Genomic DNA, 57671 nt, shown 5'->3' on the forward strand with positions numbered 1-57671 from the left:
GGCCACGCGCTTGATGAGTTCAGACACGCCCTGAAGGGCCACGAACAGGAAGCCCAGCGGCAGCACGGCCTTGATCGGCCAGCGGATCAGCCCACCGGCGTTGGAGGAGTGCTCGCCGATGACGAAGGACTGCATGAAGAACGGCCAGGAGAGCCAGGCCAGGATGGCGCAGGTGGGCAGCAGGAAAATCAGTGTCCCCAGGATGTCGATCCAGAGCTGCCCGCGACGACCCAGGGTCATATAGAGCAGGTCGACTCGCACGTGCTCGTTGCGCTTCAGCGTGTACGCTGCCCCGAACATCACGATGACGGCGAACATGTACCACTGGACCTCGAGCCATGCGTTCGAGCTCTGGTCGTAGGCGTAGCGCACCATGGCATTACCGCCGCTGACCAGGCAGGCCAGCAGCACCAGCCAGTTGCAGACGATCCCGATCTTTTCGTTGATGACGTCGACGATCGCGCTGAACTTGAGCAGAAAGCGCATCCCTCTCCCCGAATGCATTCTTCGTTCTTTTGAGCCTCGTTTCGCCCCCCGAGGCAGGGCTCTCATAACGTGGTCCTTGCGGCCACGCTAGGGTCTCGCGCACTCGTGAGAGGGGCAGAGGTGCGTCAAGTCGATCCACCCTGCGATATTTGGCTAGGCGCCGGGCAGCTCCATCCAGCCTTCGGGCCCGAAGAACTCGAGTGGCCGGAAGAAGCGCTTGTAGGCCATCTTGCTGGAATCTGCGATCCAGTAGCCGAGATAGACGTAGGGAAGGCCCCGGCGGGCTGCTGCATCGGTCAGCCACAGGATCATGTAGGTCCCGAGCCCCCGCCGCGGATTTTGGGGATCGAAGTAGCTGTAGACGGCGGACACTCCGCTCGACAGCCAGTCGACCAGGCATGCCCCTACCAGCCGGCCCTCCGCCGAATCGTCGCGGAATTCAACGATCGCGGTATCGACCGGGCTTTCCTCGACCATCGCCCGATAGTCGTCGAAATCCATGTCGGCCATGTCCCCGTCGTGATGGCGAGCCATGACGTAGCGGGAAAACAGGGCATACTGCTCGCCGGTCGCCAGCGCCTGGGTCTCGGTGGCGTGAACGTGCTCGTTGCGGCGCAGGATTCGGCGCTGGGCCCGGTTCGGCTCAAAGTCACGGACGCGGATGCGCACCGGCACGCAGGAACGGCAGCCGTCACACAGCGGCTTGTAGACGAAATGGTGCGAGCGGCGGAAACCGGCGTCGGTCAGCGTATCATGCTGGGGGATGGCGTCCGGACCGCTGAGCTCGGTGACGAGCTTGGTCTCCAGCCGATGCGGCAGATAGGGGCAACGCATCGCCGGCGTGGTGCGGAAGAACCGCAGGGTCTGGATATTCTGACGGATGAACATGGTCGCCCGGGGAGTGTAGCGCGATCGGCTGCGAAGGAAAGCAGTTAGACTGTCATTTCATCCCCGCGATCGGCCTCCGAGGAGCCACCGCATGGGCAGCAGTGCCAGCCGGAGCAGTTTGGGCAGAAGCCAGACAAGCCCCACGACGAAGGCCGCCAGGAGGCACAGAAATGCAACAGGATGGAGGATGGCGAGCGCCAGTCCCCCGAATACCAGACCGTCTGTGCCGAGTGACGCGGCGATGTTGCTGAACGGCTCGGGCGACGTGTTGACCAGCGCGCGCGAGCCGGTCTTGGCGACATGGGTACCGGCCGCCAGCGTTCCTCCCAGCAGGGCGGCGACGACGGCGGCCTCCGGGCCGAGCTGGTCGGCCGCGCCGTAGGCGAGGAGGACGCCCACCGGCACGCGCACGAAGGTGTGCAGCACGTCGTTCAAGCTGTCGACGACCGGGATCTTGTCGGCGAGAAAGTTCAGGGCGAAGAGCAGCGCCGCGACGCTCAGTACCCAAGGCGAGCCAAGCGCCTGCAGGTCGGGCGGCAGGGTGACCAGACCAAGCCTCTGTGCACTGCCCAGGACGAGGACCGCGGCGTAAGGATTGAGGCCGCTCGCCCAGCCCGCGCCGAGCGCGACTGCCAGAGCAAGGAGCGTGTCGCCACTCATGCCATCTGGGCTAAAGCGCCCGCCGAGCCTTCAGCGCGGTCGCAAGCGTGCCATCGTCGAGCCAGTCGAGCTCGCCGCCCACCGGGACGCCATGCGCGAGGCGCGTAAGTGGTACGTTCGTACTGGCCAGCCGCTCGGCGAGATAGTGGGCCGTGGTCTGGCCGTCGACGGTCGCGTTGGTGGCAACGATGATCTCGCGGATCCCGCCTCCCCGCACTCGTCGCAGGAGGCCGCCGATATTGAGTTCGTCCGGACCGATGCCGTCGAGTGCCGAAAGCGTACCGCCCAGCACGTGATAGAGGCCGGTGAAGATCCTGCCGCGCTCCATCGCCCAGAGATCGCCGACATCCTCGACGACGCAGATCAAGCCCGCATCGCGACGCGGGTCGGCACAGATCGAGCAGGGATCGACGGTATCGAGGTTACGGCAAACCGAGCAAGGCTTGATCGCCCGCGCCGCATCCGCCAGCGCCGCGCTCAGAGGCTGCATCAGCACCTCGCGCTTCTTCAGAAGATGCAGAGCCACCCGCCGCGCCGAACGGGGCCCCAGCCCCGGCAGCCGTCCCAGGAGCTGGATCAACCGCTCGATCTCCGGCCCGTTCATGTCGGCGGAGCGCGCCACTCCAGGGACGCATCATGAGCGCCGTTGAAGTGGCCCGCTCCCATGAAAAGCATTGGCGAGAACATGCAAGTTACAGCTTGAATCCCGGAGGCAGGGGGAGGCCCCCGGTGATGGAGCGCATCTGCTCCTGGACGGTCTGCTCGACCTTGCCGTGTGCGTCGTTGGCGGCGGCGACGATCAGGTCCTCGACCACGCCCTTTTCCTCTGGCTTGAACAGGGAAGGATCGATCTCGACCCGGCGCGTCTCGTTCTTGCCGTTGACGGTAACCTTCACCAGGCCGGCGCCGGAGGAACCCACGATCTCCATACGCTCGAGCTGCGCCTGCAGCTCCTGAACCTTCTGCTGCATCTGCTGGGCCTGCTGCATCAGGCCGCCAAGGTCCTTGAGCTTGTCGAACATCAGTACTCGCTTTCCGGAATGCCGTCGTCGGCCGGATATTCCTCCGCCGGTGGCGGCTCGTCATCCGCGACAGGTGCGTGCAGGCCGGCGACGAGCGAGGATTCCTCGCCCTTGCGCCGCACCGTTTCGAGCTTGGCGCCCGGGAAGGTCCGGAGAATCGCCTGCACGATCGCGTTGTTCTCGGCTTGGCTCCGGAGCGCATCGCCGCGGGCTGCTTTCTGGGCCGCAAGCGTCGGTTTGCCCTCGTCGCGCGACACCGACGCGATCCAGCGCCGGCCGGTGCTATTGCCCAGGAACTCGCTGAGCCTGGCCGCGAGATCCTTGGGGGCGTTGGGCTCGGGCCGGAACTCGATCAAGCCCGGCTCGCAGCGCACCTCGTGCACGTGATGCATCATGTGGTGCACGAGCCGTGCCTCGCGTTTGCTCTCGAGGAGCGCCACCACCTCGGTGAAAGTCCCGGGAGCGGGCATTGCCGGCGCGGACTGAGCCGCGACCGCCGGCACCGGCGCGGCAGCGCGTGCCGCCGTGGCGCCACCGCCGCTGCCGGGGCGCGGCGCGGCCACGCCGGCGCCGTTTGTGATGCTGGCCAGCACGCTGCCGCCATTCTGCAGCGCCTTGAGGGCATCGGACGGCGAAGGCAGGTCCGCGGCGTAGCACAGCCGGATCAACGCCATTTCGGCCGCGCGCGCGGGCGAAGGTGCGGCAAGTGTCTCCTGCAGCCCTTTCATCAGCAGCGTCCAGGCGCGGGTGAGCGAGGCCATCGACAGCTTCTGCGCCATTGCGAGTCCCTGGGCGTGCTCGCTATCGGCGGAATTGGCGCCTGCCTCGGGCGCCGCCTTGAGCCGGGTCACCCAATGGGTGATATCCAGCAGATCCTGCAGAATCACCACCGGATCGGCGCCCGAGTCATGCATCTCGCCCAGCGCTGCGACGACGGCCGCCGCGTCGCCGCGCATCGTCTTCTCGAACAGGTCGAGCACGCCGTTGCGGTCGGCGAGCCCCAGCATGTCGCGGATCTGGTTGGCATCGACCACGCCGCCGCCATGGGCGATCGCCTGGTCGAGCATGGAAAGTCCGTCGCGCACCGAACCGTCGGCAGCGCGCGCCAGCAGCGCCAGTGCCTCGGGCGAGATGTCGACCTTCTCCGCCTCGGCGATCCTCGCGAAATGCGCGGTCAACACGTCCTGTGGAACGCGCTTCAGGTCGAAGCGCTGGCAGCGCGACAGCACCGTCACCGGCACCTTGCGGATCTCGGTGGTGGCGAACAGGAACTTGACATGCGGCGGCGGCTCTTCGAGCGTCTTCAGGAGCGCGTTGAATGCCGCCGTCGACAGCATGTGCACTTCGTCGATGATGTAGACCTTGTACCGCGCCGAGACCGGGCGATAGCGGACGCCCTCGATCAACTCGCGGGCATCACCCACGCCGGTGCGTGAGGCCGCGTCCATCTCGATGACATCGACATCACGATCTTCAGTGATGGCGATGCAACGTTCGCACGCTCCGCAGGGATCTATGGTCGGCCCGCCCTTGCCGTCGGCGCCGACGCAGTTCAAGGCCCGGGCAATGATGCGGGCGGTCGTGGTCTTGCCCACGCCCCGCACCCCTGTGAGCATGAAGGCGTGCGCGATGCGGCCGGACGCGATGGCGTTGCGCAGGGTGCGCACCATGGCTTCCTGACCGACCAAGGTAGTGAAATCGACGGGACGGTATTTGCGGGCGAGGACGCGGTAGGGGAGCTGTTCCCCGGCGGCTGTGGTGGCTTTCGCCATGGCGCTCACCCTGGATGCGCCGCGGCCCTTCAGCGCCCGGCGGTCTTCGCGCCTGGCCGCCCCGGCCCTGCGACGGCGCGCGCTGGGTGACGGGTGAGGGACCGGCATGACCCGAAGCGAATTCGTTACGGCTGCTTCCTTCCGGATCTGACCGGGTTGGCGACTGCTCCGCCCACACCGACCCCTCGGGGGCTTATATCAGCCGTCCCGGCGGCGAGTGCAAGAGCCAGATGGCGGCCGATCCGGATCCGTTTCGCGGCGTTCTTCTGCTTGTATTCTCCCGCCTTTTCCCGCGTGACCGGAAAATCGAAGTTGACCCGGGCGGATCGGCGGCGAAGATTTCGAAGATTATTCGATTTTCGGAGGCTGCAATGGATTTCATGCTGCCACCTGAGCTCGTACGCTTCCAGGAACGGGTCCGGCGCTTCGTGCGCGACGAGCTTCAGCCGCTCGATGCGGCGGTCGAGGCAACCGGTCAGGTGCCGGAGCGCGCGATGGAAGGGCTGCGACGCATGGGTCTGTTCGGCACCCATACAGCCAAGACCTATGGCGGCCTCGGCCTTTCGATGCTGGGGAGCTGCCTCGCCATCGAGGAATTGGCCAAGGCGCATGTAGCCTTCTACTTTTTGAGTGGCGTCAATGTGCATATCGGGTCCAAGCCGATCGAGCTCGCGGGCAGCGAGGCGCTGAAGCGGCGCTGGCTGCCGGAGCTGGCGTCGGGCCGCACCATCGCGGCCTTCGCGCTGACCGAGACCGGGGCCGGCTCCGATGCCGCCGCGATCACGACCACTGCGCGGCGCGATGGCACGGGACATTATGTGCTCGAGGGCGCCAAAACCTACATCACCAACGCACCGGTCGCCGGCGTTTTCACGATTTTCGCTACGCTCGATCCGGCGCGGGGTGCCAAGGGCATTTCGGCGTTCCTCGTCGAGGCTGGCACGCCGGGCCTCAGGATCGGCCGCATCGTCGAAATGGCGGCGGGTCGCGGCGCGGCGCACGCCGAGCTGATTCTCGACCGCTGTTGCGTGCCGGCCGAGAACCAACTTGGCAGGGAAGGGACAGGCTTTGCGCTCGCCATGCATTGCCTCGATGCGGGCCGCACCCACTGGGGCGCCTATTGCGTCGGCGCTGCCCAACGGCTGCTCGACCTCGCCGTCGAGCGCGCCTCGGCGCGCGAAACTTTCGGCCGGCGTCTGCGCGAGCACCAGGGCATCGAATGGATGCTGGCCGACATGGCGGCCGCGGTGCATGCCGCGCGGCTCGTGGCCTACGAGGCCGCCTGGCGCTACGACCATGGCGGCCCGGGCGAGCGCACGCGTGCCGCCGCAACCTCCAAGCTGATCGGCGCCGACATGGTCCACCGCGTGGCCGATGCAACGCTGCAGATCTTCGGAGGCGCGGGCTACTCCAAGGACCTGCCGATCGAGCGCATCTGGCGTGAGACGCGCGTGGTGAAGATCCTCGACGGCAGCTCCGAGATGATGCGCCGGATCGTGGCGCGCGATCTCGTCCGCGAGGCCGACCGCCGCAATGCGGCGCTCTGATCATGAAACCGCCCAGGTTGAAGCTGAAGCAACAGCGCAGCCGCGAGCGGCGCGAGCGGATCGTCGCGGCGGCTACACGGCTCTTCGGCCGGCGCGGCATCGCCCGGACCTCGCTTACCGATGTGGCGAGACTGGCGCGTGTGCCTCTGTCCAGCCTCTACGACTATTTCGAAGACAAGCAGGACCTGGTGGCCGCCGTGCCCGAGGACAACTACCAGGCGCTCTACGAGCGGCTCACGGCTGGTTCCGCCGAAGACAGATGCAGCCCGCACCAACGGCTTCGCGCGAGCTTTCTCGCCAACCTGGACTACGTCCGCGCCAATCCCGATTGGGGGCGCGTCTTCTTTCTCGAGATCTGGCCCAGCGCCGCCGTCAGCCGGGCGCGTATCCGCAAGGCCGTCGATCGCTACGGCCTGCACTACGTCGGGTTGGTCCGCGGCGCTGTCGCCTCGGGCGAATACCGCAAGGATCTCGACCCGTACCTTGCCATGTCGCTGCTGATGGGCGGCCTCTGCCAGCTCACCGCGGTGTGGCTGCTGTACGACCGACCCTATGATCTGGTCGAACGAGGCGCGGCGATGTTCGATCTCGCAGAGATATCGTTTCTCCGCACGAAGGCCTAGGCGCCAAGATCGACTTGCTTTCCGGTCGCCAGCGCGCGCTGTGTCGCGAGCGAAAGGACGAGTGCCGCAATGGCATGCTCGGCGTCGAGCAGGGCCGGATCGGCCTCGCCGCGAACGCAATCGATGAAGTGCCGCAATTCGACTTCGTAGGGATTGAGAGGCGGCAGCGGGACGGGACGAGATGCGCTCCCGCCGGAGGCGATCGTAAAGGTATTTCGCGGCGGTCCTTCCTCGAACACGGTTTCGAGCTCGAGTACTGCCTGCTCGAACAGGGCGCGGAAGCCCACTCGAAACGGCGCGCCCGCCGGCATCAGGCCGCTTGCGACCACGGTGGCGCTGCATCCGTCGGCATAGCTCAGGAGCGCGCTGATCTCGCCGTTGCCGCTGGCCGCAAGTCTGGCCGGCCGGCCCATCAGCCAATTGGCGACATCGAAGTCGAACGTCATCAGCTCTGTCGTCGGATCGCCGTAGTGAGCCTTGTGGTCAGGAGCGCCTGGCCGCAGGTAGGAACCCAGTCGCCAGGTCGAGAGGCTGAGCAGTCGTCCATGAGTGCCCGCTGCCACCGCGGCTTTCAGATGCCGGTAGGCGCCGATCGAACGCATGAGCAACCCGACCTGCAGCAGGCGACCTGCCTTGCGTGCGGCATCTCTCATCGCGGTTGCTTCGTCCAGCGTGAGCGCCATCGGCGTCTCGCAGAAGACGTGCTTGCCGCGTTCGAGCGCGGCGATCACGAACTGCGGATGGATCGCTGAGGGCAGGCAGATGTCGATCGCGTCGAGCCCGGCGTCCGCGATCAGCGCGCAGGCGTCGGCAGCAGGCGTGGCGTTGCAGGCGCCAGCGACGGCTGCGGCTTTCCCGACGTCACGCGCAGAGACCCCGACGACCTCGACATCTGCCATTGCGGCATAGGCCACGGCATGCGTCGCGGCCATCGTGCCAGCCCCGAGAATGCCCAGCCGCGTCTTCCGAGGTTCCATCGCCTTCCTCGCCTATACCTTCCCGAGCGCATCGAAAGCTCGGCCGGGAAGGGTATTGTGGCCGCTGGTCTGCCACTTGGCGATGCCGCCACTTGTGGAGACATGGTTCCGCGTTGTTCGATATTGCTCAACTTTCGTTGCCGGGAAGAAGATCCTCTCCCGGGTCGTCTGAATTGGAAGCATCGGAGGGACAGGTGGCCGAGCACACGGACGTTGCCATCGTCGGGGCAGGGCCTGCCGGCCTCGCGGTCGGCGCCTGCCTGCGCAATGCCGGCTTCGATTTCATCATCCTCGAGAGGAACCGAGAGGTCGGGTCATCGTGGCGGCGGCACTACGATCGCCTGCATTTGCACACGGTCAAGCAGCTATCGTCGCTGCCTTATGTTTCGTTTCCGGCTGCCTATCCGCGCTATGTCCCGCGAAATCTGGTGATCGAGTACCTGGAGACCTATGCCGCGACTTTTGCCCTAAAGCCTCGGTTCGGCGACGCGGTTCGGTCGATCCGGCGCGAAGGAGACGACTGGGCGATCGAAGGCGCGTCTTCTTCGATCAGTGCGACCCATGTGGTGATTGCTTCGGGCTTCAACGCCGAGCCGGTGATGCCCGCTATCCCCGGGATGGAGGCATTCGGCGGGAAGATCCTGCACAGCGCCGACTATGTGAACGCCCGGCCGTTTGCCGGCCAGTCCGTGCTGGTCGTCGGCATGGGCAACACGGGCGCCGAGCTTGCGCTCGACCTCTGCGAGAATGGCGCGCGCACGACCATTTCCTTGCGCAACGGCGTCCACATCGCTCCCCGCGATCTTTTCGGCATCCCGATCCAGGTCGCTGCAACGCTCGCGAGCAAGGTGTTTCCCGTGAGCGTCAACGACGCAATCTTCCCCTTCATTCTCGATTTCGCGCTTGGCTATCCTTCGAAACACGGCCTCAGGCGTCCAAAGGAAGGCATCCTGCTCCAGATTGCCCGCTCCGCCAAAATTCCAGTACTCGATGTCGGCACGGTGCAAAAGATCGCAGAAGGGGCGATCAAGATTACCCCGGGTATCTCGACTATCCTTGCTGACGGCGTCTTGTTCGAGGGAGGGCAGCAAGGTCGGTTCGATACCATCATCTTCGCGACCGGCTACCGGCCGAACTATCGAAACTTCCTCGAAGCTGACAGCCGGCCAGGCGGACAAAGCGCCGATCCCACGATGCACTTCGTGGGGTTCAAAAATCCCGTGACCGGTCTGCTTCGGGAGATCTCACGCGAAGCGTTGCAGGTCGCCGATGCGATCCGCCGCGGACGAATGACGCCGCGCGCCCGCTAGTCGAAGCTCAGGCCTTCGTCGCGATACGCCCAGCACATTTCGGGTGGCAGGGTGAGGGCGATTTCGGCATTGGCGTCGTGACGCGCGGCCGTGCCGAGTTCCAGCGCCTCCAACCGGTGGCCGCCGACATCCAGATCGTACACGGTCTGCGTGCCCTGGTAGCGTCGCTCGAGCACCCGTCCCGAGAAGACATTGCGGCCGGCGCGTTCGCCCAGGCGGACGTTCTCGGCCCGGAGCGCGACTCGCGCCCGGTCTCCCGCCGCAAGCGGTTGCGGCGTCCAGGCCTCGATGCGGCCCGCCGCTCCGAGATCGACAGTCGCCGTGTCGCCGCTGCGCTCCAGCACCTTGCCCAGCAGCACGTTCGAGGCGCCCGTGAAGTTGGCGACGAAGGCGTCGGCCGGCCTGTTGTAGATCTCGCCGGGCGGCGCCATCTGAAGCAGGTCACCGTCGCGCATCACGCCGATGCGGTCACCCAGCACGACGGCCTCGGCTTGGTCGTGCGTCACATAGAGGCCCGTCATGCCGGTCTGTTTCAGGATGCGGCGCAGCTCGTCGCGCAGGCGGATGCGCAGCTTGGCGTCCAGGTTGGAGAGCGGCTCGTCGAGCAGCAGCAGTTGCGGGCGGTAGACAAGGCTGCGCGCGAGCGCGACGCGCTGCATCTGGCCACCCGACAACGACACGACCGGTCGGTCGGCATAGTCGCCGAGGCCGACGAGGTCGAGCGTCTCCTTCACTTTGACGTTTATGTCCCCGCCGCCCCCGTTGCGGCGATGCTTCAGCGGATAGGCCACGTTCTGGCGCACCGTCATGTGGGGCCACACGGCATAGGACTGGAACACCATGCCGATATCGCGCTCGCGCGGACCGACGAGCACCCCGCGTTCGGGCTCGGAGACCACGCGACTGCCGATCGAGATGCGGCCGCCCGTCGGATGCTCGAGCCCGGCGACGCAGCGCAAGGTCGTGGTCTTGCCGCAGCCTGAGGGACCGAGCAGCACGACGATCTCGCCGGCAGGCACGTCGAAGCTCACGCCGTTCACGGCCGGACGGCCGACCCCGAAACGCTTGCTGAGGTGCTCGATGCTGAGCGCGGCGCTCACTGGCGATATCCGTAGGTCTTGTTCCACTCCTCCAGCCACGACGCGCGGAGTTTCTCGAATTCGTCGAACTTGGGCACCCAGACTTTGACGACCTTTGGATCCCATCCTTTCGGAAAGGCCGGCGGCTCCTTCATCGAGGTGATGTTGCCGAGCTTCTCGATCTGGAAGGCTTGACCTTCCTTCGACAGCCGCCAGTTCATGAACAGCCTGGCGGCATTCGGGCTCTTCGACGTCTTGGGGATGCCGTCGGCGTAGGGGATGATCGGCACGCCTTCGGGTGCGAAGATCGCCTCCGCCGGCGCGCCTTCGATGATCTTGGTGTAGATGATATTGTAGAGCAGCGGCGCGATAGCGATCTCGCCGCGCACCAGCGAGTCGGAGGTCGGAGCGCCCGACGGGAAGAGGGCGATGCCGAGCACGGCCTGCTTCTTCCAGTAGTCTTCGCCCAGCACCTGGCGCTCGAACATGATGCGCGTCCAGGTCGTGCCGCCCGAGGGACCGACGACCTGGCCGATCTGCTTGTCCTTGTATTCGGGCTTCAAAAGATCAGCCCAGCTCTTGGGTGCATTCTTCACGAGCTGTGTGTTGTAGGCGATCGCCCAGCCGAGCGTGACGCCCGGCCATAGCTTCGGCGAAACCAGCGCATCCGGACGATAGTCCGCCGCATTCGGCGGTGCGTAATCCTGGAAGAGATCCGCGAGCTCCAGCATCAGGCCGCGGTCGGAATGATTGATGACGTCGGCCGCGAGCTTGCCGGCCGCCGCCTCGGTCTTGATCCGGGTGATGAGCTGGCCGCCGGGCGCGCGCACCATCGATACCTTGATCTTGGGAAAGCGCTTGTTGAAGGCCTTGATGACCTCTTGCTCCGTCTCGGCGAAATTGGCGGTGTAGTAGGTAAGGCCACCTTCCTTCTCTGCCGCATCGATCAGTTCCTTGGGGCCGAACGTATCCTCCGCCTTCGCCGGCAGGCCAACGAGGCTCGCTGCGGCAAGGCCCGCCGCTCCGGTCATCATCGCTCTACGCTTCATGACGCTTGGTCCTCCTGTAGTCGTCGTTTGCTCAACCGACGCGCGCGCTGCCCTGGGCGGAGCCGCGCGACAGCCAGTTGGTAAAGCCCAGCAGCACCGCGAGAATGACGGTCTGCACCAGGCTGAAAGCCGCAGTCTTGCCGGTATTTCCACCCTCGTAGTAGTCGAGCAACAGCACGGCCATCACCGTGGTGTCGCTGGTGTAGAGAAAGAGGGACGAGCCGAGTTCGCGAATCGCCAGCACGAAGAGCAGGGTCATCGCGGCGACCACACCCGGTCGCGCCAGAGGCAGCACGATGGTGCCGATCGTTCCGAGCAGGCCGCGGCCGCAGATCCACGCGGCCTCCTCGAGTTCTCTGTGGATCTGCAGGAACGAGGTCGAGAGCGCCTTCACCGTGTCCGGCATGAAACGGGCGACGAAGGCCAGTGCGAGGATCCAGATCGTGCCGTAAAGGCCGCCGGGCAAGCCGATCCAGGCCCACAGATAGGCGACGCCGACGACGAGTCCGGGAATGGCGACGGGCACCGTTGCCAGTAGGTCGATCAGCCGGCGGCCGGGAACCTGGGTCCTGTTCACCGTATAGCCGATAGCGAAGGCGAGAGCGCCGCCGACCAGCGCCGTGATCACCCCGACCTTCAGCGTGTTCCAGATCGACAGCATGGTGAGCGGATTGTCGAACACCGCATTGAAGTGGACGAGGCTGTAGGCCTTCATGTCGAACAGCGCCGCGAAGTCCTTGAAGAACAGGAACTTGCGAAACGCCGCGATCACCAGCGCGATCGTCGGCAGCACGACGACGACGAACAGGTAGAAGAGGGCGAGGCCGAAGGTAAACCAGCGCCATGGTCCAAGGTTGAGGCTGCGTGGACGGAACGCCTTGCCGGCGACCGTGGCGAAACTCTTGCCGGTCAGGATCTTCTGCTGTGCCCACACCATGACGGCAGTAACGAACATCAGCAAGATCGCCACGGCGGCAGCGGTGTTGTAGAGCGGCGGGCTCCAGGCGGTGAGTTTGAAGATGTAGGTCGTGAGCACGTTGATATTGGCGGGCGCGCCTAGTGCCGCCGGGACGCCGTAGATGCCGAGCATCACGACGAACGAAAGCAGCGTACCGGCAAGGATGGCGGGCGCGATCAGCGGAAAGGTGACGGTGAAGAGCGTCGTGAAGGCGGAGGCGCCCGAGACTTCCGATGCCTCTTCGAGGCTCGGATCCATGTTGCGCAGGGCTGACGCGGTGAACATGTAGACATAGGGCGCGTAGTAGATTCCGAAGACCAGGATCAGCCCCGACATCGAGTAGAAGTCGAAGCGGAAGTCGATGCCCATCCACTTCAGCGTCGTGTTCAGAAGCCCGGTCTTGGGCGAGCCGAGAATGCTCCAGGCGACGCCGGCAACGAGCGGCGGCACGAACAGCGGGACCATGCTGGCCCCCGCGATGAAGCGTCGGCCGGGCGTGTCGGTGCGCACGACGATCCATGAGAAGAACAGCCCGATCAGCACGGCGAGTGCGGTGCCGCCGCCGCAGGCGACCAGCGCGTTGAAGAAGGCAAGATGGACGTTCTCGTTGCCCAGCACCTCGAGGAAGCGGGCGATGGACGGACGGAACTTGCCAAAACCGTCGACCACGGGATTGGAATCCGTCAACGCGCCGAAGACCAGCATCGCCAGCGGGTAGACCACCAGGAAGGCCAATACGATCAGCAGCGCGCCGACCCACAGGGGCGCGGCCAGCCAGCCAGTCGGTCGCTCGGCCCTTTCGGTCGCAGGCAAGGCGGCAGCATTCGTTGCCGTCAAACGCTCACTCCCTCCCGATCACCCGCGCGTTCGCGGCCTTCATTGCCTATGCACCGTAGCCGATCGGCCGTTGTGACGCTACGCCTTGCTGCGCGATGCACCCGGCGCCGTATCGCGAAGATGCGCAAGCGCAGCCTGCACGCCGCCTGCCTTGTGGGGCACGTTCGCCAAACCCAGGGCCATCTCGACGCCGCAGAGTGTGCCCATCAGCATCAGGTCGTTGAAGTCGCCGAGGTGGCCGATGCGGAATACCTTGCCCGCGACCTTCGTGAGGCCCTGACCGAGCGACAGGTTGAAGTTCTCGAGCGCCACCCTGCGGAAGGCATCGGCATCGTGACCCTCGGGCATTACGATTGCCGTCAATGAGCCTGAATAGGCTTTGCGATCGCTGCACAGGATCTCGAGTCCCCAGGCCTTCACCGCTGTTCGTGTCGCCTCTGCATGGCGGGCATGGCGGGCGAATACTGCGTCCAGGCCTTCCTCCAGCAGCATGTCGCAGGCCTCGTTCAGGCCATAGAGCAGGTTGGTGGCGGGCGTGTAGGGGAACCAGCCGTTGGCATTGGCCGCCAGCATTTCGTCCCAGCTCCAGAACGACTTGCCCATCCGCGACGTCTTGGAAGCGGCGACCGCCTTCTCGCTCACCGCATTGAAGGAGAGCCCGGGCGGCAACATCAGGCCCTTCTGCGAGCCCGCGACCGTGACGTCGACGCCCCAGGCGTCGTGACGATAGTCGATCGAACCGAGCGACGAGATCGTGTCGACCAGGAGGAGGGCCGGATGCCTGACAGCGTCGATTGCCCGACGAATGGCACTCACGTCGCTGACCACTCCGGTGGAGGTCTCGTTGTGGACGATGCAGACCGCCTTGATGGCGTGCCCCGAATCTTCCTTCAGGCGGTTCTCGATGGTCGCCGGATCGGCCGGCTTGCGCCAGTCGCCTCCCAGGAACTCTGATTTGATGCCAAGCTTATCGGCCATCTTCTTCCACAAGGAAGCGAAGTGCCCGGTCTCCCACATCAGCACCAAATCCCCCGGGGACAGGGTGTTCACGAGCGCCGCTTCCCAAGCTCCGGTGCCGGATGCGGGGTAGACGATCACCGGCTGCTTTGTCTGGAAGACCTGCCGAACGCTGCGAAGCACCTTTTTGGCCAGCGCATTGAACTCCGGTCCGCGGTGATCGATCGTGGGGTGATCCATCGCGCGAAGAATGCGGTCCGGCACATTGGTCGGGCCGGGGATTTGCAGGAAGTGTCGCCCGCTGGGATGTGAATTGAGACGCATTGGCCTACCTCCGCGCAAAGAGCACGGTTGCATTTTGTATACAACATGCCAAACTGAGTCCAGCCATGGATGGATCGAATTTCCAGATTGCCCGATTGACGCTGCCCGAGGCGGCGGCCGAACGGTTGCGCACCCTCATCATTGAAGGCGAACTCGCACCCGGGGCACGCCTGAACGAGCGCGAGCTCAGCGAGCGCCTCGGCGTGTCCCGGACGCCGCTGCGCGAGGCGTTCCGGATGTTGGCGGCGGACGGGCTCCTGGTGCAGTTGCCCAATCGCGGCGCCCAGGTCGTGACCTTGTCGGCCGACGATGTGCGGCATGCCTTCGAGGTGATGGCCTCGCTTGAAGGATTGTCAGGCGAGCTTGCCGCGGAACGCGTGACGGAGAGAGATCTCGTCGAGCTGCGCGACCTGCAGGCCGAGATGGAGAAGGCGCATGGCCAGCACGATCTTCCGACCTACTATCGTGTCAACCGCACGATCCACGAGCGCATCAACGCCCTCGCCGGCAATCCGATCCTGACCCAGACTTTCCGCACCTTGAATACGCGTCTGCATGCGTTGCGTTTCCGCTCCAATCTCGTACGTGCCAAGTGGGATCTGGCGGTGGCGGAGCACCGCGACATGGTCGAGGCTCTGGCTGAACGCGACGGCCCGCGGTTGCGCGAGATCCTGGTGCGGCATTTGAAAGCGAAGCTGCGGGCGGTGCTGGAAACCATGGAAGCCGCGTGATGTCGCTCGAGCAAACCCTGCGCCGCACGATCAAAGGTGACGTCCTGTTCGATCGCGCCTCGCGTGGCCGCTACTCCACCGATGCCTCGATCTATCAGATCGAGCCAATCGGCGTCGTCGTGCCGCACGACGAGACCGACCTTGGCTTGGCTCTCGACGTCGCGCGCGACGCCAAGGCCGCGATCCTGGCGCGCGGCGCCGGCACCTCGCAGTGCGGTCAGACGGTAGGCGAAGCACTGGTGGTCGATTTCTCGAAGCACATGCGCGATGTCGTGGGCTTCGACAAGGATCGGGCCGAGGTCACGGTGCAGCCGGGGGTCGTGCTCGATCAGCTCAATGCGTGGCTGAAGCCGCACGGCCTCTGGTATCCCGTCGATGTCTCGACCTCGGCGCAGTGCACGCTGGGCGGCATGGCCGGCAACAATTCGTGCGGCAGCCGCTCGATCCGGTATGGCAACATGGTGCACAACGTTGCCGCCATCGACGCGATCCTGGCCGACGGGTCGCGTGCGCGCTTCGATGCCAGGCGGCCGGAGGACATGCAGCCGGCGGTGCGGGTTATCGCCGACAAGATGGCGGCCCTCGCCATCGCCGAACGTGACGAAATCGAGCGCATGTATCCCAAGGTGCTGCGCCGCGTCGGCGGCTACAACCTCGATATTTTCTTCCCGCAGTCGCAGCGGCCATACACCACCGACAACTCCGTGAACCTCGCCCACCTGCTTGTCGGCAGCGAAGGCACGCTTGCCGTGACCGAGCGCCTGACCCTGAAGCTCTCGCCCCTGCCCAGGTATAAGGCGTTGGGCGTCGTGAACTTCCCGAGCTTCTACAAGGCGATGGACAGCGCCCAGCACATCGTCAATTTGAAGCCCGCGGCTGTAGAGCTGGTCGACCGCACGATGATCGAGTTGGCGCGCGCCAACCCGGCGTTCCGACCGGTCATCGAGGCGGCGCTTATCGCAGCACCCGAGGCGATCCTGCTGGTCGAGTTCGCGGGCGAGGAGCGGGAGCCGCAGCTCCGCGACCTCAAGCGCCTCGTTGGGCTGATGGGCGATCTTGGCCTGCCGGGTAGCGTCGTCGAGATGCCCGAGCCGGGTCCGCAACAGGCGCTGTGGGAAGTCCGCAAGGCCGGCCTCAACATCATGATGTCGATGAAGGGCGACGGAAAGCCGGTCTCCTTCATCGAGGATTGCGCGGTGCCGCTCGAGCACCTGGCGGATTACACGCAGCGCCTCACGGAGGTCTTCGAGAAGCACGGCACGCGGGGCACCTGGTACGCGCATGCGAGCGTCGGCACTCTGCATGTGCGGCCGATTCTCGACATGCGCCGGGAGGGCGCCGCGAAGATGCGCGCGATTGCCGAGGAGGCCTCCGCGTTTGTACGGGAATACAAGGGCGCCTATTCGGGCGAGCATGGCGACGGGCTGGTGCGCTCGGAGTGGGTGGCGTGGCAGTTCGGCCCGCGACTCACCAGGGCCTTCGAGGCGATCAAAGAACTGTTCGATCCCGAGAACCGCCTGAACCCGGGCAAGATCGTGCGGCCGTCGCCCATGGACGATCGCACGCTGTTCCGCTTCAAGCCCGACTATCGGGCCGTCGATTACAAACCGGTTCTCGACTGGTCGGCGTGGAACGTCCAAAACGATCCGCGTACCGAGGCGCTCACGCCAGCCGGCAGCGGCGGCGATCCGGCTGGTGGTTTCGCCAAGGCCGTCGAGATGTGTAACAACAACGGCCATTGCCGGAAGTTCGATGCGGGGACCATGTGCCCCTCCTTCCGGGTGACGCGCGACGAGATCCATCTTACCCGCGGCCGGGCCAATACCCTGCGGCTCGCGCTGTCCGGGCAGCTCGGGCCCGAGGCGCTGACGTCGGATGCGGTTGCCGCTGCGCTCGATCTCTGTGTGAGTTGCAAAGGCTGCAAGCGCGACTGCCCCACCGGCGTCGACATGGCGCGCATGAAGATCGAGGTGAAGTCGGCACGGCGCATGAGCAAGGGGCTGAGCCTGCGCGACAAGCTGATCGGCGACCTGCCGGCAATGGCGCCATGGGCCCGGCGCCTGCCCGAGGTCTTCAACCTCGCGGCTTTCATCCAGCCGTGGATCGGCTTTGCAAAGCAGAGGGCTTTGCCCAGGTGGCGGCGCGATACGTTCCTCGCGACGACGGATGTCGATGCCCAGGATGCCACGGTGGTGATTTTCGCCGACACCTTCTCCAACAATTTCGAACCCGAAATCCTGCACGCGGCGCGCGCCGTATTGCAAGCGGCCGGGCATCGTGTCGCCGTCGCGTGGCCGGAGCTTGGCTCGCGCGCGCTCTGCTGCGGGCGCACCTATCTCGCCACCGGCCAGGTCGACAGGGCGCGCGACGAGGCCGCGCGACTCCTCGACGCGCTGTCGCCGTTCCTTGCTCGCGGCGTACCGGTCGTCGGCCTCGAGCCGTCCTGCCTCTTCACGCTGCGCGATGAATTCCTCGGACTGGCTCTCGGCGAGCCTGCGGCGGCCGTGGCGAGCAACGCCTTCTTGTTCGAGGAATTCTTGGCGCGCGAAGCGAAGGCCGGCCGCCTGACGCTTTCCCTCAAGGCGCTTCCGGAAAGAACCGCGCTGCTGCATGGCCACTGCCATCAGAAGGCATTCGGTGCGATGAGCGCGGTCATGGAAGTGCTCGCGCTGGTGCCGGACCTTGCCGTCAAGCCGATCGAGTCGAGTTGCTGCGGTATGGCCGGCAGCTTCGGCTACGAGGCCGAGCACTACGAGACCTCGATCGCCATGGCCGAACTCTCGCTGCTGCCGGCTGTACGCAAGGCTGGTGCGGACACGCTCATCGTCGCCGACGGCACCTCCTGCCGCCACCAGATCGCCGATGGCACGAACCGACAGGCGATGCACGTCGCGCAGGTGCTGGAAAAAGCGCTGGCCTGAGCTTCCGCCGTCCCGAGCGCGGTCTATTGCGACGCCTGTTTGGGCATCGCGATTGCAGCCCGGACCCTGCTGTGGCACGGTCCGCGCCGCATGCAGAGGCCGCGAAATCCCTATTCGAGCGCGGAGATCGACCGCGCGAGCCATGAGCGAGAGAACGAGGAGAGGATGATCGAGCTCGCCTCGTCGGGCGCCGCGCGGTTCGTGCCGATCGACACCGAACGGAACCTGATCACCAAGGCGGGCGGCAATCCGGAGGCGGTGTTCCTGCACGGCATGATGGCGCGAGCCGTGGTGAGCGCGGCGGACCACCACATCTTCCTGGGCTATGTCGAAGGCACGCCCTATTTTGCCGTCGACGTCAGCGGCAAGGAGACGCCGCTCCGCGAACTGGGCGAATTCGTCGATCTGCGGCAGGTCGGCGCGCTGCTGTTCGCGCGTGAAGGCTCCATCCTGGCCTATGCCCGTGGCATGACGTATTGGCATCGCCGCCATCGCTACTGCGGTGTCTGCGGTGCTCCCACCAGGGTGATCCGTGCCGGCCATGTGCGAGTCTGCACGAACGAGGACTGCAAGACCGAGCATTTTCCGCGCACCGACCCCGCCGTCATCATGCTGGTGCATCACGGCGACAAATGCCTGCTGGGGCGCGGCAAGCAGTTCCCGCGCGGCATGCATTCCACGCTGGCGGGGTTCGTCGAGCCGGGCGAGAGTTTCGAGGATGCCGTCACGCGGGAAGTCTACGAAGAGGTGCGGGTGCACGTGCGGAACGTGACCTACCGCTCATCGCAACCCTGGCCATTTCCCGCCTCGGTCATGATCGGCTTCCATGCCGAGGCGGCTTCGCTCGAATTCGAGGTCAACAAGGACGAGCTCGACACCGCCCGTTGGATGAGTCGCGAGGAACTGCGGCCCGAGAACCTGCCGAAGGACGGATCATTCTTCATGCCGCGGCGCGATTCGATCGCCCGCCGGCTGATCGAGGAATGGCTGGGGCACGAGGCCGGCCCTTCCATCGCGGGCTGATCGCTTCGAACAGGAGCGGAAATGACCGCCAAGCTCTTCACGCCGATGGACCTTGGCGGCATCAGCTTGCCCAACTGAATCGCCGTCTCGCCGATGTGCCAGCACTCGGCGGTCGATGGCAGCGCACAGGGCTGGCATCAGGTCCACTACGGCAAGCTGTCGATGTCGGGCGCAGGCCTTCTTTGCTTCGAAGCCTCGCATATCGAACGCGCGGGTCGCATCACTCAGGGATGCCTCGGAATCTACAGCGACGACAACGAGGCCGCGCTGCGACCGATCATCGAATGGATCAGGGGCTGGATGCCGCAAATGAAGCTCGGCGGTCCAACCTGCGGGCCGAGATGGCGCAGGCCTTCGACCGGGTCATGGAGGCGATCTTCAGGCGCGAGAAGCCGCGCGCCGAGGCGGTGCGGGATGCCGAGCTGCGGGTCGAGAACGAGCAGGCCGCCATCGACCGGCAGCGCGAGCGGATGGCCAGGAGCGACGACGCCAGGTTCGTGAAGCAAAGCCAGGACTGGATCGAGCACAGGCAGCGCATCCTCGAGGCGGCGCAGCGCCGGCTGGCCGAGTTGCGCGACGAGAGCAAGCCCTATCTCGCTGCCAAGGTCCAGTCGTCGTACTCCACCGAAGCCAACAAGCTCTCCGGCAAGGCGGGCCCGTCCGGCTACTGGTCGCGGCCGACCGAGATGTTCGCGCGGGCCTTCGAGTCCTATGTCTTCGACAGGATCAAGGCCGAAGGCAGGAAGAGCGACTACCTCGTGCAGGGCGTCGAGCCGGAGCGCTACGCCACGGGCTACAAGGGCAATCCCTATCCCGCCGCGGAACGGCCGGCGATCAACGCCGCCTTCGATCACTTGTTCGCGACGATGGCGACGCGCGAGGGCGAAGGCGGCCGGCCGGTGCTGTTCTCGCCGCGACTGTCCCCCAAAGACTTCGAGTCTGCTCGCCAGGCGATCGACAGGGTTGTTCAGGATGTGAAGCGTGGCGCCGTCAGCGGTCGCGCGGAGCCGATCGGCGGCGTGACGCCTTGGCTTGCTGTGCGCGCCCGCGAGGCTGGGCTCGATATTGTGGGCTATCGCCATGCGGTAGACGCGTCAGCCATCAGGCACATCTTCAGAAGGCATGCCGACCAGGCTATCGAGAAATCGCGCGGCCAGGTACCGGTTACGCCGGACGACCTGCGTCGCATTCCAGAGATCCTTGCTGGTCCGGATTATCTGGTGTTCGGAGGGAGGAGCGGACGCGGCCTTGATGCCATCGGCTACCTCAAGCGGCTCGATGACGGTTCGATGTTCTATCTCGAGGAACGCCGGTCGAGGCGACAGGAATTGGCGGCACTCAGCTTTCGGAGGTACCCCGCCGGGACGCGTGCTGAGGATATACTCACCAGCCTTGGCCTTTACGCCCGAAGCGACGGCGGGGATGACTTGAAAGTAGTCCGCGCCGACGGCAGGTCAAGTGCCCTTCTGCCCCTTTCCGGGGGCGCCGCCTTCTCGCCCCGCCTGACCGGCGAGAACCCGAACCGCCGGTATACCCCCGAGCAGCGCAAGGCCTTCGAGAATGTCGGCCGCGCCGTCGAGCCGGTGACGCTTGGCCAGCGCGTCGCCGCGGTGCGCCAGGATCTCGGCAAGAAGCTCTTACGCGAGACCCTCGATCCCTATATCGGCGTCAAGGCGGACGACCCCGAGGGCTACATGGCGCTCAGGCTCGCCAACTCCTCGAACGGCGCGATCGAGCAGTTCATGAAGGTCGGCACGCTCCGCTTCAACGGCCACGCCTACGACATCGACCGGGCCAACGGCGGTGTCGAGCACCTGCTGATCCCCCCGCTGCATGGCGACGCGGACGACTTCCTGTGGTGGGTGGCGGCCAACCGCGCCGATCGCCTGAAGGCCGAGGACCGCGAGAACCTGTTCTCGAACGAGGACATCGCGTCGCTGAAGCAGCTCAACCGCGGCACCGTCGACTTCGACTATCAGCTGCCGAACGGCCAGATCCCGTTGGCGGCGCGTACCCGCAAGGAAGCCGGGGTCAAGACCTGGGCGGTCGGCATCATCCCCGAGCCGGAGCAGGCCGAGCGCATCATCGCGTCGGGCGATGCGGACTGCACGGCGCATGCCCGGCCCTTCTCCTCGAGCCGTGCTGGGCGTGGAATGCCGCGCGGGACTCGGTGTCGAACCACCACCGCTGCCGTTGCCGGCCGTTCGCGCGAGCACTATTCTGCCCCTCAGGCCCCAGGCTACGCTGGTGAAGGCGGCAGACTTGGGCGCACGACCTCGGCCGCCGGGTGCTCGCACGCGGCCGCACCGGAGCGGAAGTTTGCGCGATGCCGCCCGACGTGACCGAACCTGAGCCGTCCAAAGCCGATCGGGCGTCAGCACCGGCTGTGGCACCGTTGGAGCCGCAGGCCGTCGTGTCGGATCCGAAGGCCGACCAAGGCCCGACAAGGTTGCGGCGACTCGCGATCGTTGGCGGCGCAATCCTCGGCGTGTTCGCGCTCTACCAGATCTTCGTCTGCTTCGTGGCCTACACCGACGACGCCTATGTGCGATCTGATCTTGTCTCGGTTGCTTCGGAGGTAACGGGTCGGATCGTCCAGGTGCACGTCGTCGACAACCAGGATGTCAAGAAGGGCGACAAGCTCTTCACCATCGATCCCGAGCCGTTTCAGCTTGTCGTCAACCAGCGTCAGGCGCAGATCGACGAGCAGAAGGCGCTTCTGAAGGTTTCTCAGGAGGAGCTGGCCTCCGCCGAAGCGGCACTCGCAGCATCGACTTCGGCTCACACCTATGCGCAGGAAGAGCAGCGCCGCTACGCCGACCTCGCAAGGAGTGCGTATGCGCCGCGTGCCGAGCTCGACAAGGCCAACGACGAATTGCGCCGAACGACCGCCGAGATGAGGGTTTCCCAGCTCGCCATCGAGAAGGCGCAGAGCAGCATCGTGGCCTACCGGGCAGCCCTCAATCTCGCGATGGCCGAGATGGCAACCGCGCAATGGCGCCGCAGCAAGACCGAAGTGTCATCACCAGCCGACGGATCGATCACCAATCTCACCCTGCGGGCGGGCGACATGGCGAACGCCAACGTTCCGATCATCGGCATCGTCGACGGGGGCGCGTGGCGTATCATGGCCAACTACAAGCAAGACTACATCCGATCCTTCACTGTCGGAGGCACGGCGTGGGTATGGCTCGATAGCCAGCCCTGGCACCTCCATCGCGCCAGGATCACCGGGATCGCCCGCGGCTTCAGCCGAGAGCAGGGGTCCGAGAAGCTACTCCCCTATGTCGCGCCGACCACTGACTGGATCCGGCTGCAGCGCCGCATCCCGGTGACGATCGTGCTCGAAGATCCGCCACCGGATTTGAAGCTCTACATGGGGGCCGATGCTCGCACGGTGATCTTCCCGTGAGGGAGTCCGTCGTCAAATCCGCGATGGCGGATTTCGCCGAAGCCGTGCGCGTGATCGACCGGACGTTTGCCGGGCTTTGGCGAGAGATCGAAGAGCTGGGTGAGGACCGGAGCCGGGCCCGCCAGTGCATCGTTGCGGCACTTGTGGTGCCCTTGGCCACGTCTCTCGCGTTGCTGTTCCAGGTCGAATCCGTGTGGTGGGCCGCCATCAGCGGATTCATGGCGATCATGTCGACGGGCGCCGCATCGGTTCGCCGAGGCATTCTGCGCCTCGTAGGGACGGTGTGTGGCGCGGGCCTGGGCTTCGTCGCGGCGCGATGGCTGCCATACGACCATTTCGCCCTCAGCCTTTATCTCGGCGCCATGACGATGCTGGGCGTGATCGGCATGCAAGTCAGCCCGCATGGACTGGCTTGGCTGTTCGCTGCGATCACCTCGAGCCTGGTCCTGCTGATGGGCCTGAACGACCCACTGCAGGTGCCGATCGTGGCGTTCTACCGCGTGTTCGAGGTGGCCATCGGCGTTACCGCGGCAATGGTCGTCGCCAATGTCCTTGAGGACTGGCATGCCGACCCGCCGGCGCCGATGCCGGGATGGCGCCACTTGCTCGGCGCACAATGGCCGGCTCTGTTGCATGGTATGCGAGCTGCGATCTGTGTCGTCGTCGTCCTCTATGCCTGGATCTGGATCGACCTGCCGGACGTAAGTCAGATGGCGATCACGGTCGCGGCGGTGATGGCAGCTCCCGTTGTCGCCGATACAGGTCTTTCAACACGTCATCAGGTCGCGGAGCGTGCACTTCACCGTATCCTCGGATGCCTGCTGGGGGGCGTTGCAGCGTTGCTCTGTCTTGCATTGTCGGTCACATCGTTTTGCTGGTGGTTGACGATGATCGGCGGCGGGATCTGGATGTGCATGCACATCCAGACCAGCAAGCGTGGAGTCGGTTATGTCGGTACCCAGGCGGGGATCGTTTTCATCATCACGCTGATCCAAGGCAGCCGGCCGCCGGCCAGCATCATGCCGGGAATTGATCGATTTGCGGGAATTACCGGCGGTCTTGGCATCTTGCTGATCGTGTCGCTGCTGCTTTGGCCAAGCGATCCGGTACTCACGCCAGAGCGGAATTCCGGGAAGTGAACCGGCTGGCCGTGCATCATGTGACCCATGCACATCACGACGAGCCATCGACGCTCTGCACGCTTGTTCATGCGAGGCGGGCCGCTAGGCTGACATAATGACTGTCTCCGCGCCGCCTCCGGCGGACCGCATTCTGCGCTCCATCGTCTCCACGGTCGTGGCGATGACATGCTTTGCCATCCTGAACGCAATGTCGAAGACGCTCTCGACCTCGGGCTATCCCGTGATCCAGGTGATCTGGGCGCGCTATATCTTCGCCTTTATCTTCATGTTGGCGATGTTCCTGCCGCGCAACGGAATGGGCCTGTTCACCATCCGCCGGCTCGAGACGCAGATCGTGCGCGGCCTGCTGCTCTTCTTTTCGTCCTACTTCTATTTCCACGGCGTGGTCTATCTGCCGCTGGCGACAGCCGCCTCGATCTCCTTGTCGAGTCCCTTGATCGTGACGGCCTTGTCCTCGCGGCTGCTCGGCGAGCCGGTTGGTCCGCGGCGCTGGGCGGCGGTCGCGGTGGGTTTCATCGGGGCGCTGATCATCGTGCGGCCAGGCCACGCCGATTTTGATTGGCACATCCTGTGGGTGGTGGCGAGCACCGTCTGCAGCGCCTTCTACCAGCTCTTCTCGCGGCGCTACGGTCAGACCGAGCGGCCGGATGCATCGGCGACGCTGGCGACCATTGTCGGCACCCTGGCGGCCAGTCCGTTCGTGCCGTTCGAATGGGCCATGCCGGCCTCGACGTGGCATCTCGTCCTGTTCGTCGGAATGGGGGTGATGGCCGGCGCGGGCCATTACTTCCTCACCATCGCCTACAGCCAGGCACCGGCCGCGGTCGTGTCGCCATTCAACTACACCCAGCTCATTGGGGCGGCTGTCCTGGGCTTTTTCGTCTTCGACGAAACGCCCGACGAGTGGACCTGGATCGGTGCGACCGTGATCATCGCGTCCGGACTTTACATCGGCTATCGCGAGCGAGTGCGCTACCGCCGTAAACTCACGTCGCAGTCGTGACCAGCCGTGCAATGTAGAAACCGTCCAACCCTCCGCGCTCGGCCCACATGGACGGCAGGGTCCGGACATCGCCTGCCGGCGTGATCGCATGGGCGAGCCCGGGCAACTCCTCCGGCCGGACCGGCACGCGCTTCACATTCGGCGCTCGGCCCAACAGGGCCGCGATGCGCGCCGGCCCCTCATCTTCCTGCAACGAGCAAACGGCATAGATCAGCATGCTGTCGGGTTTCAGCAGATCGAGCGCATGCAGCAGCAGACGATCCTGGGCAAGCGTCAATCGAGCGACGTCTTCCTCATCCTTCAGCCAGGCGATATCGGGATGGCGACGCAGCGTTCCGCTACCCGAGCACGGTGCATCGAGGAGGATGGCGTCGAATTTTTCCGCCGGCAGCCATTTGCTCGCGTCCGCGGTCACCAGGTGAGCGTTAAAACCGGTCCGCGCGAGATTGTCCTCGAGACGACTGATGCGGCGAGGCGAGATGTCGATAGCCGTGACGATGGCGCCGGCGGCGCAGAGCTGCAGGGTCTTGCCTCCCGGTGCGGCGCACAGATCGGCAACGCGCTTGCCGGCGATGTCGCCCAACAGTCGGGCGGGCAACGCGGCAGCGGCATCCTGGACCCACCACGCGCCTTCTGCGAAGCCGGGCAGATCGGTAATCGCGCCCCCGGTCGCGCGCCGAAGGGTTCCGGTCGGCAGCATCTCGGCGTTGAGACGGCCGGCCCAGAACGCGGTGTCGGCGCGAGGAGTAAGGTCGAGCGGAGCCTCGACCAGATGCGACGCGGCGATGGCACGCGCGGTTTCCTCGCCGTAATCCGCCGACCAGCTCTGCCACAGCCAGCGCGGCGTATTGAGACGCGCCGGATCGCGATCGCCCAGCAGCGCCACCCCTTCGCGCGCAACGCGGCGCAGCACGGCATTGGCCAATCCCTTGAGGTGAGGGAGATGGGCATCCTCGACCAGGCGGACCGAGGTATCGACGGCGGCGTGCGCGGGAGTACCGACGAACAGAAGCTGCGCCGCTCCGAGGCGCAGCACCTCGCGCGCGGCCAGGTTGGCGCCTTCCAGCGGCCGCTCGACCAGCATCGCCAGAACTTCGTCGATCTCGCCGAGCCGTCGCAGCGTCGTCGCCAGCAGGAAACGCACAAAGGCGCGATCGCGCGGATCGAGCGCGGCGAAGCCTTCATGGCGGACCAGGGTGTCGTCGAGCGGCTGGCCTTTGTCCAGGCAAGCGATCAGGACCTCGAGCGCGACGCGGCGGGAGGCGAGGGAGGCGTCCATCGCTTGGCGCTATAAACGCGGTTGGCGCTCTTGTCATGGCTCGGTATGTTGGCGCTACAAACAAATAGGAGGAAACGGCCAATGAGAAGATCAACCGTCGCTTTGGTCCTCGGCCTGATCGCGGCCGCCGGCCTTCCGGCCGCCGCCCAGGACAAGACGGTCGACCTCAAGATCTCCATCTGGCTGCCGCCGGCCCATCCCCTGGTGCCCGCGACCAAGGCCTGGGCTGAAGACATCCAGAAGGAGTCGGGTGGCACCATCAAGACGACGATCTTTCCTTCCGAGCAACTCGGCAAGGCGTTCGATCACTACGACATGGCGCGCGACGGCATCGCCGACCTGACCTACGTCAACCCCGGCTATCAGCCCGGCCGCTTTCCGGTGATCGCCGCCGGCCAGCTTCCCTTCATGTTCGCCGACGCCAAGAAGGGGACCGCCGCGCTCGATGCCTGGTACCGCAAGTACGCCGCCCAGGAGATGAAGGACACGCACTTCTGCTTTGCCTTCATCCACGATCCCGGCGCCTATCACGGCCGCAAGAAGGTGGTCGTTCCGGAGGACATCAAGGGCATGAAGATTCGCCCGCCGCAGAGCACCATCGCCCAGATGGTGACGATGCTGGGCGGCACGAACGTGCAGGCTTCGGCGCCAGAGGCGCGCGACGTGCTGGAACGTGGCGTGGCCGATGCGATCTTCTTCCCGTGGGGCTCGATGTTCCTGTTCGGCCTCGACAAGGTCACCAAGTATCATATGGACGTGCCGCTCTATACGACCACCTTCACCTACTCGATGAACAAGGCGAAGTACGACGGCATGTCGCCTGCGCAGAAGAAGGTGATCGACGACCACTGCACGAACGAGTGGGCGGTGAAGCTTTCCTCGCCGTGGCACGACTTCGAGGCGGCGGGGCGCGGCAAGATGAAAGCGGCAGCGGGTCACGAGGTCTACGAGCTGACACCCGATCAGCTCAAGGCGTGGAAGACCGCCGTCCAGCCGCTGCAGAAGCAGTGGGCCGATGCCGTCACCAAGGCCGGGGGCGACGCCGACTCGATCTACAAGGCGCTCGAGGCCAGCATCGCGCAATACAAGGCCGGGTTCTGAGCGAAGCGAAGGGCCGGCCAGTCGTGTCATCGCGAGCGAAGCGAAGGGTCCTTTGCAGCGCCGACTGAAGACTGCTCGCTTGAGCGCGCGGGTTGGCGCGCGACTTGGGATGAAACCGTTTCCTCGCGGCGGAGAGGCGTCAGGGAAGGGGGGTGCGTCGTGAAGCGTAGCGCGATGGACCGCATCATCGACACGATCGAGGCGATCGCGGCGGTGTTCGTGGGGCTGGTCGCGGCCGACATCTTCATTTCGGTGATGCTGCGCCGCTTCTTCAGCACACAGATCCCGGACTCCTATGATTTCGGGCGCATGCTGCTCGGCATCCTGATCTTCTGGGGCATTGCGGCTACTTCCTATCGCGGCACGCACATCACCGTCGATCTCGTCTGGGCCCAGGCTAATCGGCGCTGGAAACGCGTAATCGACGTTTTCGCCACGCTGGTCCTGCTCTTCGTGGTGACGGTCCAGACCTATACGCTGTTCGACAAGGTACGGGCGACCTATGCCGATCACGTTCTGACCTTCGATCTCCGCTTGCCGACCTGGCCTTTTTTCGCCATCGCCTGGATCGGCGACATTTCGGCCGTGGTGCTGATTGCCATCCGCACCTTCCGGCTGGTGTTCCATCCCGAGGCCATTCACGACGTCCGGTCGGCCGTGGAATGAACGCCGACAGTGTCGCGATACTGGGCTTTGTCGTCCTGTTCGCGCTCATGCTGCTGCGCGTCCCGGTCGGCATGGCCATGGGGCTGGTTGGCGTGAGCGGCTACGCCTATCTCAGCGGCGGCGCGCCGGCGCTGAAGCTGGTCGGGCTCACCTCGATGCGCACCGTCACCGACTACCAGTTCGGCGTCATTCCGATGTTCCTGCTGATGGGGGCGTTCGTCTCTCACTCCGGCGTGAGCCGCGAGCTGTTTCGCGCCGCCAACACCTTCATCGGCCACCGGCGTGGTGGCCTGGGGTTGGCCACCGTCCTGTCCTGCGGCGGCTTCGCCGCCATCTCGGGTTCGTCGGTCGCGACAGCGGCAACCTTTTCGACGGTCGCCTATCCCGAGATGCGTCGCTACGGCTACCCGCAGAGCTTCGCCACCGGCGTGATCGCGGCGGGCGGCACGCTCGGCGCGATGTTGCCGCCCTCCACGGTGCTCGCGGTCTATGGTCTCATCACCCAGCAGGACATCGGCAAGCTCTTCATGGCCGGCATCCTGCCGGGGCTGCTGGCCATGTCGATGTACCTCATGACCATAGCCCTGATCTGCCGGGTGAAGCCGGATTTCCTGCCGATCGCACCGAAATCGCCCTGGAAGGAGCGCATGGCCGGCTTGCGCGATGTCTGGGCGCCGCTGTCGCTCTTCGTGTTCGTGATCGGCGGGCTCTATGGTGGCGTCTTCACGCCGACCGAGGCGGGCGGCGTCGGCGCGGGCGGCGCATTCCTGCTGGGCGTGCTGCGCGGCCGACTGGGTCGCGCCGAAATCCGCGCTTCGCTCCTGCAGGCGACGCGCACCGCGGCGGCCGTCTTCACCGTGCTGATCGGCGCGCTGCTGTTCGGCTACTTCCTTACAATCACCCAGGTGCCGCAGAAGGTGACCGAGTTTCTGACCGGCCTCGGCATCGGCAGCTACGGCGTGCTCGTCCTCATCATGCTGATGTACCTGATGCTCGGCTGTCTGATGGATGCCATGGCGATGATCATCCTGACTGTGCCCATCATCTTCCCCGTGGTGACGCATCTCGGCTTCGATCCGATCTGGTTCGGTGTGATCATCGTCATGACCGTGGAGCTCGGCCTGATCCACCCGCCGGTCGGCATGAACGTCTTCGTGATCAAGAGCGTGATCCAGGACGTCACGTTTTCGTCAATCTTCAAGGGCGTACTGCCCTTCATCGCGACCGACATCCTGCGACTCGTTATCCTGATTGCTTTCCCGATCATCGCTCTCTGGCTGCCAGGCCACATGTAAGGCTACCGTGCGGCCCGAAAGGATTCCCGCATGAAGAGAGTAGGCTCGTTCCTCGGCGACTGGTGGCGCCTCGTCATTCCCTACTTCAGGTCCGAGGAGTGGCCGATCGCGATCGCGCTGCTGATCGGCGCGATCGCGCTCACTTTCGCCGGCGTGGGCCTCGAAGTCCTGTTCAACGACTGGAACCGGCGTTTCTACGACAGCATCCAGAACAAGAACGAGACCGTGTTCTGGAGGGAGATCATCTTCTTCTCCTGGCTGGCCGCGCTCTACATCATGGTCTTCGTGGCGCGCGCCATCGTCAGTCCCTATCTGCGGCTGCGCTGGCGGCGGTGGTTGACCAGCCACTATCTGGCGCATTGGCTCGACGATCGCGGCTACTATCGCATCGAGCTCACACGTGCCGTGGACAATGTGGACCAGCGCATCGCAGAGGACCTGAACCAGCTCGGCCAATATACCATGACGCTGCTGCTCGGGCTGCTGGGCGCGGTCGCGACGCTGATCTCCTTCCTGTTCATCCTGTGGGAGCTGTCCGGCCCGCTGTCGCTCGCTTCGATCGGCATCGACATCACGGTTCCCGGCTACATGGCCTGGGTGTGCCTGATCTATGCCGTCGTGGGCAGCTACCTCGCGAATCTCGTGGGAAGGCGCCTCATTCCGCTCAACTTCATGAGACAGAGATTCGAGGCGAACTTCCGCTTCTCGCTGGTGCGCGTGCGCGAGAATGCCGAGGGAATCGCTCTCTATCACGGCGAGAAACGCGAGGCCGATTCGCTCAACGCGCGCTTCATCGACGTCTTCAACAACGGCTTTCGCGTGCTGATGACCCAGGCGCAGCTTGCCTTCTACCAGTCGGGCTACGCCCAGCTCGCGATCATCTTTCCCTACGTGGTCACGGCACCGCGCTTCTTCGCCGGAGTCATCACGTTCGGCGTGATGACGCAGACCGCCTCGGCGTTCGGGCAAGTCCAGACGGCGCTGTCCTTCTTCATCGACAACTACACCTCTCTTGCCGAGCTCCGGGCGGTGATGGACCGGCTCAAGGGACTGCAAATTGCGACGGACGAGAAGCCGCCGACTGCGATCGAGGTCATGCCTCAACCGGGCAGATCGGGCGTCGCGACCGAGGACCTGACGCTTTCCCTGCCGGGCGGCCAGGCGCTGCTCGAGAATCTCGATCTCCCATTGGAAAAGGGGCAGTCGGTCCTGGTGCGCGGCGCGAGCGGCACGGGCAAGAGCACGCTGTTCCGCGCGCTCGCCGGCATCTGGCCCTTCGGCCGCGGTCGCGTACGTGTACCCGAGGGCGCGCGCGTGCTGTTCCTTCCTCAGAAGCCATACATCCCCATCGGGACATTGCGCGATGCCGTGAGGTATCCCGACGAGAATTCGCGCGCATCCGATGCCGACATCGCCGCCGCCCTGCAGGCCACGGGACTTGGCCATCTGACAGACCGGCTCGACGAGGTGGCGCATTGGAGCAACGTCCTGTCGGGCGGCGAGCAGCAGCGGCTCGCCGCAGCGCGCGCGATCGTCTTCAAGCCCGACTGGCTCTTTATGGACGAGGCGACCGCCTCGCTCGACGATGCCGCCGAAGCGACGGTCTATAATGCATTGAAGAAACAACTGCCCGGTACGACCATGGTATCGATCGGCCACCGGCCGACGCTTCGAAAATGGCATGACCGCCAACTCGAACTGAAGCGCGCGCCGGGGGAAGTCGGGACGTTGGTCGAGGTACCGGCATGACGGCTGCGACGCACGCGGAGTTGGCTGATGCGGAGGACCAGTGGCATCTTTCACGTCGAATACCAATGAAGGAGTTGAAGGATGAGCAAGCAGGTTCCGGACACGGCGGAGGACAATGCTCGCCTCGTCACGACGCGCGAGGCGTCGCGCAGGGATCATTTGCCTTATGACATCAGGCACATCGACGATGTCGCATGGGAGACGATCCGCTGGCCGGGAGAGACCGGCAAGATGCTGTTCCATCCGCGGCCCGAGCGGCCGACCGAGCCCAACGCCGGCATTCTCCGGCTCGAGCCGGGCGCCTGGCATCCCGAGCACTATCACGGCTTCGCGCAGGTCTGGTACGTGCTGAAGGGCGAGTTCACGATCGGCGGAAAGCTGTGCCGGCCCGGCACGATGCTGTTCCATCCCGACCCGCACTTCGAGGGCGAATTCCGGACCGAGACCGGCGGCGAGGTTCTGATCGTGCAGTATCCCGGCCCGACGACCGGCGAACGACCGATCTATGCCGGCCGCTTCGACATGGCCGATCGCAAGACGGTCGCGGAGGAACGCGTCGATCTCTAGGGGAGGGAATGCCATGACCGCGCGCACCCGCAACGCTCCGGAGTTCAAGCATCCCGACGAGATGGAATGGGAGCTCGGGCGATTTCGGAACGTCACGAAGTTCCTCTTTCATCCGACGCCGGAAAGGCCGACCGTGCCCAACGCGGGCTTCCTGCGCTACGAGCCGGGGGCAGGGTTTCCCTTCCACAAGCACGACTTCGCGCAGATCTGGTACATCATCGAGGGCGAGTTCCAGATGGGCGACAAGAGATACGGCCCCGGCACCCTCGTCTACATGGAAGACCCGCATTTCGAGAACGAGATGCGGACCGAGACCGGTGGCACGGTGCTTTTCGTGCAATATCCCGGTCCGACGACGGGTAGCCGTCCGATCTACGAGGGGCGGATGAACCTCAAGGCCGCGCCGCCGCCCGAGACACTCGACCTCGAGCATTGACCCATCGGAGCGCACCACTCCAGTGGCTCCAGCTCGCTCATTCGGCGCATTGCCATGCGCCAGTGGCGCGCAAGATACGCGGCCCAAATGAGCGTGAGCGCCACCGGACTGGCGCGCTCCTTGTATCAGCGAAGGCCGGCGTTGATGCGCTCGAGCGCCTGCGGGCCGGGGCAAAGATCCGCCGTCTGAAGCGAGTTCAGAGGCGCGTCGACCGTGTTCAGGTTGGCGTGCAGGTCCATCGGGCTCGGATCGACGTAGAGAAGGCCGGTGACGACCTCGCCCGAGGCAAGGCCCTCCTGCACGCGCTTCACCGCCGCGATCTTGTCGGAAGGATCGTAGTCCTCGCCAAGCTTGCGCAGCCGCAGGATCGACCCGTCGTGTTGCTGCACCGTGGTCGCGGTGCCGGGTGCATAGTCCGCGGTGATCTCCTCACGATCTTCGATGAAGTCGAGGCGGTTCAGCGCTTCGTTATGCTCGCGCACATATTCATAGCTCTTGGTCGAGCCGGCGTGGTTGTTGAAGGCGACACATGGGCTGACGATGTCGAGGAACGCTGCACCCCTGTGCGCCATCGCCGCCTTGATGAGCGGCACGAGCTGCTGCTTGTCGCCGGAGAAGGAGCGGCCGACGAAGGTAGCGCCCATCAGGATCGCCATCGACACGAGGTCGATCGAGGCGTCGGCGTTGGCGACGCCCTTCTTGCTGATCGAACCCTTGTCCGCAGTCGCCGAGAACTGGCCCTTGGTGAGACCGTAAACGCCGTTGTTCATGACGATATAGGTCATGTTCACGCCGCGCCGCATGATGTGCGCGAACTGGCCGAGGCCGATCGAGGCCGAATCGCCATCGCCCGACACACCCATGTAGATCAGGTCCTTGTTGGCCAGATTGGCGCCCGTCATGACCGACGGCATGCGCCCGTGCACCGTGTTGAAGCCGTGACTGGCGCCGACGAAGTAGGTCGGCGCCTTGGACGAGCAGCCGATGCCCGACAGCTTCGCCACCTGGTGCGGCAGGATGTCGAGCTCGTAGCAGGCCTGGATGATCGCGGCGCTGATCGAGTCGTGGCCGCAGCCGGCGCAGAGCGTCGAGACGGCGCCTTCATAGTCGCGGCGGGTGAAGCCCGCCTTGTTCTTGACCAGCGAGGGATGATGGAGCCTGGGCTTGGCGATGAAGGTCATGACGCAGCCTTGTCGAAGGGAACAACCTTGAGCTGGCCGAGCTTCTTGGCGATGTCGGCCGCGATGAAGCGCGCTGTAATCGGCGTACCATCGTAGTGCAGGACGGGAACGAGCTTGCGCGCATCGAGCGTGAACTCGCTCATCAGCATGGTCCGCAGCTGGCCGTCGCGGTTCTGCTCGACAACGAACACCTTGTCGTGTTCGTGGATGAAGTCCTCCACCGTCTTCGAGAACGGGAACGACCGCACGCGCAGCGCATTGACGTGGTTGCCGTCGGCCTCGATATGGTCGAGGGCCTCGGCCATCGCGGGGCTCGTCGATCCGAAATAGATCACGCCAAAGCGCGTCGCCTTCGGCGAGGAGTAGCGCAGTGGCTGCGGCGCGATCCTTGCAGCCGTCGCGAATTTCTTCTGCAGCCGCTCCATGTTGCGCACATAGACCGACCCGTCCTCGGAGTAGCGCGCATACTCGTTCTTGGTCGTGCCGCGGGTGAAGAACGAGCCCTTGGTCGGGTGCGTGCCGGGATAGGTGCGAAAGGGAATGCCGTCGCCATCGACATCGAGATAGCGGCCGAAGGTCTTGCCGGCCTCGAGATCGGCCGCCGTCATTACCTTGCCGCGGTCGAACACCCGGTTCTCGTCCCACTGGAAGGGATGGCAGAGGCGGTGGTTCATGCCGATGTCGAGATCGGTCATGACGAAGACGGGCGTCTGCAGACGATCGGCAAGATCAAGCGCCTGGGCCGTGAACTCGAAGCATTCCTTCGGGTCTTCCGGGAACAGCAGCACGTGCTTGGTGTCGCCGTTGGACGCGTAGGCGCAGGACAGCAGATCCGACTGTTGCGTGCGCGTCGGCATGCCTGTCGACGGCCCGCCGCGTTGCACGTTCACGATTACCGCCGGCACTTCGGCGAAGTAGGAGAGGCCGATGAACTCGGTCATCAGCGAGATACCCGGCCCCGACGTCGCGGTGAAGGCGCGCGCGCCGTTCCAGGCGGCACCGATCACCATGCCGATCGAGGCGAGCTCGTCCTCGGCCTGGACGATGGCGTATTTGGCCTTGCCGGTCTCCTTGTCGTGCCGCAGCCGCTTGCAGTGATTGGCGAAGGCTTCGGCGAGCGAGGACGACGGGGTGATGGGGTACCAGGCACAGACCGTCGCGCCGCCATAGACCGCACCGAGGGCGGCGGCATTGTTGCCCTCGACGAAGATGCGGTTGCCGACATTGTCGGCGCGGCGAACCTCGAGCTTCACCGTGCCGGCATCGAGATGCTGCGTGACCCAGTCGCGGCCGAGATTGAGCGCCTTGACGTTCGAATCGAGCAACTTCTCCTTGCCCCTGAACTGCTCCCCGAACAGCCGCTCGATCTCCTTCGGATCGATGCCGAGCAGGACCGAAAGCGCGCCGACATAGATGATGTTCTTGAAGAGCTGGCGCTGGCGGGCGTCGGTGTAGGTGGCGTTGCAGATGGCGGTGAGCGGCACGCCGATGACATTGACGTCGTCGCGGAACGCGGAGGAGGGCATCGGCTTGGTGCTGTCGTAGAAGAGATAGCCGCCGGGCTCGATCTCCTTCACGTCCTGGGCCCAGGTCTGCGGATTCATCGCGACCATCAGGTCGACGCCACCGCGCCGGCCGAGATAGCCCTTCTCCGTGATGCGCACCTCGTACCAGGTCGGCAGGCCCTGGATATTCGAGGGGAAGATGTTGCGCGGGCTCACCGGCACGCCCATGCGCAGGATCGCGCGCGCGAACAGCTCGTTGGCGCTCGCCGATCCGGAGCCGTTGACGTTCGCGAACTTGACGACGAAATCGTTAACGGCGGCTATTGCTGGCGGCATGCATGCTCCGCTTGAGTCATTTCCGTGTAATACTTGCGCATGTCCCATGCGCCGGTCGGGCAGCGCTCTGCGCAAAGCCCGCAATGCAGGCAGACGTCCTCGTCCTTGACCATGACGCGGCCCGTCTTGAGATCGTTGCCGATGTAAAGATCCTGGGTCGGGTTGACCGCCGGCGCGTTGAGCCGCCGGCGCAGATCCTTCTCCTCACCGTTCTCGGTGAAGGTGATGCAATCCATCGGGCAGATGTCGACGCAGGCATCGCATTCGATACAGAGCGTGCCGGTGAAGACGGTCTGTACGTCGCAGTTCAGGCAGCGCCGCGCCTCCTGGAAGGCGAGCTCGGGATCGAAGCCCAGTTCGACCTCGGCCATGATGTCCTTGAGCGCCTCCTGCTTGGCGCGATGCGGCACCTTGAACCGGTGATCGATGGTGGGCGCGTTGTCGTAGCTCCACTCGTGGATACCCATCTTCTGACTGACGATGTTGACACCCGGCGCCGGCCGCTCCTCGACCTTTCCGCCCGACAGGAGCTTATGGATAGAGATGGCGGCGTCGTGGCCGTGAGCCGCGGCCCAGATGATGTTCTTCGGACCAAACGCCGCGTCGCCGCCGAAAAACACGTTCTTCGCCGTGCTTTGCAGTGTGTTCTCGTCGAGCTTGGGCAGGCCCCATTTGTCGAACTCGATGCCGGCGTCCTTCTCGATCCAGGGAAAGGCGTTCTCCTGGCCGATCGCAACCAGCACGTCGTCGCATTCGAAATGCTGGTCGGGCTCGCCCGACGGCACCAGCGAACGGCGGCCCTTGGCGTCGTACTCGGCGCGCACTTTCTCGAATCGCACGCCGGTGATCTTGCCGTTGTCGTGCGTCACTTCCTTCGGCACCAGGAAGTTCAGGATGGGGATGTCCTCCCCCATCGCGTCCTCCTTCTCCCACGGCGAGGCCTTCATTTCCTCGAAGCCGGAGCGGACAATCACCTTGACGTCCTCGCCGCCGAGACGGCGGGCTGTGCGGCAACAATCCATCGCGGTATTGCCGCCACCCAGTACGATCACGCGCTTGCCGACGCCGGTCGTATGGCCGAACGACACCGACGACAGCCAGTCGATGCCGATATGAATGTTGGCCGCCGCTTGCTTGCGGCCCGGTACGTCGAGTTCGCGCCCGCGCGGCGCGCCACAGCCCACGAAGACGGCGTCGTAGCCCTCAGCGAGGAGCTTCTTCATCGAACCGATCTTCCGATGGCGGAATTCGATGTTGCCGATGCCGGTGATGTAGCCCACCTCCTCGTCGATCACCGACTCGGGCAGGCGGAAGTGCGGGATCTGCGTGCGGATGAAACCGCCGAGCTTGGGATCCTGGTCGTAGATCACGATCTCGTAGCCGAGCACCGCAAGGTCGCGAGCGACCGTGAGCGAGGCGGGGCCACCGCCCACGCAGGCCACTCGCTTGCCATTCCTCGCCGGCGCCCGGGGCATGCGCTCGGCGATCGCGTCGTCCTTGTAGTCGGCTGCGACGCGCTTCAGCCGGCAGATCGCCACCGGCTCCTTCTTGCCCTTGACGAGGGTCTCGTCCTCGACGCGGCTGCGGCGGCAGGCCGGCTCGCAGGGGCGGTCGCACGTGCGGCCGAGGATCCCCGGGAAGACATTCGATTTCCAGTTGATCATGTAGGCGTCGGAGTATCGCCCGTGGGCGATAAGTCGAATGTACTCCGGAACCGGCGTATGAGCCGGGCACGCCCACTGGCAGTCCACCACCTTGTGGAAGTAGTCGGGATTCGTGATGTCGGTCGGCTTCAAAACTGAACTCACTTCGGGCTGCCAGTGGCAGCAGCCGAGCTTGGATGAACGACGATTTACTCTAACGCAAATGGGGTGCGCATTGGGGAGATTCACACACTAGACGTCAAGATTCTATGTGAGGGCCAGTTGGGGAGGGCGCCAATTCCCTATGCGGCAAAAGGGCTTATCGTGAGGCCGGCTGGCGATGACGGAACTCGCTCGGTGACGTTCCTGCAGCGCGGCGAAACATCGCGCTGAAAGCGCTGACGCTCTCATATCCCAGATCGAGCGCGATCCGCGTGACCGGTTCGCCCGCTCCCAGCCGACCCATGGCTGCGAGGACCCGAGCTTGCTGACGCCAGCCGCCGAAGCTCATGCCGGTCTCTCTCTGGAATCGACGGGCAAGCGTTCGCGCGCTCAGATTGGCCAGCGGCGCCCAATCGTCCAGAGGTCGGACGTCGCCCGGCCTATCAAGCAACGCCTGGCATACGGTGCGTAAGCGAGGATCGCGAGGCATGGGAAGCCGCAAGGGCAGAAACTGCAGGCCGCGCAGCTCGGCCAGGATTAGAGCGACGACATGACCGGCCGGACCCCTCTCGTCGTACTGAAGCGGCAGCTCGGTGGCCCGCACGATCAGTTCGCGCAAAAGCGGTGAGACGGGCAAGACGTGGCAAGTGCCGGGCATGAAGGAAGCGGCATCGTCGCGCAGGTAGAGTGTGCGCATTGTGACCTCGGCCAGCATTTCGATCCCGTGTGTGACGCCTGCCGGCATCCAGAGCGCGCGCTGCGGTGGCACGATCCAAACGCCGTCGTCGGTGGCCACCCGCATCGTGCCGGTCGTCGCGTAGATGAGCTGTGCGCGCTCATGGTGATGCGGCAGGATCGTGAAGCCCGCGACGAAGTCCTTGGGCATGGCTGCGACCGCTCGCGGCACGCGCTGATAGTCGCCGGGGTCGGTCGAGCGTACCCAACCGGTTTGTCTTCTTCTCGACATAAGTTGGCATTTTAGCGCAAGACAGACAAAGATGCCTTGCCTATTTTGTCGGGCTGGAGATGCCCGATGAAGTTCAGCAGCCCGACCTCCCTCCTGCTCAACCTCGGCCATGCCCTCGATCATTGGGTGCTGGCGATCTTCCTTTATACCGTGAGCGTCATCGCCGGCGTCTGGGGCGCCGACTGGCACGAACTCACTCCCTATGCCTTTGGCGCGTCCTTCATGTTCGGTGCAGGATCGATCGTCTCCGGCAAACTCGGCGACCAATGGGGCCGGCGGATCATGATGATCCTGTTCTTTGCCGGCATGGGCCTGTCGTGTCTTCTGATCGCGCTCTGCCAGAACAAGTGGCAGATCGGGCTGGCGTTGACGCTGATGGGTGCATTCGCCTCGATCTATCATCCGGTCGGCATCCCGATGCTGGTGCAGCGCGCGGAGAAGCCCGGCCTCGTGATCGGCGTAAATGGGCTCGTCGGCAATCTCGGCATCGCAATCGGTTCGAGCCTGTCGGTGATCCTGGCCACCCGCTTTGGCTGGCAGATGGCCTATGTCGTGCCGGGCGTCGTCTGCGTCGCCGCCGCGGTCTTGTTCGCGGCGTTTGTGCCGCAGGAGCAGGAAGCACCGGCCAAGCGCAGGTCGAAGATGCTCGATCTGCCGCCGGGCGTCATGGCGCGCGTCTTCTTCATCATGACCTGCGCCGCGGTGTCGGGCAGCATCGTGTTCAATTTCACGACCAATTCCAACGGCGAGATGCTGAAGGCGCGGCTGGCCGAACTGGCGGCCAACCCCTGGCTGCTCAGCATCGTTCTGCTCGCCGTTTTCACCATCGCGTCGATCGCGCAGATTGCCGTCGGCATGCTGATCGACCGCTTCCCCTTGAAGACGGTCTATCTGCCCATCCTGGTCGCCCAAGTGCCGCTGTTCGTGCTGGCCGCCTATGCCGAGGGCTGGGCGCTCATCGCCGTCACGACGCTGTTCATGGTTTTCGTGTTCGGCGCGATACCGTTCACCGATGCCATGATTGTGCGCTATGTCGACGACCGGATGCGCAGCCGCGTCACCGGTATGCGTTTGGCAATCGGCTTCGGCGTGAGCTCGCTGGTGGTCGCCGCTATCGGGCCGTCGGTCAAGGCCGCGGGCTTCCCGACATTGCTGATGGCGCTGGCGGCAGTTGCGGCCTGCACGGTGCTCGCGATCTCGTTCCTGCCGAACGAGCGCCAAGCGGCCGCGGCGGCGCTCAAGCCGGCGGAGTAGGCACCATCGCCTCCCCGCGACAAAGAAGGCCATAGCCCGCGCTAGCGTTTGCTCCTCGCCCCAGATGGATGGATGGCGGTCGCTCGCTCGATCAGCTTGCGCAGGTCACTGGTATTCAGCCGGTCGAGTCGCGCCAGCACCGTCGGATGGCCGCGATAGTGGTCAGTCGCGAAGAACGTCCCGAGGTCCGCCTCAAGGAGATGGTCGCGCGTTCGGTTGCCGACTTTGAGCACGAGTGACTGGCCGTCCTGGTGCAGCCGAGCGAGCAGCCTGCCTTTGAAGCGCCAGGCGGGCGTGCCGTAGGAAGTGCCCTCTTCGACGCCTGCCAGTGCGTTCGCAACTCGCCGAATCGTCGACAGGGAAAGCTTGCGCCGAGCCATGACTGACACGCAAAGTGACGTGCCGGGGCGAGAAGGAAAAGCGAAAATGGCGACAGATTCTGCCGTGCCTGTACCGGCGACGCATCTTGACGCGGCGCGCGATGCCGAGACGGCGACGCGCAACGCCAATGAGGCGATGGCTAGCGGGCTGAAGTTCGGCGACACACGCGACTTCGAGGCGGCCCAGCGCGGCCTGATTGCGCCCGTCCCGGGCGGCGTGGTGCGAAGCGAAAGCGGCACCGTGCTGTGGAACCTCGGCGAATATGCCTTCATCGACGGAGAGCCCGCGCCCGGCACGGTGAATCCCAGTCTGTGGCGGATGGCGCGGCTCAACCTCGCCAACGGGTTGTTCAAGGTGACGGAGCGTGTCTACCAGCTTCGCGGCTTCGACATCTCGAACATGACGGTGCTCGAAGGCGATACCGGCCTGATCCTGATCGATCCGTTGACCACGGCCGAGGTCGCGCGCGCGGCATTGGCCCTGTACTACGCGCACCGGCCGAGGAAGCCCGTGGTGACGGTGATCTATACGCACAGCCACGTCGATCACTATGGCGGCGTGCGCGGCGTGATCGACGAGGCCGACGTGCAGGCGGGCAAGGTCGAGGTCATTGCGCCGGCAGGCTTCATGGAAGCCATCTCCGGCGAGAACGTTCTGGCTGGCCTGCCGATGATGCGGCGCGCGCAGTTCCAGTTCGGTCATCTGCTGCCGCGCGGGCCGCGCGGCCAGGTCGATGCCGGCCTCGGCAAGGCGGTTGCGCGCGGCACGCCGGGCCTGATCGCGCCGACCCGGACGATCGAGCGTCCGGTCGAGGAGCACACGATGGCCGGTCTCCGGATCGTCTTCCAGCTCGCTCCCGACACCGAGGCGCCGGCCGAGATGCATATGTTCTATCCCGAGCTCGGCGTGCTCAACATGGCCGAGAACGCCTGCCCGCTCCTGCACAACTTCATTCCCTTGCGGGGCGCGGTGGCCCGCGACCCGCGCATCTGGGCCAAGTACATCGGCGAAGCGATCGAGATGTACAGTCCTCATGTCGATATTCTGATCGGCCAGCATCATTGGCCGACCTGGGGACGCGCGGCGGTGCGCGATCATCTCGAGGCGCAGCGCGATCTCTACAAGCACATCCACGACCAGACGCTGCGCCTCATGAACAAGGGCTGGCGACCGGCCGAGATCGCCGAGGCCATCGACCTGCCGCCCGGCCTCGCCGAGCGCTGGTCGGCGCGCGGCTACTACGGCACCGTCAATCACAACGTGAAGGCCGTCTATCAGCGCTACCTTTCCTGGTACGATGGCAATCCGTGCAACCTTCATCCGCTTCCGCCGGCGCCGGCGGCGAGGAAGCTCGTCGAGTACATGGGCGGCGCGGCGGCGGTCATCGAGCGCGCCCACAACGACTTCGCCAAGGGCGAGTTCCGCTGGGTCGCCCAGGTGATGAAGGAGGTGGTGTACGCCGATCCCGACAATCGCGAGGCGCGCGCCCTTTGCGCCGACGCACTCGAGCAGATGGGCTACCAGGCCGAATCAGCGACCTGGCGCAATGCCTTCCTGTTCGGCGCGCAGGAGCTGCGGCACGGAACGCTGCGGATGCCGCCGCGCGGCCTGTCGGCCGATACGCTGGCGGGCCTCAGCACCGATATCTTCTTCGACATGCTGGCGATCAGGCTCGATCCGGCGAAGGCGGCGGGCCAGTCGATGGTCGTCAACTGGCACTTCACGGATCGCGCCGAGCAATTGGCGCTGGCCCTCGGCAACTGCACCTTGACGCATCGCCTGGGCAGCTGCTCGGAAGCCGCGATAGCCTCGATTACGACGAGGCGCGACACGCTCGACGCGATCGTCCTCGGCAAGCTTTTGATGCAGGACGCGCTGGCCTCCGGCGCCGTCCGGATCGATGGCGATCCCTCGCGCGTGGCGGCGTTGCTGGCCATGCTCGATCCGCCCTCGACCATGATGTTCGACATCCTGACGCCGGGCGAGGGACGCCCGTGAATCCGGGCCGACGCTTGACATTCCGGCAAGCGGCCCGTGTGATGTGCTCAACGAGAAGCGAAAAGAAGCGAACAAACGCTGACTACAGGGAGAAACGCCATGTCAAAGGGTAACGTGGGGCGTCTCGTAAGCGCAGTTGTGACCATCGTTGCAGCGCTCGGCGTGGCGGTATCTGCCCAGGCCCAGCAGAAGAAGATCAAGATCGGTGTCGTCTACGACCTGACCGGCCCGTTCGCGGGCGGCGGATCCGAGCTGCAATACGACGGCGCCAAGATCATGATCGACTACTTCATCAAGCAGGGCGGCGTCGAAGGCTACCAGATCGAGCCGGTCTATGCCGACGCGCAAAGCAAGCCCGACGTCGCCATCAACGAGGCAGTGCGGCTGGTCGAACAGGAAAAGGTCGACATGCTGCTCGGCTTCTATTCTTCGGCGCAATGCGTGCCAGCCGCGGCGAAGGTGGAGCAGCTCAAGAAGTTCATGTGGATCACCACGTGCATTTCGAGCGCCGTGCTGGAGAACAGGCACCTGCACTACGTCTTCCGGCCGCAGGTCAGCGGTAATCTCTATGGCGTCGCCGCGACGGATATGATCGCCCATTATGCGAAGTCGAAGTTCGGCAAGGACCCCAAGGATCTGCGCGTGGCGATCGTTCACGAGGATGGTGCTTACGGCGTCGACGTGGGCAAGGGCGACGAGGCCGGCTCCAAGAAGCACGGCTTTAACGTGGTCTTGAACGAAGGCTACTCGATCACTGCGCCGGACCTGTCGGCTCTGGTGACCAAGCTGAAGCGCGCCCGGCCGGACGTGATCTTCCATACCGGCTACAATCCCGACATCACGCTGCTGCTGCGCCAGGCGCGGGAGCAGGGCCTGAAGGTCGGCGCCATCGTCGGTCAAGGCGCAGGGTACAGCGTCTATGACAAGCTCAAGGAAGGCTTGGGCAAGGACGCCAACTATCTTTTCACCATCGATCCGATTTCGATCTGGCTCACCAACCCCAAGAGCCTCGACCCGAAGCTGCCACCGATCATCAAGATGATCGGTGACGAGTTCGACAAGATGAAGCCGGGCGCATCCAGATCGGCGCATATCGGCATGGCTGCCAGCAACTCCTATGTTTTCTTCACGGAAGTGCTGCCGCGTGCCATCAAGAAATACGGCGGTATCGACGGTGAGGCACTGCGCAAGGCAGCGCTCGACGTCGACCTTCCCGAAGGCGGCACAATGCTGGGCTTCGGCGTCAAGTTCGCGCCCGAGGACGCCGCCCTGGCCGGCCAGAACATGCGCGCGTTCCCGGTCGTCACCCAGTACATTGATGACAAGGCTTTCGTCGTGTGGCCCGAGAGCCAGCAACAGCGTGAACCGGTGTTGCCGCTGCCGTCCGGCACCACCTACAGCTATAAGTAGGCGAGACCCGCACCCTGCGCAGAGGCGAGCCGTGCTCGTCGTCAGCAATCTGGTCAAGCGTTTCGGCGGCTTCACGGCCGTCAGCAACGTCTCGTTCAAGGTCGATCAGGGCGAGATCATCGGCCTGATCGGCCCGAACGGCTCCGGCAAGAGCACGATCTTCAACATGCTGTCGGGCACATTCCCGCCCTCGGGCGGCTCGATCCGCTTCGAGGGTCACGAACTCTCCGGCGTGGCACCGCACACGATCATCAAACGCGGCATCGGGCGGACCTTCCAGATCCCGCGGCCCTTTCGGCGGCTATCGATCTTCGACAACGTCGAGCTTGCCGGCTACTTTGGCCAGCGCCAACACAGCCGGGCAAAGGCGACGGAAGCAGCCGAGCGCGCGCTCGCCATGGTCGGCCTCCCGACCGACCGTCATGCCCGTGTCGACGGCCTGGGGGCGGCCGGCCTGAAGAAGCTGGAACTCGCCAAGGCGCTGGCGACCGGACCGAGGCTGCTGCTCGCCGACGAGAGCCTGGGCGGTCTCGACGAAAAGGAAATGGACCAGGCAGCAAGAATGCTGCGCAAGATCCGGGACGAGCTCGGCATCACCATCATCTGGGTCGAGCACATCATGGGTGTCCTGATGCGCGTGGTCGACCGGGTCATGGTGCTCGATCACGGCGAGAAAATTTCCGAGGGTTTGCCGAGCGCGGTGGCGAGCGATCCGCGTGTGATCGAGGTCTATCTCGGCACCGACGCCGATGCCACGCAGGCGGCCGCGGCCGAAAAGCGTCGCTGAAGGGGCGGGCCGCATGCTCGAACTCAGCAAGGTCGATGCGGGCTACGGCACCTTCCAGGCGCTGTTTGGCATCGATCTCGTCGTGGAGGCGGGCGAGGCCGTCGGGGTGATCGGCCCCAACGGTGCGGGCAAGACGACCCTCATGCGCGTGATCTCCGGTCTGATCCGGCCGCGCGCCGGCAAGATCGCCATCGAAGGAGTCGATCTGCTGGCGACGCCGCCCCATCGGATCGTCGGCCTGGGCGTCGCCCACGTGCCCGAGAATCGCCGCCTCTTCCCGTCGCTGACCATCGAGGACAACCTCAGGATGGGGGCATTCATGCCCGAAGCACGGGCCCGGCACGATGAGCGGCGCGAGTTCGTGTATGGCCTCTTCCCGCGCCTGAAAGAGCGCCGCCATCAGCTCGCGGGCACGCTCTCGGGCGGCGAGCAGCAGATGTGCGCGATCGGACGCGCGCTGATGAGCGACCCCAAGCTCCTGCTGCTCGACGAGCCATCGGCCGGACTGGCGCCGGTGATCGTGCAGCAGGTCTTCGACCTGGTGAAGCGTATCAGGGCAGGCGGATTGACGGTGCTGATCGTCGAACAAAACGTCCAGCAGGTGCTTCATGTCGTGGACCGCGCGTACCTGCTGGAAGCCGGCACCATCCGCGCCTCGGGCACCGCGGCGGAGATGCTGTCGAGCGAGACGATCAAGCAGGCATATCTCGGTGTCTAGGGGCACGAAGGAGCGCGCAACGCGGGTTGCGCCCATCGACCATGCGCCAGTGGGTTGGCGCGGTCCAATGAGGGCGTGATGCAGGATTTCCTCGACATCTTCGATATCTACCTGCTCGAGGCGGTGCTGAACGGCATTCTGCTTGGCGGCGTGCTGGCGCTGCTGGCGCTCGGTCTGAACCTGGTGTTCGGCGTCATCGACGTCATCTGGATCTGCTACGCCGAGCTGATCATGATCGGCATGTACGGGATGTACTATCTCGTGGCCGCTTTCGGCGTGTCCTACTGGATCGCCGCGCCCCTCTGCGTCCTTCTGGTCGCCGGCCTGGGCGCGGTTCTGCATCTCGTGGTGATCGAGCCGTTGCTCTCCGCGCCACCGATCAACCAGCTTCTCGCCACCGGCGGCGTGCTGTTCTTCCTGCAGAGCTTCGCCACCGTCGCCTTCGGCATCGATTTCCGCAATATCGGCATCCGGCTTCCGGTACTGGGCATCGGCGACATGCATTTCAGCTACGCCCGGCTGCTCGCCTTCCTGGCGGCCTTGATCGGCATGGTCGCGGTCTACGTCTTCATGAAACGAAGCTATGTCGGCACGGCAATCCGCGCCATCGCCCAGGACCGCCAGATCATGCCGTTGATGGGCGTGAACACCCGGCGGATCTATCTGATCACATCGGCATTGGGTGGCGCGCTGGCGGGATTGGCCGCCTGCCTTCTGGTGCTGCAATACGACGTGCATCCTTTCATTGGTCTCTCCATCGGCCCGATCACTTTCCTCATCTGTGTCCTGGGTGGTCTCGGCAACTTCATCGGCGGTTTTGTGGCGGCCTTCGTGTTCGCCGAGATCATCTCGCTGGGCGGCCTCTTTTCCGATTTGGAATGGGGCTATGTGCTGGCCTTCGGCTTCTTCATCCTGATGATGTTCATCAGGCCCAGAGGCCTTCTGGCAAGACGGTCATGAGCGCGCGTTACGGACGCTACGGTGCCTGGGCAGCCATCGCGGCGGTCCTTGTCATGTTGCCGCTCGTCCATCGCGATCCCTATCACCTGCATATCATGGTCCTGATCCTGATCTGGTCGTTCGCCTACACGTCCTGGTCGATGATGGGCCGGTTCGGGCTCACCTCGCTCGGTCACGGCGGTTTCATGGGCGTCGGCGCCTATGTGACGGCTCTGCTGTGGAACCATCTTGGCGTGTCGCCGTGGCTCGGAATTCCGATCGCGTTGGTCTGTGCCGGCCTTCTCGCCCTGGTCGTGGCCTATCCGTGCTTTCGCTTCCGCATCACGGGCCACTACTTCGCGCTGGTGACACTGGCGCTGTCCGGCATCGTGCTGCAGGTCATCACTGCCTCGCGCGACTATACGGGAGGATCGCTGGGCTACACGCCGCAGGCTACGACCGGCAGCAAGCTCATAGCCCTGCAGTCCAGTGACAAGACCGTCTGGTACTTCGTGGCGCTCGCGGTCTGGGCCGTGGGATTGCTGATCTGGTTCTGGGTCGATCGCAGCATGGCGCGGCACGCCATGGAAGCCATTTCCGAGGACGAGGACGCCGCCGCGGCGGCGGGCGTGAACGTCACGGCCGAGAAGTTGAAGATTACCGTGCTCAGCGCCCTCATGACGGCGCTGGCTGGCGCCGTCTATTGCCAGTACCAGATGTTCATCTCGCCCGACACGGTAAGCGGCATCGCCGTGTCCCTGCAGATGGTGTTCGCGGCGGTGGTCGGCGGACTGTATCTCGCGCTCGGCCCGACCGTCGGCGCCGTCATCACCATCCTGCTCGCGGAGACACTTCGGATCGGCTTCGGTACGAAGGCCGTCGGCTGGGACAACCTGATCTACGGCGCGCTTCTGGTGGCGTTCATCATCTTTCTGCCCCAGGGCATCCTGGGCAGCATTGTCGACCGCATTCGCCCCAGCCGTCGACTTGGTGGCAGGAGGGGGTGGGGTGACAAAATGAGAAATCGGTCGGGAATGCCAATGCAATCGGCATCGGAGGCTTCTCACGACGTGAGAGAATATGAGAAACCGTAATAAATATGTGGATCGAGTGCCGCTCGAGGGCGGCGATCGCGAGCGGTGCTGGTCGGCCTCGCAGCGTGAGGGTCGAGCCCGGCTCTGCCTTCAGATCCTGCGGCAGGTCATCGGGTCGAGCAGATCCATCGAGGCCAGTACGTCCCGGCCAAGGCCCTTGTCGAATCGAGCAGCCGTGCCGAGACGTTCAGCGTAGCGCCGACATAGGCGACCTCCCGGCGGACGTCGCCGATTTCGCCAGCGACGATCTCGCCTGAGTGCAAGGCCACGCGGAATCGGGCAACGATGCCACATCGCGTCCACTACCTTTCGCTGTTTGCGGCAATCATGTCCCGAGCGACGAACGGACAGGCCCAGGCAGTCGATGCTAGGGCGCGAGCGTCTGGCACTTCAGCCCAATGCGGTCGATCAACGCCCCATAGCCCCCGTGGATGCCGATGCCGAATTGCCCTGTCGGGCAGGGCGCCGAGCCGTCGTGGCTGGGTTCGCCCCCCTGAGTGTCCGTTTGGTAGACATACTTCTTGCTGCGCGAGACGTCGTGACAGAAAACCTCAACATGGTGGACGATGCCGAACTTGTCCCACCAGACGTGCAGCGCCGTCACGAACTGATCGGGATTGCATTTGTGGCTACCGTTTATGAAAGGAGCAGCTACTCCGCCGATACGTTCGGCGGGCTGCCCCCATGTACGACGGCGATATGGTTGGCCCGCCCACTTCCCGTTCTTCTGAACGACGCAGAGGGGAGAGACGGTGTTCAGCGCCTTGCCCGCCGTCCAGTTGAAGCCGACGAGGAAGTCGCCGGGGTTGCAGCTATCCTCGAAATGCCCACCGCCCTTGCCGCCGAGCTCGTTGGTGTAGGTGATCTCCGCGCGCGCTCCCGTGGCAAGGCTCACGCCGAGCAGCAGCGCCGCCGCCATGGCGGCACAATGCACCGATCTCTTCATGTGACTTCCCCCCGGAATGTCGCGCCTGCCTTGAAGGCCCGTTGACAGTCGCAAGGTTGGGGCAAGGTTGCAAGGCTTGACTGTCCTCCCGTTGACGGCGGGAGGTTTTGGTGTTGCAGCGGCTGGCGCCGGAGCGACCGAAGACGTTGACCCTTGATCTCGAAGCGTAGAAGTGGTGTCGCGATGACAACGGAATTGAGGATGGCCATCAGCGCCGCGTGCAGCGTGGCATCGCCTATCTGCTAGCCGACGTAGGCGCGCTGGTCGCTCGCATGCGAGGCTGACCGTTGGAAGGATCCGCCATTCCCGGCGGACGCGACCTGACTTCAGGCAGCGGCAGATCGCTCCAGGGCCCGCGCGAAAGTCGCGTGATCGACATTGCCGCCCGAACAGATTGCGGCGACCGAGCGGCCCTTTACCGGCAGCTTGCCAGTCAGTGCTGCGGCCAACGCGACCGCGCCGCCGGGCTCGACGACGACCTTGAAGTCGCGGAACGCCAGCTCCATGGCGTCGAGCACCTCTTCGTCCGTGACCACGAGCCCCGGACCCAATACCTTCTGCGCCAGCGGGAAGGTCAAGTCACCGGGTTCGGGAGCAAGAAGCGCGTCGCAGATTGACCCGCTGAGCTTCTCGTTTCGCTGCTTGCGGCCGGTTGCCAGCGAGCGCGTCATGTCGTCGAAGCCCGCCGGTTCGCCGGCATGGACGACGGTCGAGGGGCTGACGCCGTGGACGCCGAGCGCCACGCCGGTGGCAAGTCCGCCGCCAGAGCAGGGCGCGGCCACCGCGTCGAGGACGACACCCAGCGCCTTCGCCTGCTCGGCGATCTCCAGGCCGACCGTGCCCTGGCCGGTCAGGATCCAGGGGTGATCATAGGGCGGCACAACCGTCGCGCCGGTCTCCTTGGCGATGCCGATGCCGATCTCCTCGCGGCTCTCCTTGACCCGATCGTAGAGCACGATCTCGGCGCCGCTGGCGCGCGTGTTGGCGACCTTCAATGCCGGCGCATCGGCCGGCATCACGATCGTGGCCTTCACTCCCATCAACCGCGCCGCTTCGGCCAGCCCCTGGGCATGGTTGCCGGAGGACCAGCCGACGACGCCGCGTTTGCGGTCGGCATCGCCCAGGGAAGCGAGGAAGTTGTAGGCGCCCCGGATCTTGAATGAGCCGGTTCGTTGCAGGCACTCCGCCTTGACGAACAGCCTTCCGCCGAGCCGCCGATTGACACGGTCATTCTCGAGAAGCGGCGTACGGACGACAATACCGTTCAGGCGGCGGGCGGCGGCCTGAACGTCCGCGAATGTCGGCGGTGAGGACATCAGGAGACACCGAGAAGAGCAGGAAGCTGCGAAAGGTCCTTGATCTGCGCATTCGTCTTGCCCGGCAGGCGGTCGTCGGGCGCATCCGCCCGATTCACCCACACCGTGCGGAAGCCGAAGTGAGCGGCGCCATGGGCATCCCAGCAATTCGACGACAGGAAACAGACCTTGTCCGACCTGACGCCAAGTCGTGCCTCGACCAAACGATAGACCCTGGCATCGGGCTTGAAGACTTGGGCAGCGTCGACGCTCAGAACGGCTTCGAACTTGTCGGAGAGGCCAGAGGCCCGCACCATCGGATCGAGCATCTCGGGATTTCCGTTGGAAAGAATGGCAAGCCGCTTGCCGGCCTGCTTCAGCCTTTCAAGCGTAGCTGGCACTTCGGCAAAGGGATCGAGCGCCAGATAGGCGGCCATCAGCTTGTCGCGTATATCCGCTGCGGCGATGTCCTGCGCCGCCAGACAATGATCAAGAGCCTCACCCGTCACCTGCCAGAACTTGGCATAGGCTCCCATGCTGTTGCGCAGCCATGTGTACTGGATCTGCTTGATGCGCCACATCTCGGTCAACGCATCCGCGCCGGGGCCGATAGCGGGCCGGTGGCGGGCGACCGCCGAATTGAAGTCGTAAAGCGTGCCGTAGGCGTCGAAAACACAAAGTTCGATCCCGTTCAGTCCTGCGCTCATGAATTGCTCCCGACGGTCAATGACCTTAGGCTGGCAGGCATGTTCGTCGCCATTGTTCAGATCCCCATGACCAGGCGGCCGCGCGAGGCCGCGGTCGAGGCGGCCCGCAAGACGGCGCCGACCTATACCGCGCTTGGCGCCAAGGGGCTTCTGAGAAAATACTATATCAATGGCGATGCCGGTGGCGGCGGAGTCTATCTTTGGGAATCCGAAGCCGCCGCGCGGGCCTGGTACACGCCCGACTGGGAGCGACAAATGGAGGCCCGCTTCGGAGCAAAGCCCACAGTCACGTACTACGACAGCCATGTCGTCGTGGACAACGAGACAGGAAAGGTTCGGATCGAGGGAGAGCGCTGAATGCAGCGGCGCCGGCTGGGGCGGACGAATGTCGAGATCTCCCTGCTCGGCTTCGGGGCGGGAGCCGTTGGCGGCCTGATGACCAAGGGCGCGTCGGTTGACCAGGAGCGGGCGGTCGCGCGCGCCGTCGAGCTCGGTATCAACTACATCGATACTGCCCCGCTCTATGGCGACGGCGAATCCGAGCGCAAGGTCGGCCGCGTGCTGAAGGCGCTGAAGCCCGACGTCGTGGTCGGGACCAAGGTCCGGCTCAAGGCGGCGGACCGCTCGCGCATCGCCGACGCCGTCACCCAATCGATGGATGAGAGCCTGCGGCGGCTCGGCCGCGAACAGGTCGATCTGTTCCAGCTGCACAATCCGCTCGTCGCAAACGATGCCGACGATCGGCTGGCGATCGACATCGCCTTGAACGAGGTGGTGCCGGCAATGAGGCGCCTGCAGGAGGCCGGCAAGACGCGCTTCATCGGTTTCAGCGGCGTCGGCCAGACGCCAGCTCTTCTGCGGGCGATCGAGTCTGGCGCCTTCGATACCATGCAGGTCGTCTACAATGTCCTCAATCCCAGCACCGGCGGACCGATGCCTCGTGGCGCGCCGGGCCAGGACTACGGTCACCTGCTCGGTCGAACTCACGCCGTGGACATGGGGACGATCGTGATCCGGGCGCTGGCCGGCGGTGCGCTCGCGGGCACGACCGAACGCCATCCGCTCGCCATGCAAGCCGTCGACCCGATCGGTTCGGCGCCGAGCTTCGTCGAGGACGTCGCGCGCGCCAAGGTGCTCGAGCCGTTGGTGAAGCAGGGGATCGCCAGCAGCCTGACGGAGCTGGCGCTCCGCTTCGTGATCGCCCATCCCGCCGTGACGACCGTGCTGGTCGGCTATTCGACCCTGGACCAGCTCGAGCAGGCGGCCGCTGCCGTGAACAAGGGGCCGCTGCCGGAAGAGACCCTCTTGCGGCTCGGGACGTAGTGCCCCGCCGGAGGGACCTTTCTCAGGATCGTCCCATCGCCGGCGACAGCATCCTGAAGGGGCCGCTCAGCCGGTCGCGATAGACGCCGACGCTCTCCATGATGCGCTCGACGTAGTTGCGGGTCTCGCGCAGGGGGATCATTTCGATCCAGTCGATCATATCTATCTTGCCACCGCGCGGGTCGCCGATGGTCTGCAGCCAACGCGCCACGCGATTCGGCCCGGCATTGTAAGCGGCCAGCGCCAACTCGTAGGAGCCGCCGAATCGCTGCAGCATCTCGGCGAGATACTGGCTGCCCAGCGCCACGTTGTAGGTCGGGTCAGCCGTGAGCTTGGATTGCACGAAGGGCAGCCCTAGGCGGCCGGCCACGTCACGGGCGGTGCCGGGCATGAGCTGCATCAGGCCAAGCGCTCCCGAGGGCGATACGGCCGCGGAATTGAAAGCACTCTCCTGACGCGTCACAGCCAGCGCCAGCGCCCGCTCGATCGAGCCGGTCGGGCCAAGATCGACGACCGGAAACGAGGCATTGAAGAGGGTTACGCCGGTCTGGGTGGCGTGCCGCGCGATTGTAAGGGCGACGTCCGGGCGCTTGAGTTCGACGGCAAGATGGGCCAGCAGGAGTGTTTCACCGGGACCCTTGACCACCCGGGCGAGGCGGAGCAGGAACGGCCGCGTGCGCTCCGAATGGCCCGACTGCCCTATATAGCGCGCGACCGTCACCAGCTCTTGGCCGGAGAGCGCCTGCAGATCGCTTTCCGAGGCAACGGGATCTGTCGGCAGGCGGCTAGCGCCGCCGGGCAGCTTTCGCGCCGCAAGCTGACCATAGAAGGTCTGGCCGAACTCGGCCGCGCGGGTGTACCAGCTGCGGGCATCCTTTGGACGGCCGGAAGCCTCATAGGCGCGGCCGAGCCAATAGGCGGCGCGACTTTTAGAGACATCGGTCGACACTCCGTCATAGAGGGTCTGGAAATGCTTCAGCCCTTCGCCCGGCTTCTTGAGATGCCGCAAGGCAATCCAGCCGGCCAGGAACTCCGCTTCGGCAAAGGCGACCCCTTTGACTTGTCCGTGCTGGTTGGCGACCGCATAGGCCTCGGCGGGTCGCCCGGCGGCAAGAAGATCGCGCGCGACCTGCTGGCGCTCGTTCGACCAGGCATCGCCTTGATCGCCCGAGGGTGCTGCCAGCAGCGCCCGCGCTTCGTCGAGCTTGCCGGTCCGCCGCAGCCAGGAGACCTGTTCCAGGCGGATCGCCGGCTCGTTCAGCTTGGCCGCCGGCACGCCGCGCAGAATTGTGACGGCATCGGCTGCGCGCGTGGCCATCGCCAGGCGCGCCTCGGCCACGGGCTGATAGTCCGGCGGCAGCTTCGCCAGCAGGTCTCGCGCAACCTGCGAACGGCCCTCGCGCAGGATGCGATCGAAGCGGGCGATGTGATCGTCGCCCGACAGATACTGGCCGTAGCGATTGAGGAATTCGTCTTCATCGGCCGACTTGAACGTCGCCGTACGCCAGCTTTCGCTGGCAAGCCGCGGCACATCCTTCGGGCTCACCGCGCTCGCCGCCTCGAGCCGGCGCAGGTGACCGATGCTGGTGAGGGGTGGGAAGGCCGTCAAATAGGCCCAGACATCACCGGGAGGCGTATCCGCGGTGATGCGTTCCTCCGCCTGCCGGCGCAGCACTTCCGGCTCCGGCCAATCCGGATGCTCGCGAAGGAAGCGCCAGGTCGAGGCGAAGTCGGCGTCGGCCTTGGGCGCGGCCCGCAGGACCGACCAGTCGACGATTTCCGACAGCAGCGGGTTGCCGAAGTTGGCGACGGCGGGCCGCGCATCGGCGTAGCGGCCTTCGTCGATGGCCTTGAAGGCTGCTCCCAAGGCGGCGGCTTCGGCGGCAGTGAGCGCTTTGCCCGACGTAATGGCCTGTGCAAGATCATTGGTTGGCACCGACGGCAGAACGCCGGCACCGCCGCTTTCGCTCGCGATCGGAATCTCCGCCGTCTTCGGAGGCGCGCCCCGCGCTGCACGAGCGGCGCCGCTGCCGGCGGAGGGCAGGCGATGGACGCCTGTATCAACGGCCGATGGCGGGTTTGCCCCCTCGCCGCGCAGCACCGTGACGCCGCCCTGCTGGGCATGGCCGGAACCGCCGACGAGGCTCGCCAGCAACAGAAGAGCGGGGTAACGAAAGACTTTCACGCTAGGAATCGTAGGCAGGTCCTTGCGGCATCACAATGGCAAGTTGCTCACCTTGCCGCGACCGGCAGCGAAGCCTAGACTGCAACACCGCCTGAAAATCGGAGGAAGCCATGTTCGCCGGATCGCTCGTTGCGTTGATCACTCCGTTCAAGAACGGGTCGATCGACGAAAAGGGATTCGAAAACTTCGTGGCCTGGCAGATCAAGGAGGGCACGGACGGCCTCGTGCCTTGCGGCACGACCGGCGAATCGCCGACCCTCTCGTATGACGAGCACAAACGCGTCATCGATATCTGCATCCAGGCCGCCAAGGGCAGCGGCGTACCCGTGATCGCCGGGACCGGGTCGAATTCGACCGAGGAGGCGATCGATCTCACCAAGCATGCCAAGAAGGCGGGCGCCGACGCCGCCATGCTGGTCGTGCCCTACTACAACAAGCCGACCCAGGAAGGACTCTTCCAGCACTTCAAGGCGGTGGCCGAGGCGGTCGACATTCCGATCCTGCTCTACAACGTGCCGCCGCGCACGGGCGGCGACATGCAGGTCGACACCGTCGTGCGGCTTTCGCAGGTGAAGAACATCGTTGGCATCAAGGATGCAAGCTACGACATGGCGCGGCCGACGCTCACGCGACTCCGTGCCAAGAAGGGTTTCGTTCAACTCTCCGGCGAGGATGCGAGTGCAATGGGCTTCATGGCCCAGGGCGGCGACGGCTGCATTTCTGTGACGGCGAACGTGGCACCGCGTCTTTGTGGCGACATGCATGATGCCTGGAAGGCGCGCGACCTCGACAAGGTGTTCGAGATCCAGGATCGTTTGATGCCGCTTCACAAGGCGCTCTTCGTCGAAACCAGCCCGGCGCCCGTCAAGTACGCCTGCGAGTTGATCGGCCAGGCGAGCGCCAGGCTCCGGCTGCCGCTTGTGGAATGCACCGACGCAACAAAAAAGCAGGTGCGTGAGGCAATGGTGCATGCCGGGCTGATCAACTAGTCGCCGGGAAAACAAGCGACAGGCAGGTCTCCTTGGCGAAGAAACCGGAGCTGGGCCGCACCGTGGTGGCCCAGAACCGCAAGGCGCGGTACAACTATTTCATCGAGGAGACGTTCGAGGCCGGCTTGGCGCTCACCGGCACAGAGGTCAAGTCGCTGCGCGGCGGGCGCAGCTCGATCGCCGAGTCCTACGTTACCGAGTCCGGTGGCGAAGCGTGGCTGGTCAACGCCGACATCCCGGAATATGCCTCGGGCAACCGCTTCAATCACGAGCGCAAGCGCCCGCGCAAGTTGCTGCTGCATCGCAAGCAGATCAATATGCTGATCGGCGCCATCCAGCGGCAGGGCCGTACCGTTGTGCCGCTGCAGGTCTATTTCAATCCGCGCGGCCGGGCCAAGATCGAGATCGCGCTCGTCACCGGCAAGCAAGCGCACGACAAGCGTCAGGCGATCAAGGAACGCGACTGGAAGCGCCAGCGGGCTCGGCTCTTGGGCCGCGGGTAGGAGCACTGCCATGAGTACCGTCCTGATCACAGGGGCCGCGCGTGGTCTCGGCCTTGAGTTCACCAAGCAGTATGCGGCCAGGGATTGGAAGGTCCTGGCGTGCGCCCGCAAGCCCGATGCGCTCAAGGACCTCAAGGGTGAGATCGGCTATCACGCGCTCGACGTGACCGACTTCAAGGCGGTTAAGGCCCTCGCTCGGAAGCTTTCCGGCGAGGCGATCGACGTTCTGGTCTGCAACGCCGGCATCAGCGGCGAACGTGGCGACAGCGCCCAAACGCTCGGCGCGCTGGATCCCGCATTGTGGCGCAAGGTCTTCGAGGTGAACACGCTTGCGCCGCTGATGATGGCCGAATCATTCGCCGATCACGTGGCGCGCTCGCAGCAACGTAAGCTGATCGCCATCACCAGCATCCTGGGCAGCATCGCCAACAACAACGGTGGCCGCTACATATATCGCGCCAGCAAAACCGCGTTGAACATGGAGTGGAGTTGTCTCGCCAAGGACCTCGCCAGCAAGGGCGTGATTTGCGTCGCCTTGCATCCCGGCTGGGTACAGACCGACATGGGCGGGTCGGCCGCTCCGCTCACGATCGGGCAGAGCGTGCCCGCGATGGTGAAGGTGATCGAGGGACTGAAGCCGTCCGACAACGGCCGCTACCTGCAGTATGACGGCGCCGAACTGCCCTGGTGACCGATGCTGCTCAGCGAAGAACAGATCCTCGTCCGCGATACCGCTCGCGCTTTCGCGCAGGAACAGGTGCTGCCGCATGTCCGCACGTGGGAAGCGGCGGGCGAGATTCCACGCCCCCTGCTGGCCGAGATGGGCCGGCTCGGCTTCATGGGCATGTGCGTGCCGCCGGAATGGGGTGGGGCCGGCGCGGGCATGGTTTCCTACGTTCTGGCGCTCGAGGAGATCGCCGCGGCCGATGGCGGTCTGTCGACCGTCATGAGCGTCAACAACTCGCCCGACTGCGCCGCGCTCCTGGCCTACGGCTCGGCCGGGCAGAAGGAGAAGTGGCTGAAGCCGATAGCGCGTGGCGAGATGCTGGGCGCATTTTGCCTCACCGAGCCCCAGGCCGGCTCGGATGCATCCAATCTCAGGACGCGCGCCGAGCGCCGCGGCAACGGATGGGTGCTGAACGGAGTGAAGCAGTTCATCACCTCGGGCCGCACGGCCGACGTGGCGCTCGTGTTCGCCGTCACGGATCCGGCGCATACCAAACGCGGCATTTCCTGCTTCATCGTGCCGACCCGGACGCCGGGCTATCGTGTCGCTTCGGTTGAGAAGAAGCTCGGCCAGAAATCGTCCGACACTTGCCAGATTGCCTTCGAGAGTTGCGAGGTCGACGCTGATGCCATGCTGGGCGGCGAAGGCGAGGGCTACCGGATCGCACTCGCCAATCTAGAGGTCGGGCGCATCGGCATCGCGGCCCAGGCCGTAGGCATGGCGCGCGCCTCCTTCGAGCTCGCCCGCGCCTACGCCGGTGAACGCGAAGCCTTCGGAACCAGGATCATCAACCATCAGGCCGTCCAGTTTCGCCTGGCCGACATGGCAACCAAGATCGCGGTCGCCCGCCAGATGGTGTTGCATGCAGCATCACTGCGCGAAGCGGCGCATCCCTGCCTCACCGAGGCCGCAATGGCCAAGCTTTATGCGTCGGAGATGGCGGAGGAAGTCTGCTCGGCCGCAATTCAGATTCATGGCGGTTACGGCTATGTCTCCGACTATCTCGCCGAGAAGATTTGGCGCGATGTCCGCGTCTGTCAGATCTACGAGGGCACGAGCGACGTGCAAAGGATTCTCATCGGCCGCGGCTTAGCGGCGATCTAACGCCGCATGGCTTGTGCATTTAAGGCTCTCGTGCGAGACTCAGTCACAATGCAATAAGACCGACGGGGTGGCCATTGGGGTCAAGTGAAGGAAACAGCCCGCGAATGGTGAAGTGTGCGCGTTAGCGGTCGGGCGTTCGGACTTTCGGTGGCCGTTGCCGTAGTGGCAGCGACAACGTTGGCGTGGGCGGACGAGCAGACGGCGGCGGCCCCCCCCGGCCGGGTCCTGCAAATGCAGACCGCTTTCAACCCCAACCTGCCCGGTGCGGGCGAGGGGGTGCGCGTCTTCGTCAAGACGCTGAAGCATATTTCCGACCACGTGTTCAGCATCAAGATCATCGAACCGGGCCGGATCGCGCCTACACGTGAAATGCTGGATGCGATCGTGAATGGCGATCTCGAAGCCGCCTTCACCTGGTCGGGCTACGCCGCGGCCAAGGCGCCCGTGCTGGCGTTGTTCGCGACCGTGCCGTTTGGCCCCGGTCCGGAGGAAATGACAAGCTGGATCCTGGAAGGCGACGGCGGTCGGCTGCACCGTGACGCCTACGACAAGCTTGGGGTGGCGGGAATTCCCTGCGGCATGCAGGGGCCCAAGGGTGGCGGCTGGTTCCGCGGCGACCTCGACACCCCTCAGGACTTCAAGGGCGAACGCCTGCGCTATGGCCATATCGCGGCCCCGGTTATCGAGCGCATGGGCGCGACCGTGGTGCCGCTTCCCGCCGGCGACTTTTTCTACCAGCTCCAGCAAGGTCACGTAGACGGCGGCGAAATGTCGACGCCTGCCATGGATGCCGCCCTTGGCTTCGACAAGCTCGGCTTGCCCTACTACATGCCGGGCTGGCAGCAGCCATCCGCCGTGCTCGATTTCCTGATGCGCAAGGACAAATGGGAAGCCTTGCCGAAGGCGCAGCGTGCGCAGATCGAGACGGCCTGCCGCGCCAACATCACCTGGATGCTGAGCCGCTCCGCCCACACTCAGGCATTGGCGATGGAGAAGTTGCGCGCCGCGGGCGTCACTATCAAGCAGTGGTCGCCGGAAATGCTCGACGCCCTGCGAAAAAGTACCGAGATCGTGCTGAAGGAACGGGCGGACGCCGACCCCGAGTTCGGCGCCGCCTGGACGGACCAGCGGAAATTCATCGCCCAAGGCACGGACTGGCGCACGCTGTCGCGCTTGCCATAGCGGCTTGCGTGCGGCCTTGCACCGGGCGAGGGGTCCGGGCAGGTTGGCCTCGCCATGACCGTCCTCACGTCGCAGATTGAACCCCGTTCCGACGGCTTCAAGCGCAATGCCGAAGCGATGCGCGCGCTCGTCGCTGATCTCAGGGATCGAACCGACAAGGTACAGTTGGGTGGCGGCGAGGGCTCCCGCAAGCGCCACGTCGCGCGCGGCAAGCTCCTGCCGCGCGAACGGGTACGGGCCCTGCTCGACCCCGGCTCACCGTTCCTGGAACTCTCTCCCCTCGCCGCCATGGACATGTACGGCAACGATGCCCCGGGCGCCGGGGTCATCACCGGCATCGGCCGGGTGAGCGGCGTCGAATGCGCGATCGTGTGCAACGACGCCACGGTCAAGGGCGGCACTTACTATCCGATGACGGTGAAGAAGCATCTCCGCGCCCAGGAAGTGGCGATGGAGAACCGCCTGCCCTGTGTCTACCTGGTCGATTCGGGCGGCGCCAACCTGCCGCAGTGGCCGGAGGT

The 57671-nt window shown here is 65.0% G+C and carries 51 protein-coding genes, 1 other RNA gene and 1 pseudogene (1 of these 53 running past the window's edge); 31 read left to right on the top strand and 22 right to left on the bottom strand.

Annotation, left to right across the window (positions count from 1 at the left end; genetic code table 11):
- The 7 genes from VH499_RS09625 to ffs all read right to left on the bottom strand — a co-directional run.
- Window positions 1–486: TRAP transporter small permease subunit (locus tag VH499_RS09625; RefSeq protein ID WP_332052501.1), on the bottom strand; the 486-nt coding region annotated here is incomplete at its 3' end.
- Window positions 487–639: 153 nt separating this feature from the next.
- A complete protein-coding gene (locus tag VH499_RS09630) occupies window positions 640–1374 on the bottom strand; it encodes an arginyltransferase (RefSeq protein ID WP_332052502.1) in 735 nt (244 codons plus the stop codon).
- Window positions 1375–1431: 57 nt separating this feature from the next.
- Window positions 1432–2034 (bottom strand): DUF4126 domain-containing protein, encoded by a 603-nt coding sequence (locus VH499_RS09635; RefSeq protein ID WP_332052503.1) that lies wholly within the window; start codon window positions 2032–2034, stop codon window positions 1432–1434.
- Window positions 2035–2044: 10 nt separating this feature from the next.
- The gene (gene recR, locus VH499_RS09640) at window positions 2045–2638 is read right to left on the bottom strand and encodes a recombination mediator RecR (RefSeq protein WP_332052576.1); all 594 of its coding nucleotides are present in this window, start codon (window positions 2636–2638) and stop codon (window positions 2045–2047) included.
- A gap of 88 nt (window positions 2639–2726) precedes the next feature.
- Entirely contained in the window at window positions 2727–3056 is a 330-nt protein-coding gene (locus VH499_RS09645; protein WP_332052504.1) for a YbaB/EbfC family nucleoid-associated protein, read from the bottom strand.
- Window positions 3056–4828, bottom strand: a complete 1773-nt coding sequence (locus tag VH499_RS09650; RefSeq protein ID WP_332052505.1) for a DNA polymerase III subunit gamma/tau — start codon at window positions 4826–4828, stop codon at window positions 3056–3058. Before VH499_RS09650 ends, VH499_RS09645 begins: the two co-directional genes overlap by 1 nt.
- 92 nt (window positions 4829–4920) lie before the next feature.
- An RNA gene (gene ffs, locus VH499_RS09655) (signal recognition particle sRNA small type) lies at window positions 4921–5015 on the bottom strand.
- A gap of 184 nt (window positions 5016–5199) precedes the next feature.
- Between ffs and VH499_RS09660 the strand changes: the two genes are divergently transcribed.
- Together VH499_RS09660 and VH499_RS09665 are read left to right on the top strand one after the other, a co-directional pair.
- Complete coding sequence (locus tag VH499_RS09660; RefSeq protein ID WP_332052506.1) at window positions 5200–6375, top strand: acyl-CoA dehydrogenase family protein; 1176 nt, start codon at window positions 5200–5202, stop codon at window positions 6373–6375.
- A 2-nt stretch (window positions 6376–6377) separates the two neighbouring features.
- Window positions 6378–6998: a TetR/AcrR family transcriptional regulator gene (locus VH499_RS09665; protein ID WP_332052507.1), complete on the top strand. Its 621-nt coding sequence runs from the start codon at window positions 6378–6380 to the stop codon at window positions 6996–6998.
- Here the strand turns inward: VH499_RS09665 and VH499_RS09670 are convergent.
- Window positions 6995–7975: a Gfo/Idh/MocA family oxidoreductase gene (locus VH499_RS09670; RefSeq protein WP_332052508.1), complete on the bottom strand. Its 981-nt coding sequence runs from the start codon at window positions 7973–7975 to the stop codon at window positions 6995–6997. The genes VH499_RS09665 and VH499_RS09670 overlap by 4 nt on opposite strands.
- A gap of 194 nt (window positions 7976–8169) precedes the next feature.
- On the opposite strand from VH499_RS09670, the gene VH499_RS09675 reads away from it, so the two are divergent.
- Window positions 8170–9285: an NAD(P)/FAD-dependent oxidoreductase gene (locus tag VH499_RS09675; protein ID WP_332052509.1), complete on the top strand. Its 1116-nt coding sequence runs from the start codon at window positions 8170–8172 to the stop codon at window positions 9283–9285.
- Here the strand turns inward: VH499_RS09675 and VH499_RS09680 are convergent.
- The 4 genes from VH499_RS09680 to VH499_RS09695 all read right to left on the bottom strand — a co-directional run bounded on the left by VH499_RS09680 (window position 9282) and on the right by VH499_RS09695 (window position 14489).
- Window positions 9282–10385 carry an ABC transporter ATP-binding protein gene (locus VH499_RS09680; protein WP_332052510.1) on the bottom strand — a complete coding sequence of 368 codons (1104 nt, stop codon included), beginning with the start codon at window positions 10383–10385 and terminating at the stop codon, window positions 9282–9284. The genes VH499_RS09675 and VH499_RS09680 overlap by 4 nt on opposite strands.
- On the bottom strand, window positions 10382–11413 hold the full coding sequence (locus tag VH499_RS09685) for an extracellular solute-binding protein (protein WP_332052511.1): 1032 nt from the start codon (window positions 11411–11413) through the stop codon (window positions 10382–10384). The genes VH499_RS09680 and VH499_RS09685 overlap by 4 nt, the downstream gene beginning before the upstream one ends.
- Before the next feature lie 31 nt (window positions 11414–11444).
- Window positions 11445–13208: an iron ABC transporter permease gene (locus VH499_RS09690; protein ID WP_332052512.1), complete on the bottom strand. Its 1764-nt coding sequence runs from the start codon at window positions 13206–13208 to the stop codon at window positions 11445–11447.
- 78 nt (window positions 13209–13286) lie between these two features.
- Window positions 13287–14489, bottom strand: coding sequence for a pyridoxal-phosphate-dependent aminotransferase family protein (locus tag VH499_RS09695; protein ID WP_332052513.1), 1203 nt, complete (start codon window positions 14487–14489; stop codon window positions 13287–13289).
- A gap of 65 nt (window positions 14490–14554) precedes the next feature.
- Here VH499_RS09695 and VH499_RS09700 point away from each other — a divergent pair, with 65 nt between their 5' ends.
- The 7 genes from VH499_RS09700 to VH499_RS09730 all read left to right on the top strand — a co-directional run bounded on the left by VH499_RS09700 (window position 14555) and on the right by VH499_RS09730 (window position 24721).
- A complete protein-coding gene (locus VH499_RS09700; RefSeq protein WP_332052514.1) occupies window positions 14555–15220 on the top strand; it encodes a GntR family transcriptional regulator in 666 nt (221 codons plus the stop codon).
- Window positions 15220–18141 (top strand): FAD-binding and (Fe-S)-binding domain-containing protein, encoded by a 2922-nt coding sequence (locus VH499_RS09705; protein WP_332052515.1) that lies wholly within the window; start codon window positions 15220–15222, stop codon window positions 18139–18141. The genes VH499_RS09700 and VH499_RS09705 overlap by 1 nt, the downstream gene beginning before the upstream one ends.
- Window positions 18142–18231: 90 nt before the next feature.
- On the top strand, window positions 18232–19164 hold the full coding sequence (gene nudC, locus VH499_RS09710) for an NAD(+) diphosphatase (RefSeq protein WP_332052516.1): 933 nt from the start codon (window positions 18232–18234) through the stop codon (window positions 19162–19164).
- 284 nt (window positions 19165–19448) lie between these two features.
- Window positions 19449–21506 (top strand): LPD1 domain-containing protein, encoded by a 2058-nt coding sequence (locus VH499_RS09715; RefSeq protein ID WP_332052517.1) that lies wholly within the window; start codon window positions 19449–19451, stop codon window positions 21504–21506.
- A 71-nt stretch (window positions 21507–21577) separates the two neighbouring features.
- The gene (locus VH499_RS09720) at window positions 21578–22576 is read left to right on the top strand and encodes an HlyD family secretion protein (RefSeq protein ID WP_332052518.1); all 999 of its coding nucleotides are present in this window, start codon (window positions 21578–21580) and stop codon (window positions 22574–22576) included.
- 23 nt (window positions 22577–22599) lie between these two features.
- Window positions 22600–23715: an FUSC family protein gene (locus tag VH499_RS09725; RefSeq protein ID WP_332052519.1), complete on the top strand. Its 1116-nt coding sequence runs from the start codon at window positions 22600–22602 to the stop codon at window positions 23713–23715.
- A 97-nt stretch (window positions 23716–23812) separates the two neighbouring features.
- Window positions 23813–24721 carry a DMT family transporter gene (locus tag VH499_RS09730; protein ID WP_332052520.1) on the top strand — a complete coding sequence of 303 codons (909 nt, stop codon included), beginning with the start codon at window positions 23813–23815 and terminating at the stop codon, window positions 24719–24721.
- On the opposite strand, the pseudogene VH499_RS09735 reads toward VH499_RS09730, so the two are convergent.
- Window positions 24705–26037 (bottom strand): annotated as a pseudogene (locus VH499_RS09735) (RsmB/NOP family class I SAM-dependent RNA methyltransferase). The gene VH499_RS09730 and the pseudogene VH499_RS09735 sit on opposite strands and share 17 nt — an antisense overlap.
- A 44-nt stretch (window positions 26038–26081) precedes the next feature.
- Between VH499_RS09735 and VH499_RS09740 the strand changes: the two are divergent.
- The 6 genes from VH499_RS09740 (at window position 26082) to VH499_RS09765 (ending at window position 31814) form a co-directional block, all read left to right on the top strand.
- A complete protein-coding gene (locus tag VH499_RS09740; protein ID WP_332052522.1) occupies window positions 26082–27101 on the top strand; it encodes a TRAP transporter substrate-binding protein in 1020 nt (339 codons plus the stop codon).
- Between the two features lie 159 nt (window positions 27102–27260).
- The gene (locus tag VH499_RS09745) at window positions 27261–27767 is read left to right on the top strand and encodes a TRAP transporter small permease (RefSeq protein ID WP_332052523.1); all 507 of its coding nucleotides are present in this window, start codon (window positions 27261–27263) and stop codon (window positions 27765–27767) included.
- On the top strand, window positions 27764–29062 hold the full coding sequence (locus VH499_RS09750; protein WP_332052524.1) for a TRAP transporter permease: 1299 nt from the start codon (window positions 27764–27766) through the stop codon (window positions 29060–29062). The genes VH499_RS09745 and VH499_RS09750 overlap by 4 nt, the downstream gene beginning before the upstream one ends.
- A gap of 30 nt (window positions 29063–29092) precedes the next feature.
- Entirely contained in the window at window positions 29093–30811 is a 1719-nt protein-coding gene (locus tag VH499_RS09755) for an ABC transporter ATP-binding protein/permease (RefSeq protein ID WP_332052525.1), read from the top strand.
- 81 nt (window positions 30812–30892) lie between these two features.
- Complete coding sequence (locus VH499_RS09760; RefSeq protein WP_332052526.1) at window positions 30893–31378, top strand: hypothetical protein; 486 nt, start codon at window positions 30893–30895, stop codon at window positions 31376–31378.
- 13 nt (window positions 31379–31391) lie between these two features.
- Complete coding sequence (locus VH499_RS09765) at window positions 31392–31814, top strand: cupin domain-containing protein (protein ID WP_332052527.1); 423 nt, start codon at window positions 31392–31394, stop codon at window positions 31812–31814.
- 125 nt (window positions 31815–31939) lie between these two features.
- On the opposite strand, the gene VH499_RS09770 is transcribed toward VH499_RS09765, so the two are convergent.
- The 4 genes from VH499_RS09770 to VH499_RS09785 all read right to left on the bottom strand — a co-directional run bounded on the left by VH499_RS09770 (window position 31940) and on the right by VH499_RS09785 (window position 37608).
- Window positions 31940–32995, bottom strand: a complete 1056-nt coding sequence (locus VH499_RS09770; protein ID WP_332052528.1) for a 2-oxoacid:ferredoxin oxidoreductase subunit beta — start codon at window positions 32993–32995, stop codon at window positions 31940–31942.
- Window positions 32992–34836: a 2-oxoacid:acceptor oxidoreductase subunit alpha gene (locus tag VH499_RS09775; RefSeq protein ID WP_332052529.1), complete on the bottom strand. Its 1845-nt coding sequence runs from the start codon at window positions 34834–34836 to the stop codon at window positions 32992–32994. Before VH499_RS09775 ends, VH499_RS09770 begins: the two co-directional genes overlap by 4 nt.
- Window positions 34821–36632 (bottom strand): FAD-dependent oxidoreductase, encoded by a 1812-nt coding sequence (locus VH499_RS09780; protein ID WP_332052577.1) that lies wholly within the window; start codon window positions 36630–36632, stop codon window positions 34821–34823. The genes VH499_RS09775 and VH499_RS09780 overlap by 16 nt, the downstream gene beginning before the upstream one ends.
- Window positions 36633–36798: 166 nt before the next feature.
- Window positions 36799–37608: a helix-turn-helix transcriptional regulator gene (locus VH499_RS09785; protein WP_332052530.1), complete on the bottom strand. Its 810-nt coding sequence runs from the start codon at window positions 37606–37608 to the stop codon at window positions 36799–36801.
- A gap of 66 nt (window positions 37609–37674) precedes the next feature.
- Here VH499_RS09785 and VH499_RS09790 point away from each other — a divergent pair, with 66 nt between their 5' ends.
- The gene (locus VH499_RS09790) at window positions 37675–38862 is read left to right on the top strand and encodes an MFS transporter (RefSeq protein ID WP_332052531.1); all 1188 of its coding nucleotides are present in this window, start codon (window positions 37675–37677) and stop codon (window positions 38860–38862) included.
- A 41-nt stretch (window positions 38863–38903) separates the two neighbouring features.
- On the opposite strand, the gene VH499_RS09795 is transcribed toward VH499_RS09790, so the two are convergent.
- Window positions 38904–39242, bottom strand: coding sequence for an MmcQ/YjbR family DNA-binding protein (locus VH499_RS09795; protein WP_332052532.1), 339 nt, complete (start codon window positions 39240–39242; stop codon window positions 38904–38906).
- Between the two features lie 46 nt (window positions 39243–39288).
- Between VH499_RS09795 and VH499_RS09800 the strand changes: the two genes are divergently transcribed.
- The 6 genes from VH499_RS09800 (at window position 39289) to VH499_RS09825 (ending at window position 46189) form a co-directional block, all read left to right on the top strand.
- Window positions 39289–41241, top strand: coding sequence for an alkyl/aryl-sulfatase (locus VH499_RS09800; RefSeq protein WP_332052533.1), 1953 nt, complete (start codon window positions 39289–39291; stop codon window positions 41239–41241).
- Window positions 41242–41340: 99 nt separating this feature from the next.
- Complete coding sequence (locus tag VH499_RS09805) at window positions 41341–42651, top strand: ABC transporter substrate-binding protein (protein WP_332052534.1); 1311 nt, start codon at window positions 41341–41343, stop codon at window positions 42649–42651.
- A 31-nt stretch (window positions 42652–42682) separates the two neighbouring features.
- Window positions 42683–43438, top strand: coding sequence for an ABC transporter ATP-binding protein (locus VH499_RS09810; protein ID WP_332052535.1), 756 nt, complete (start codon window positions 42683–42685; stop codon window positions 43436–43438).
- Between the two features lie 13 nt (window positions 43439–43451).
- On the top strand, window positions 43452–44156 hold the full coding sequence (locus tag VH499_RS09815) for an ABC transporter ATP-binding protein (RefSeq protein WP_332052536.1): 705 nt from the start codon (window positions 43452–43454) through the stop codon (window positions 44154–44156).
- Window positions 44157–44234: 78 nt separating this feature from the next.
- On the top strand, window positions 44235–45116 hold the full coding sequence (locus tag VH499_RS09820) for a branched-chain amino acid ABC transporter permease (RefSeq protein ID WP_332052537.1): 882 nt from the start codon (window positions 44235–44237) through the stop codon (window positions 45114–45116).
- The gene (locus VH499_RS09825) at window positions 45113–46189 is read left to right on the top strand and encodes a branched-chain amino acid ABC transporter permease (RefSeq protein WP_332052538.1); all 1077 of its coding nucleotides are present in this window, start codon (window positions 45113–45115) and stop codon (window positions 46187–46189) included. Before VH499_RS09820 ends, VH499_RS09825 begins: the two co-directional genes overlap by 4 nt.
- A gap of 367 nt (window positions 46190–46556) precedes the next feature.
- Here VH499_RS09825 and VH499_RS09830 read toward each other — a convergent pair whose 3' ends face one another.
- The 3 genes from VH499_RS09830 to VH499_RS09840 all read right to left on the bottom strand — a co-directional run bounded on the left by VH499_RS09830 (window position 46557) and on the right by VH499_RS09840 (window position 49137).
- Complete coding sequence (locus VH499_RS09830; RefSeq protein WP_332052539.1) at window positions 46557–47135, bottom strand: hypothetical protein; 579 nt, start codon at window positions 47133–47135, stop codon at window positions 46557–46559.
- Window positions 47136–47461: 326 nt separating this feature from the next.
- Complete coding sequence (locus tag VH499_RS09835; RefSeq protein WP_332052540.1) at window positions 47462–48451, bottom strand: threonine/serine dehydratase; 990 nt, start codon at window positions 48449–48451, stop codon at window positions 47462–47464.
- The gene (locus VH499_RS09840; protein ID WP_332052541.1) at window positions 48451–49137 is read right to left on the bottom strand and encodes a haloacid dehalogenase type II; all 687 of its coding nucleotides are present in this window, start codon (window positions 49135–49137) and stop codon (window positions 48451–48453) included. The genes VH499_RS09835 and VH499_RS09840 overlap by 1 nt, the downstream gene beginning before the upstream one ends.
- Before the next feature lie 39 nt (window positions 49138–49176).
- On the opposite strand from VH499_RS09840, the gene VH499_RS09845 reads away from it, so the two are divergent.
- Window positions 49177–49494, top strand: a complete 318-nt coding sequence (locus tag VH499_RS09845) for a monooxygenase (RefSeq protein WP_332052542.1) — start codon at window positions 49177–49179, stop codon at window positions 49492–49494.
- Complete coding sequence (locus VH499_RS09850) at window positions 49495–50460, top strand: aldo/keto reductase (RefSeq protein ID WP_332052543.1); 966 nt, start codon at window positions 49495–49497, stop codon at window positions 50458–50460. It abuts the gene before it with no gap.
- Between the two features lie 22 nt (window positions 50461–50482).
- Here the strand turns inward: VH499_RS09850 and VH499_RS09855 are convergent, their stop codons facing one another.
- Window positions 50483–52645, bottom strand: coding sequence for a lytic transglycosylase domain-containing protein (locus VH499_RS09855; protein ID WP_332052544.1), 2163 nt, complete (start codon window positions 52643–52645; stop codon window positions 50483–50485).
- Window positions 52646–52755: 110 nt separating this feature from the next.
- Between VH499_RS09855 and dapA the strand changes: the two genes are divergently transcribed.
- The 6 genes from dapA to VH499_RS09885 all read left to right on the top strand — a co-directional run.
- Entirely contained in the window at window positions 52756–53634 is an 879-nt protein-coding gene (gene dapA / locus VH499_RS09860; RefSeq protein WP_332052545.1) for a 4-hydroxy-tetrahydrodipicolinate synthase, read from the top strand.
- Window positions 53635–53666: 32 nt separating this feature from the next.
- The gene (gene smpB, locus VH499_RS09865) at window positions 53667–54137 is read left to right on the top strand and encodes an SsrA-binding protein SmpB (protein ID WP_332052546.1); all 471 of its coding nucleotides are present in this window, start codon (window positions 53667–53669) and stop codon (window positions 54135–54137) included.
- Between the two features lie 10 nt (window positions 54138–54147).
- Window positions 54148–54828 carry an SDR family oxidoreductase gene (locus VH499_RS09870; RefSeq protein ID WP_332052547.1) on the top strand — a complete coding sequence of 227 codons (681 nt, stop codon included), beginning with the start codon at window positions 54148–54150 and terminating at the stop codon, window positions 54826–54828.
- A gap of 3 nt (window positions 54829–54831) precedes the next feature.
- Complete coding sequence (locus VH499_RS09875) at window positions 54832–55968, top strand: acyl-CoA dehydrogenase family protein (RefSeq protein WP_332052548.1); 1137 nt, start codon at window positions 54832–54834, stop codon at window positions 55966–55968.
- 231 nt (window positions 55969–56199) lie between these two features.
- Window positions 56200–57150 (top strand): TRAP transporter substrate-binding protein DctP, encoded by a 951-nt coding sequence (locus VH499_RS09880; RefSeq protein WP_332052549.1) that lies wholly within the window; start codon window positions 56200–56202, stop codon window positions 57148–57150.
- Between the two features lie 54 nt (window positions 57151–57204).
- Window positions 57205–57671: the 5' end (the start) of a carboxyl transferase domain-containing protein gene (locus VH499_RS09885; RefSeq protein ID WP_349257520.1), read on the top strand. 1141 nt of this gene lie beyond the right edge of the window; the window shows 467 of its 1608 coding nt (coding positions 1–467); the start codon lies at window positions 57205–57207; its stop codon lies beyond the right edge, outside the window.

The organism is Reyranella sp. (assembly GCF_036558665.1).
Lineage (GTDB): Bacteria > Pseudomonadota > Alphaproteobacteria > Reyranellales > Reyranellaceae > Reyranella.

Bases quoted from the DNA above. Each gene is read 5' to 3' on its own strand.
- VH499_RS09630 (WP_332052502.1), bottom strand. From the start codon at position 1,374: ATGTTCATCCGTCAGAATATCCAGACCCTGCGGTTCTTCCGCACCACG.
- VH499_RS09635 (WP_332052503.1), bottom strand. From the start codon at position 2,034: ATGAGTGGCGACACGCTCCTTGCTCTGGCAGTCGCGCTCGGCGCGGGC.
- recR (WP_332052576.1), bottom strand. From the start codon at position 2,638: ATGAACGGGCCGGAGATCGAGCGGTTGATCCAGCTCCTGGGACGGCTG.
- VH499_RS09645 (WP_332052504.1), bottom strand. From the start codon at position 3,056: ATGTTCGACAAGCTCAAGGACCTTGGCGGCCTGATGCAGCAGGCCCAG.
- VH499_RS09650 (WP_332052505.1), bottom strand. From the start codon at position 4,828: ATGGCGAAAGCCACCACAGCCGCCGGGGAACAGCTCCCCTACCGCGTC.
- VH499_RS09660 (WP_332052506.1), top strand. From the start codon at position 5,200: ATGGATTTCATGCTGCCACCTGAGCTCGTACGCTTCCAGGAACGGGTC.
- VH499_RS09665 (WP_332052507.1), top strand. From the start codon at position 6,378: ATGAAACCGCCCAGGTTGAAGCTGAAGCAACAGCGCAGCCGCGAGCGG.
- VH499_RS09670 (WP_332052508.1), bottom strand. From the start codon at position 7,975: ATGGAACCTCGGAAGACGCGGCTGGGCATTCTCGGGGCTGGCACGATG.
- VH499_RS09685 (WP_332052511.1), bottom strand. From the start codon at position 11,413: ATGAAGCGTAGAGCGATGATGACCGGAGCGGCGGGCCTTGCCGCAGCG.
- VH499_RS09695 (WP_332052513.1), bottom strand. From the start codon at position 14,489: ATGCGTCTCAATTCACATCCCAGCGGGCGACACTTCCTGCAAATCCCC.
- VH499_RS09700 (WP_332052514.1), top strand. From the start codon at position 14,555: ATGGATGGATCGAATTTCCAGATTGCCCGATTGACGCTGCCCGAGGCG.
- VH499_RS09705 (WP_332052515.1), top strand. From the start codon at position 15,220: ATGTCGCTCGAGCAAACCCTGCGCCGCACGATCAAAGGTGACGTCCTG.
- nudC (WP_332052516.1), top strand. From the start codon at position 18,232: ATGCAGAGGCCGCGAAATCCCTATTCGAGCGCGGAGATCGACCGCGCG.
- VH499_RS09715 (WP_332052517.1), top strand. From the start codon at position 19,449: ATGGATCAGGGGCTGGATGCCGCAAATGAAGCTCGGCGGTCCAACCTG.
- VH499_RS09725 (WP_332052519.1), top strand. From the start codon at position 22,600: ATGGCGGATTTCGCCGAAGCCGTGCGCGTGATCGACCGGACGTTTGCC.
- VH499_RS09730 (WP_332052520.1), top strand. From the start codon at position 23,813: ATGACTGTCTCCGCGCCGCCTCCGGCGGACCGCATTCTGCGCTCCATC.
- VH499_RS09740 (WP_332052522.1), top strand. From the start codon at position 26,082: ATGAGAAGATCAACCGTCGCTTTGGTCCTCGGCCTGATCGCGGCCGCC.
- VH499_RS09750 (WP_332052524.1), top strand. From the start codon at position 27,764: ATGAACGCCGACAGTGTCGCGATACTGGGCTTTGTCGTCCTGTTCGCG.
- VH499_RS09755 (WP_332052525.1), top strand. From the start codon at position 29,093: ATGAAGAGAGTAGGCTCGTTCCTCGGCGACTGGTGGCGCCTCGTCATT.
- VH499_RS09760 (WP_332052526.1), top strand. From the start codon at position 30,893: ATGAGCAAGCAGGTTCCGGACACGGCGGAGGACAATGCTCGCCTCGTC.
- VH499_RS09765 (WP_332052527.1), top strand. From the start codon at position 31,392: ATGACCGCGCGCACCCGCAACGCTCCGGAGTTCAAGCATCCCGACGAG.
- VH499_RS09770 (WP_332052528.1), bottom strand. From the start codon at position 32,995: ATGACCTTCATCGCCAAGCCCAGGCTCCATCATCCCTCGCTGGTCAAG.
- VH499_RS09775 (WP_332052529.1), bottom strand. From the start codon at position 34,836: ATGCCGCCAGCAATAGCCGCCGTTAACGATTTCGTCGTCAAGTTCGCG.
- VH499_RS09785 (WP_332052530.1), bottom strand. From the start codon at position 37,608: ATGTCGAGAAGAAGACAAACCGGTTGGGTACGCTCGACCGACCCCGGC.
- VH499_RS09790 (WP_332052531.1), top strand. From the start codon at position 37,675: ATGAAGTTCAGCAGCCCGACCTCCCTCCTGCTCAACCTCGGCCATGCC.
- VH499_RS09795 (WP_332052532.1), bottom strand. From the start codon at position 39,242: ATGGCTCGGCGCAAGCTTTCCCTGTCGACGATTCGGCGAGTTGCGAAC.
- VH499_RS09800 (WP_332052533.1), top strand. From the start codon at position 39,289: ATGGCGACAGATTCTGCCGTGCCTGTACCGGCGACGCATCTTGACGCG.
- VH499_RS09805 (WP_332052534.1), top strand. From the start codon at position 41,341: ATGTCAAAGGGTAACGTGGGGCGTCTCGTAAGCGCAGTTGTGACCATC.
- VH499_RS09815 (WP_332052536.1), top strand. From the start codon at position 43,452: ATGCTCGAACTCAGCAAGGTCGATGCGGGCTACGGCACCTTCCAGGCG.
- VH499_RS09820 (WP_332052537.1), top strand. From the start codon at position 44,235: ATGCAGGATTTCCTCGACATCTTCGATATCTACCTGCTCGAGGCGGTG.
- VH499_RS09825 (WP_332052538.1), top strand. From the start codon at position 45,113: ATGAGCGCGCGTTACGGACGCTACGGTGCCTGGGCAGCCATCGCGGCG.
- VH499_RS09830 (WP_332052539.1), bottom strand. From the start codon at position 47,135: ATGAAGAGATCGGTGCATTGTGCCGCCATGGCGGCGGCGCTGCTGCTC.
- VH499_RS09835 (WP_332052540.1), bottom strand. From the start codon at position 48,451: ATGTCCTCACCGCCGACATTCGCGGACGTTCAGGCCGCCGCCCGCCGC.
- VH499_RS09840 (WP_332052541.1), bottom strand. From the start codon at position 49,137: ATGAGCGCAGGACTGAACGGGATCGAACTTTGTGTTTTCGACGCCTAC.
- VH499_RS09845 (WP_332052542.1), top strand. From the start codon at position 49,177: ATGTTCGTCGCCATTGTTCAGATCCCCATGACCAGGCGGCCGCGCGAG.
- VH499_RS09850 (WP_332052543.1), top strand. From the start codon at position 49,495: ATGCAGCGGCGCCGGCTGGGGCGGACGAATGTCGAGATCTCCCTGCTC.
- dapA (WP_332052545.1), top strand. From the start codon at position 52,756: ATGTTCGCCGGATCGCTCGTTGCGTTGATCACTCCGTTCAAGAACGGG.
- VH499_RS09870 (WP_332052547.1), top strand. From the start codon at position 54,148: ATGAGTACCGTCCTGATCACAGGGGCCGCGCGTGGTCTCGGCCTTGAG.
- VH499_RS09875 (WP_332052548.1), top strand. From the start codon at position 54,832: ATGCTGCTCAGCGAAGAACAGATCCTCGTCCGCGATACCGCTCGCGCT.
- VH499_RS09880 (WP_332052549.1), top strand. From the start codon at position 56,200: ATGCAGACCGCTTTCAACCCCAACCTGCCCGGTGCGGGCGAGGGGGTG.